We start from the raw sequence: 55,906 nt of genomic DNA on the forward strand, positions 1-55,906 counted from the left end.
CGGCGGCCTCGTCCGCGAAGACGAGGCGTTCGACCAGGCGCCGCTCGGGACGCCGGAACTCCTCCGCGCGCTCGTCGTAGAGGGCGCGGAGCCGGGCCTCGTCGATCTCGGCGTCGGCGGCGACCGCCTCGGGCGCGATCCAGAGATAGGCGATCCGGGGTGCGGCGGGGATGGTGAAGGCCTCGGCGTTGGCCTCGTACCACTCGGCCAGCTCGGCCTCGGTGGGGTCGGCGATCGGCGCGGGCAGGAGGTCGGGCCGCAGGATGGCGTAGCGGACGTCCCGCCCCTCGAGGAGGAAGGCGGTCATGATGTCGAGATAGCCCCGCGGCGCCTCGACCCCGCCGATCACGGCCTGCTCGAGCTGGGCGCGGGCCAGCTGGCGGCGCAGACGCTCCTCGTAGGCGCTCTCGCTTTCGCGGCGGGATTCCAGGAACTCGCGGTAGATGCTCCGGTCGAAGGAGAGCAGCGGGCGGAAGCGCGGGTCGTCGGTGATGGCGCGGGCGACCCGCTCGTCCCCGGCGGAGAGGCCGAGGCGCAGGGCCTCGGCGTCGAGGGCGGCATCGGTCACGAGGCTGCCCAGCGCGATGGACTGCACCTGCGCGAAGGGCAGGGGGCGGCCCTGGCGGGCGGCGTTGCGGCGGATGGCGTCGGCGGTCAGCAGAAGGTCGTCGGCGTCGATGACCTGCCCCTCGACGGTCGCCACGCGCTGACCGCCGCCCCCGAACGATCCGGCGCCGAAGCCCGCGAGGCCGACGAGGAGGAGGCCGCCGATCACCCAGGTGGCGACCTTCGAGACCGTGCCGCCCCGCTTCGCGCCGGGCGCGATCTTCTCCTTGGCCATCCGGCGCTCCCCCCTCGGGTTCCTGTCCCGGGGGCGGGTTAGCCGCGCGGGGAAAGGCCTTCAAGGTCGCCCGCCAGCCGCTCCGCCAGCAGGGCGATGCCGGGGCGGTCGAGATTGGCGAAGGCGATCCGGACGGTGCGGTCGCCGGCGGGGTCCCCCCCGGGGTGGAACATCGCGCCCGGAAGGGCGAGGACGCCGCGCTGCCGCACGAGGGCGCGGGCGACGGCCGCGGAAGGCGCGTCCCAGGGATGGCCGGCATAGGCGAAGTAGGCCCCGGCGGAGAGGGCGCGCCAGCCGGGAAGCGAGCCGAGCGCCGAGAGGACGGCGTCGCGGCGGGCGAGGACCTCCGCCCGTTCGCCGGCGAGCCACGCGCCGAGGTTCTCCATCCCCCAGAGGGCGGCGCGCTGGCCGATCCCGTTCGGGCAGATGGTCACCGTGTCGAGCACCTTCTCCGCCTGGGCGAGGAAGGCGGCGTCCGCGACCATCGCGCCGACCCGGTGCCCCGTCAGCCGGTACGCCTTCGAGAAGGAGTAGAGCTGCACGAGCGTGCCGCGCCAGTCCCGCGCGAGGAGGTCATGGGGCGCGCCGCCGGCCGAGTGGAAGTCGCGGTAGGTCTCGTCGAGGATCAGCGCGATGCCGCGGGCGCGGCAGAGGTCGAGGAAGGCGGCGAGGATCTCGGCCGGATACTCGCGCCCCGTGGGGTTGTTCGGGGTGACGAGCGCGATGGCGCGGGTGCGCGGGCCGATCAGCCGCGCGGCGGCGTCCGGGTCGGGGATCAGCGCCTCGCCCGTGGGCAGGGGAACGGCGCGCAGCCCCTGCTGCGAGAGCCACATCGCGTGGTTGAAGTACCATGGCACCGGCAGGATCACCTCGTCGCCGGGCGCGGCGAGGATGGAGACGGCGGTGGCGAAGGCTTGGTTGCAGCCGGAGGTGACGGCAACATCGGCCGCGGCGACGGACGCGCCGTAGGCGGCGGTCCATTCCGCCGCGAGGCGGGCGCGCAAGGCGGGCAGGCCGAGAACGGGGCCGTAGAGGTGGGCGTCCGCCTCCTCCAGCGCGACGCGGGCGATCTCGCGGCGCAGGGGTTCGGGCGGGGGCTCCGCTGGGGCGGCCTGGGAGACGTCGATGACCCGAAGGCCGGCGGGCGCGTCGTCCAGCCATCGCCGCGCCTCCGTCACGGGCGGCGGCGGGGTGGCCAGGAGGTGGGGGTTCAGCCCGCTCAGGCGTCGGTCCCCCGGTAGGGCGGGGCGTATTGTAGGGCCATGTCCCAGGGAAAGAAGATCCAGGTGTCCTGGGAGACGGTCGTCACGTAGTCGTCCGTCTGCTTGGCGCCCTCGGGCTTGGCGTAGATGCAGGCGAAATGGGCCTTGGGGTAGAGCTTGCGCACCAGCTCGAGCGTGCGGCCCGTATCGACGAGGTCGTCGACGACCAGGATGCCCGTGCCGTCGCCCATCATCGCGTCGTCCGGCTTCTTCAGGACCTCGGCCTCGTGCTGGTCCTGATGGGCGTAGGACTTGACGGAGATCGTGTCCACGGTGCGGACGTCCAGCTCGCGCGCGACGATCATGGCGGGGGCCATGCCGCCGCGGGTGATGGCGACGATGGCCTTCCAGGCGCCGTCCTCGCCCGGCCCCTTGTGGTCCAGCCGCCAGGCCAGCGCGCGGCTGTCGCGGTGGATCTGGTCCCAGGAGACGTGGAAGCCCTTTTCGTGCGGCAGGCGGTCGTTCATCGGGTCTCCCTCTCGTTTGGCGGGGCTTTAGGTCGCGGCGACGCCGATTCCCAGGGCGGCGAGTGCGCCGCCGAAGAGGCGGTCGGCCCCCGTCTTGATCCGGGCGTAGCCCGCGCGGGCCCGCGGCAGCGAGAAGACCCGCGCGACGACGAGGTACCACGCCGCCTCGACCCAGAGGATGTTGAAGAGGACGATCCCCTTGTCCGCGGGCGTGGCCGCGGCCGGTACGAGGCCGACGAAGACCGCGCCAAAGAAGATCGCGGGCTTGGGGTTCGCGAGCATGGAGAGGGTGCCCAGGCGCAGGGCGGACCATGCCCCGCGGGGGGCGGCGCCGGGCGTGACCCGGGGCATCGGCTCGGGCGCGCGGCGCCAGAGGTTCCAGGCGATCCAGACGAGGAAGAGGCCGCCCGCGACCTTCAGCCCGGTGAAGAGGGGCGGCGCTACCTCGAAGAGGAGCGCGAGGCCGAGGAGCGCCGCCGCCGCCCAGACCGTCGCCCCGATCCCGAAGCCGAGCGCGAGGTAGGCGGCGGTGCGGAACCCGTCCGCCGCCGCCGTGCGGACCGACAGAACGAAGGAGGGGCCCGGCGAGATCGCCGCGAGAAGGTGCGCCAGCGCGACGCCGAGGAAGGCGGCGGGGCTCACCCCTCGCGCCTCTCGAGCGTCATGTCGGGGGCCTCGGGGTTCTTCATGCCGACGACGTGATAGCCCGCGTCGACGTGGATCACCTCGCCCGTGACGGCGCTGCCGAGGTCCGACAGCAGGTAGAGGGCGGACTTGCCGACCTCCTCCTGGGTGACGGTGCGGCGGAGGGGGGCGTTGTTCTCGTTCCATTTCAGGATGTAGCGGAAGTCGCCGATGCCCGAGGCGGCGAGCGTCTTGATCGTGCCGGCCGAGATCGCGTTGCAGCGGATGCCGTCCCGGCCGAGGTCCTCGGCGATGTAGCGCACCGATGCCTCGAGCGCGGCCTTGGCAACGCCCATCACGTTGTAGTGCGGCATGACCTTCTCGGAGCCGTAGTAGGTCAGCGTCAGGAGCGAGCCCCCGTCGGTCATCAGCGGCGCGGCGCGCTGGCAGATGGCGGTGAAGGAGTAGACGGAGATGTCCATGGTCGAGCGGAAGTTCGCCGCGCTCGTCTCGACGTAGCGGCCGCGCAGCTCGCTCTTGTCGGAGAAGCCGATGGCGTGGACCACGAAGTCGAGGCCGCCCCACTGGTCCTTCAGTTCGGCGAAGAGCGCGTCGAGCGATGCCCCGTCGCCCACGTCGCATTCGTGCGTGGTGGCGCCGACCGATTCCGCGAGCGGCCTGACCCGCTTCTCCAGCGGGCCGCCCTGATGCGAGATGGCGAGCCGCGCCCCCTGGGCGTGGAGGGCCTGGGCGATGCCCCAGGCGATCGACTTGTCGTTGGCGAGGCCCATGATGAGCCCGCGCTTGCCTTCCATCAGTCCCGCCACTGGCGTCTCCCGCCCCATGTCCTTAGGTCCCGCCCGCATACGCCCCCCGGGGGCGCGGCGGCAAGGACGGGGAATCCGGCATGGAAGAGCGGACGGGCATTTTCGCGGGGCCGGACCCCGTCGCCATCGCGGCGCGCTGGCTGGAGGAGGCCGGGCCCCTGGAGCCGAACGATCCGAACGCCATGCAGCTCGCCACCGTGGACGAGGCGGGGATGCCGGACGTGCGGACCGTGCTGCTCAAGGAGATCGAGGAGGATCCGGGCGCGTTCCTCTTCTACACCAACTACGAAGGCGCGAAGGCCCGGCAGATCGAGGCGGCGGGCGGGCGCTGCGCCTTCGTGATGCACTGGAAGTCGCTGCGCCGGCAGGTGCGGGTGCGGGGCGTCGCCGCGCGCGAGGACGGGGCGAAGGCCGACGCCTACTATGCCAGCCGTCCGCTGGGCAGCCGGATCGGGGCCTGGGCCTCGCCCCAGTCGCGGCCCGTGGAAGGGCGGGACGAACTGGCGGCCCTGGTCGAGGCGGCGGACCGCGCGCACGGGGACGATCCGGCGCGTCCGCCGCATTGGGGCGGCTACCGGATCGCGCCGCAGGAGATCGAGCTGTGGGCCGACGGCGAGAGCCGCCTGCACGACCGGTTCCGCTTCACGCGCCCGGCCGAGGACGCGGGCTGGCGCTGGACGCGGCTGGGGCCCTAGGGTGTGGGGATGAAACACCTCGTCGTCATCGCCCTGGCCTTCGCCGCCGGGCCGGCCTTCCCGGACTGCGCGGCGGACCGCGTGGATCTGCGCGGCCCGTTCGGCACGGCGAGCTTTCGCGTGGACGTCGCCGACGAGCCCGACGAGCGCGCGCAGGGACTGATGTTCGTGGAGGAGCTGCGGCCGAACGAGGGGATGCTCTTCGTGTTCGAGCGCGCGGGGCCGGTCAGCTTCTGGATGCGGAACACGCTGATCCCGCTGGACATGCTGTTCGCCGGCGAGGACGGCGTGGTGCGGCGCGTCCACGAGAACGCCGTGCCGCTCGACGAGACGGGCATCCCGGGCGGCGACGACATCCGCTACGTTCTGGAGATTCCCGGCGGCGTCTCCGCCATGCTGGGCGTCGCCGAAGGGGCGCAGATGCGGCACCCCGCCATCGCGGAGCCCGCGTGGCCCTGCGGCGAGGTCGAGGACGAGGTTGAGGACGCCGCCCCGCGGGAGTAGGGCGGGGGCGTCGGGGCGTAGCGCAGCCTGGTAGCGCATCTGCTTTGGGAGCAGAGGGTCGGAGGTTCGAATCCTCTCGCCCCGACCATTCGGGACGCATCTCCGCGACGACATGGCCCAAGCGGATCCGGCCGCCGGTGCGAGATACGTCTTGCGCGTGTTCGCAGCGCCACGACGCCCCGTCGAGACGGCCGGAAAATGCCTTTCGGAATCAAGGTTCGCAGCGAAGGCGGCCGATTCTTTTTTCGGCCGCCGTTCCGAATCAGGAACTGCCACCCGTAGTGTCCGGTTCTGGGTTGGCACACTACATCTAGCCTATCTGTGGATGGAGCTGGGGATATGTTGGGGGCGATCGCCCCGGCAAGCTCCACGCGCAGCGGGCATAACGGGGAGCACCGCATATGAAGATCGAACGTCGCTACACCGACGAGGGCCGGGACGCCTACGCGGCGATGGAGTTCGGCACCACCGTGTCCGAGATCCGCAATCCCGACGGCACGGTCGTCTTCCGCAACGACGCGGTCGAGGTGCCGGAGTCCTGGTCGCAGGTGGCCAGCGACGTGATCGCCCAGAAGTATTTCCGCAAGGCCGGCGTCCCGGCGCGGCTCAAGCGCGTGAAGGAGAAGGGCGTGCCCGAGTTCCTATGGCGCTCGGTCCCCGACGAGGCGGCGCTGGCCGAGCTGCCCGAGGAGGAGCGGTACGGCGGCGAGAGCTCGTCGAAGCAGGTCTTCGACCGGCTGGCGGGCGCCTGGACCTATTGGGGTTGGAAGGGCGGCTACTTCACCGCCGAGGCCGACGCCCGCGCCTATTTCGATGAGATGCGCGCCATGCTGGCCCTTCAGGCCGCGGCCCCGAACAGCCCGCAGTGGTTCAACACCGGGCTGCACTGGGCCTACGGGATCGACGGGCCCGCGCAGGGGCATTTCTACGTCGACTGGAAGTCGGGCAAGCTCACCCGCTCGACCTCGAGCTACGAGCATCCGCAGCCGCATGCCTGCTTCATCCAGTCCGTCCAGGACGACCTGGTGAACGAGGGCGGGATCATGGACCTCTGGGTCCGCGAGGCGCGCCTGTTCAAGTACGGCTCGGGCACGGGGACCAACTTCAGCAGCCTGCGTGCCGAGGGCGAGGCGCTGTCGGGCGGCGGCAAGTCGTCGGGCCTGATGGGGTTCCTGAAGATCGGCGACCGGGCGGCGGGCGCGATCAAGTCGGGCGGCACCACGCGCCGCGCGGCGAAGATGGTGATCGTGGACGCCGACCACCCCGACATCGAGGAGTTCGTCGGCTGGAAGGTCATCGAGGAGCAGAAGGTCGCGGCCCTCGTCGCCGGCTCGAAGATGCACGAGAAGCAGCTGAACCACATCTTCGCCGCCGTGGCCGAGGGCGGGACCGACCCGGCCGAGAACCCCGCGCTGAAGAAGGCGATCCGGGCGGCCAAGTCCTGCAGCATCCCCGAGACCTACATCTCCCGCGTGCTGCAATACGCCAAGCAGGGCTACACCGGCATCGAGTTCCCGACCTACGACGTCGATTGGGATTCGGAGGCCTACAACAGCGTCTCGGGGCAGAATTCGAACAACTCGATCCGGGTCACGGACGCCTTTCTGAAGGCCGTCGAGGAGGATGCCGACTGGGCGCTGATCTCGCGCACGGACGGCAAGCCCTGCAAGACGCTGAAGGCCCGCGACCTGTGGGAGCAGGTGGGCCACGCCGCATGGGCCTGCGCCGATCCGGGCATCCAGTTCCACGACACGGTGAACGCCTGGCACACCTGCCCCGAGGACGGCGAGATCCGCGGATCGAACCCCTGCTCGGAGTACATGTTCCTCGACGACACGGCCTGCAACCTCGCGTCGATGAACCTCCTCACCTTCTGGGACGGGGAGCGGTTCGACGCGGACCGCTACATGCACGCCGCGCGCCTCTGGACCGTGACGCTGGAGATCAGCGTGATGATGGCGCAGTTCCCGTCGAAGGAGATCGCGCAGCGATCCTACGACTTCCGCACGCTGGGACTGGGCTACGCCAACATCGGTGGGCTCTTGATGAACATGGGCCACGGCTATGACAGCCGCGAGGGGCGGGCGATCTGCGGCGCGCTCACGGCGATCATGACCGGCGTGTCCTACGCCACCTCGGCCGAGATGGCGGGCGAGCTGGGTGCCTTCCCGGGTTACGAGAAGAACGCCGGCCACATGCTGCGCGTGATCCGCAACCACCGCCGAGCGGCGCATGGCGAGGCGGAGGGCTACGAGGGGCTTGCCGTGCCGCCCGTCGCCCTCGACCGTGCCGGCGCGCCGGAGGAGATGGTGGCGCTGGCCAAGGAGGCCTGGGACGAGGCGCTGGCCCTTGGCGAGGAGCACGGCTACCGCAACGCGCAGGCCACGGTGATCGCGCCCACGGGGACGATCGGCCTCGTGATGGACTGCGACACCACGGGGATCGAGCCCGACTTCGCCCTAGTGAAGTTCAAGAAGCTGGCAGGGGGCGGCTACTTCAAGATCATCAACCAGTCCGTGCCGGGCGCGCTGCGGAACCTCGGCTATTCGGAGGCCGAGATCGGAGAGATCGTCGCCTACGCGGTGGGCCATGGCAGCCTCGGCAACGCGCCGGGGATCAACCACACCGCGCTGCTGGGCCACGGCTTCGGCGAGGAGGAGCTGAAGAAGGTCGAGGGCGCGCTGGGTTCGGCCTTCGACATCCGCTTCGTCTTCAACCAGTGGACCTTGGGCGAGGCGTTCTGCACCCAGGTGCTGGGCATCCCGGCCGAGAAGCTGAGCGATCCGGGCTTCGACATGCTGCGGCACCTGGGCTTCTCGAAGGCGGACATCGAGGCGGCGGGCGACCACGCCCTCGGGACGATGACGCTGGAGGGCGCGCCCCACCTGAAGGACGAGCACCTGAAGGTCTTCGACTGCGCCAACCCTTGCGGCAGGAAGGGCAGGCGCTTCCTCTCCGTGGACAGCCACATCCACATGATGGCCGCGGCGCAGTCGTTCATCTCGGGCGCGATCTCGAAGACGATCAACATGCCGAACTCGGCCACGATCGACGACTGCAAGGCCGCCTACGAGCTGAGCTGGTCGCTGGGGGTGAAGGCCAACGCGCTCTACCGCGACGGATCGAAGCTCTCGCAGCCCCTGGCGGCGGCGCTGGTCGAGGACGACGAGGAAGCCGCCGAGACGCTGGAGACCGGGACCGCCGACGAGAAGGCGAAGGTCCTGGCCGAGAAGATCGTCGAGAAGGTGATCGTGAAGGAGGTCGCGCGCGGCCGGATGAAGATGCCCGAGCGCCGGAAGGGCTACACCCAGAAGGCCATCGTCGGGGGGCACAAGGTCTACCTTCGCACGGGCGAGTATCGCGACGGCCATCTGGGCGAGATCTTCATCGACATGCACAAGGAGGGCGCCGCCTTCCGCGCGATGATGAACAACTTCGCGATCGCGGTGTCCGTCGGCCTGCAGTACGGCGTCCCCCTGGAGGAGTTCGTGGATGCCTTCACCTTCACGAAGTTCGAGCCCTCGGGCCTCGTTCAGGGCAACGAGGCGATCAAGAACGCGACCTCGATCCTCGACTACATCTTCCGCGAGCTCGCGATCTCCTATCTCGACCGGACGGACCTGGCGCATGTGAAGCCCGAGGGCTCGGCGATCGACGACATCGGCGGGGGCGAGGCCGAAGGGAAGGCGCCCGCGCCGGAGGGGCCGCTGGCCGTCCTGCGCGAGATCTCCTCCACCGGCTACCTGCGCAAGCGGATGCCCCGCCAGCTTCTGGGCGGCGCCGGGACGGCGGCCATCGCGGCGGTCCAGCAGGAGACGACGACCACCGCCGTCGCCCTCGAGACCGCCCCGATGGACGCCCGCGCCAAGGCCCGGATGCAGGGCTACGAGGGCGAGGCCTGCGGCGAGTGCGGCAACTTCACCCTTGTGCGGAACGGCACCTGCATGAAGTGCAACACCTGCGGGGGGACCAGCGGGTGTAGCTAGCGGGGCAGCGGGACGAAGTTCCGCTTCGATCGCGAGAGTAGCGGGCGGCCTTCGGGTCGCCCGCTTCGCGTTCGCATGAATCTTTTTCGAACCGGGCGCGTTTGGCTCCCGTCATCCGTTCGGGGAGGGGTCATGCTCGGGCTTTCGATCACCCATAGGCTGCGGGTGCCGGTCGTCGCCGTCCGGCCGGTCCCGGCGGCCCTGCCGCTTCCGCTTCCGGCTGCCGCTTTCTGCCCCGAATGCGGGCACCGCGCCGCGCTGCCGGACGGCAGCCGGCGCACCTGCCGCCTTTGCGGGTGGAGCGGCTAGTTCACGTCTTCGGCAGCGCAGCGATTCCCGGTTGCCGGCGCCTCGCGCGCCCGTAACGTCCGGCCCATATCCGTAAGACGAGCGAGACCCCCGCATGACCGACACCTCAGCCCTCGTCGCCGTCCTGGTGGGGGCGACGGTCCTCCTGTCGCTTCTCGCCGCGCCGCGGCGGGCCGACGCGGACGGGTTCTTCGCCGGGCGCGAGGGCGGGGTCGCCCCGGGGCTGTGGACGCTGACGCTGAGCCAGGTGACGACCTGGATCTTCGCGCGCAGCCTGATGAACGCGGCGATCCTGGGTTACTACTACGGGATCATGGGCACGCTGGCCTATGCGGCCTATTACGGCTCGTTCCTAACGGGCGGGCTGATCGTGGCCCGGCTGCGGGCGGAGGGCGCGACCTCGGTGCAGGACTGGCTGTCCGGCCGGTTCGGCGGCGCGGGGACGGGGGCCTACAACATCGTGATCGCGCTGCGCCTCCTGTCGGAGGTGTTCGCCAACCTTCTCGTCGTCGGGCTGATCGCCGCCGCGCTGCTTCCGCAGGCGGAGGCGGCTACGGTGGCCGTCGTGGCGACTGGCCTCTTCGCGTTCGCCTATGCCGCCTGGGGCGGGCTGTCGGCGGCGCTGCGGACGGACGTGGTGCAGATGGCGCTCTTCGGGGCGGTCCTCGTCGCGGCGACCGTCATGCTGCTGCTGTCGGACGGGTTCTCGCTGGAGGCGGCGCTGACGGCGGAAGGCACCGCCGGGCCGCGGCAGGGATGGGTCCTGCTGGCGGTGGCGGCGCTGCAGGTCTTCTCCTACCCCGCGCACGATCCGGTGATGATGGACCGGGGCTTCCTGGCGGATCGGCGGACGACGAGCCGGTCCTTCGTCCTCGCCTTCGTCATCTCGACCGCGTGCATCGTCACCTTCGGCCTCTTCGGGATCCAGGCGGGGATCGTGGGCGGGGACGCCGACCTGCTGGTCGCGTGGCGCGAGATGTTCCCCCCTTGGGCCTATGCCGCGCTTCTGGCGTCGCTCCTGATCTCGGCCCTCTCGACGCTGGACAGCGCGCTGGCCTCGGCCGCGCGCCTGACCGTCGAGGAGCTGCGCCTCGCGCCCCGCACCCTCGCGGGAGGGCGGGCCGCGATGGCCGTCTTTGCCGTGGCGGGCGGGGCGCTGACGCTGTGGGGGAACCAGTCGCTCTTCGACGCGGTGGCGGTCTCGGGCACGGCGTCGATGTTCCTCGCCCCCGTGCTGGGCGTGGGGCTGCTGATGGGGCGGACGCTGCCGCTATGGTCTTACCTCGTCGCATGGGCGGCGGCGATGGCGGGGGCGTTCGTCTACTTCGCGCGGGGGTGGGAGGCGTTCGCCTTCCTGCCGGACGTGCACAAGTACGACCTCCTCCTCGGGATCAGCGCGGGCGTGCTGGTGGTGGGCTTCGCGGCGGCGCTGGCCGGCGCGCGGGGCAGGAGCGCGGTCCCGGCGGAGTGACCTTGCGAGGGGCCGGGCGGGCGGCTACCTGCCCGTCGGACCCCGAGCGAAAGGATCGGAATTGGCCGAGGCCGCCCCCGAAAGCGCCCGCCTGACCGCGCGCGGCCTCGTCCGCCGCCTGGGCGGGCGGGCCGTGGTGGACGGCATCGACCTGTCCCTGCGCGCGGGGCAGGTGACATGCCTTCTGGGCCCGTCGGGATGCGGCAAGTCGACGACGCTGCGCCTTCTGGCCGGGGTGGACGCGCCCGACGCGGGCACGATCCGCATCGACGGGGCGGTGGTCGCGAACGGCGCCGCCGCGGTCCCGCCGGAGCGGCGGGGCGTCGGCCTGATGTTCCAGGACTTCGCCCTCTTCCCCCACCTGACCGTCGAGCGGAACGTCGCCTTCGGCCTATCGGGGCCGGACGCGCGCGAGCGGGCGCGCGCCATGCTGGCCCGCGTGGGGCTGGAGCGGCACGCGGACGCCTACCCCTCGACCCTCTCGGGGGGCGAGCAGCAGCGCGTCGCCCTCGTCCGCGCCATGGCCCCGAAGCCCTCCGTCATGCTGATGGACGAGCCCTTCTCGGGCCTCGACAACCGCCTGCGCGACGGCATCCGGGACGAGACGCTGGACATCCTGAAGGCGGAAGGGACCGCCGTCCTCCTCGTCACGCACGAGCCGGAGGAGGCGATGCGCATGGCCGACGAGATCGTGCTGATGCGCGACGGACGGATCGTGCAGCAGGGCACGCCCTACTCGATCTGGCATCAGCCGGCGGACCGCGAGGCGGCGGCGTTCTTCTCGGACCTGAACGTGATCCGCGGGCGGTCGAACGGGGCGCTGACCGACACGCCCTTCGGCGCCTTCCTGACCCCAGGCCATCCCCCCGGGGCGGAAGTCGACATCGTGTTCCGCCCGGTCCACGTCTCGATCGACTTCGACCGGGCGGGGCAGGGGCCGAACCCCACGCCGCAGCTCGGCACGCCCGTCCGGGGGATCGTGCGGCGGGCGCGGTTCATGGGGTCCGAATCCCTCGTCGAGTTCGAGACCGAGGCCGCGGGCATGCTCCAGGCGGTCGTGCCGGCGGTGTTCCTTCCCCGGCCGGGGATGGCGCTGTGGCTGTCCGTTCCGCGCGGCCGCTGCCACGTCTTCGGGGCGGGGCGCGTCGCGGCCTGACCGGCTGCCCCTCGGGGCCGCGCCGGGCCGGCGGGATCGGCGGTGACCCGCCGCGCGCCATCTGCGGCCTGCCCCTTTCACCCAAAGCCCAACGCGCCTAAGTTGCCCGCTGCAACGAGGGACAGGGTCGGCCCCGAGACAAGGGCTGCGCCGCATGGGAGGTTATCCAATGCTGAACAACATCGGCCTTCCTGGCCTTCTGCTCATCGCCGTCGTCGTGCTGGTCCTCTTCGGACGCGGCAAGATCTCCTCGCTGATGGGCGAGGTGGGCAAGGGCATCACCGCGTTCAAGCGCGGCGTCGACGACGGAAAGAGGGAGCTGGACGACGAGCGCGTGGCCGAAGCCCGCGACGTCACCCCCGAGCCCGCGCCCGCCACCGCCGCCGAGAAGCGCGACGTATAGGCCCGTGCCGCGGGTGGAGGGCGCCTGATGTTCGATCTCGGCGCGATGGAGCTTCTGGTGATCGGCGTGGTCGCCCTGATCGTCGTCGGCCCCGAGGACCTGCCGCGCATGTTCCGCGCGGCCGGGCGCTTCACCGGCAAGATGAAGGGCATGGCGCGCGAGTTCACGAAGGCCATGAGCGACGCCGCCGATGAGACCGGCATGCGGGAGACCGCACGGGACCTGAAGTCGATGACGAGCGCGCGCAAGCTGGGCCTCGACGGGATCAGCGAGGCCGCGAAGTCCATCGTGGAGGAGGCGCCGCCCCACGGTCCCGAGACCGAGGCGATGACCGAGCGGCGCAGGCGCCAGGTCGAGGCGATCCGCGAGCGCAGCGCCGAGGCCGCGCAGGCCCGCCTGGATCGCGAGGCCGAGATGGCCGCCGAGAACGCCCCCGAGCCGGAGGTGGTGGCGGACGTGGTTGCCGAGCCGAAGGCGTCGGGCCAGTGACCGCGCGGCCCGAGGACGACATCGAGGACAGCGCCGCCCCGCTGATCGAGCATCTGCGCGAGCTGCGCCAGCGGCTGATCTGGTGCGTCGTCGCCTTCGTCGCCTGCATGGCCCTCTGCTTCACGGTCGCGACGCCGATCTTCAACTTCCTGACCGCCCCTCTCTGCGAGGCCCTGGCCCAGCGCGGGCAGGATTGCGACCTGATCTTCATCAAGCCGCAGGAAGGCTTCTTCGTCGCGGTGCAGGTCTCGCTCCTCGGGGGGTTCATCCTGTCGTTCCCGATCCTTGCGACGCAGATGTGGCGCTTCGTGGCGCCGGGCCTCTACCGGTCCGAGAAGGGCGCGTTCCTGCCCTTCCTGATCGCCTCGCCCTTCATGTTCTTCCTCGGCGCGGCGTTCGCTTTCTACGTCGTCACGCCGCTTGCCTACGACTTCTTCCTGGGATTCCAGCAGTTCGGCGTCGCCGGCGAGCCCGAGCTGGACGAGTTCGGCGCCCCCCTGTCGGTGGTCTTCCAGGGCTCGGCGCAGGAGTATCTGAACCTGACGATCAAGTTCATCGTCGCGTTCGGCCTGTGCTTCCAGCTGCCGGTCCTGCTGACGCTGATGGGCAAGGCGGGCCTCGTCTCCGCCGTGGGGCTGCGGGGCATGCGGAAATACGCGGTGGTCGGCATTCTGCTGGTCGCGGCGCTGGTCACGCCGCCGGACGTCATCACGCAGGTGATCCTCTTCACGGTGGTCTACGGCCTTTACGAGATCTCGATCCAGCTCGTCCGCCGCATCGAGGCGAAGCGCGAGGCTGAGCTGGGCAAGGACGGGCTGACCGAGGAGTGACGGACCCGCTGGAGCGCATCGCAGCCGCGCTGGAACGCGTGGCGCCCCCGCCCGCCCGGCCGCCGGATTGGGCGTTGGCGTCGGCCTTCCTCTGGCATGCCGAGCCGGACGCGCTGATCCCGGTGCCGGACGTCGCGCGGGTGCCGCTGGGCCTTCTGCTGGGCATCGACGCGCAGAAGGAGACGCTCCTGGCGAACACCCGGCACTTCGCGGGCGGCCTGCCAGCCAACAACGCGCTGCTCTGGGGTGCGAGGGGGACGGGGAAATCCAGCTTGGTGAAGGCGGTGCACGGCGATCTGGAGGCGACCGGCCTAAAGCTCGTGGAGCTGCAGCGCGAGGACCTTCCCAGCGTGGGGCGCCTTCTGGACCTTCTGCGGGGCGCCCCCCACCGGTTCGTGCTGTTCTGCGACGACCTTTCATTCAGCCATGACGACCAGCACTACAAGGCCCTGAAGGCGGTTCTGGACGGCGGGATCGAGGGACGTCCCGAGAACGTCGTCCTCTATGCCACCTCGAACCGCCGGCACCTGATGCCCCGTGACATGATCGAGAACGAGCGGTCCACCGCGATCCACGGCTCGGAGGCGGTGGAGGAGAAGGTATCGCTCTCTGACCGGTTCGGCCTGTGGATCGGCTTCCACCCGTGCGACCAGCCGACCTTCCTTGCGATGATCCGCGGCTACGCGGACGCGTTCGGGATCGCCATCGACGACGACACCCTTCGCGCCGAGGCCATCGAATGGCAAGCGACGCGCGGCGGCCGTTCCGGGCGGGTGGCGTGGCAGTACGTGACCGACCTGGCGGGCCGAACGGGCGCTCAGTTGAGGTAGTCGACCGGGTCGCGCGCCTCGAAGCCTTCGCGCACCTCGAAATGGAGGAAGTCGCCGTCCGCCTTCACGGCGGCGATGCGCTGGCCCGCGCTGACGCTTTCGCCACGCGACACGGCCAGGTCGCCGATGTTGGCATAGACCGTGAGAAGGTTCCCGCCATGGCGCAGCACGAGGATGGGGGCGCCGGACGTGTCCTCGGTGATCGCCGCCACGGTGCCTGCCGCGGCGGCCGTGACCGGCGTTCCGGCGGCGGCCCCGAAGTCGACGCCGTCGTTCGTTCCCGGTGCGAAGGGCCGGATGACGGATCCCGCAATCGGCGCCCGCAGCCGTCCGCCGGCCGAAGCCTCCGTCCGTTCCTGCGCCAGGTCGGGCTCCTCGACCTCGGCGCGGGGGGGGATGGTGCTCCGCTCGCCCGGGTCGGGGGCGGCGGCGGGAGCCGGGGGCGCCGCGGGCAGCGGCGCGGAGGCCGATGGCGGCTCCGGCGTGAGCGAGCCCGCACCCGGAGCCGTGGTCCGGTCCGCCCTGGCGGGGCGGAGGGTGTCGTTCTCGCGACGGACGGGGATGAGGAGGAACCGCCCCTCCTGCACGGCAAGGTCGGGGCCCAGGCCGTTCCACTCGGCCAGCGCGCCGACCGAGATGCCGTAGAGGCGCGCGATGGTGTAGGCGGTCTCGCCCCGCTCGACCCGGTGGCGGATCGGCTCCCTTCCCGAGACGGCGGGTTGCTGCGGGGCGGCGATTGCGGGGCGCCCGGCCTCGGCGCGGTCGATGGCGGCCCCCGCGAGGGTCGTGACCTCGATCGAGGTCGCCGGCGTGATGGGTCCGGTGGTCGCGGCGCCGGTGGCGGGCGACGGCTCGGCCACCCGCGAGGGCAGGGCGAGGATCTCGCCCCGACGCAGGGGCACGTCCGCGGGAAGGGCGTTGAACCGCGCCAGCTCGGCCGCGTCGATTCCAAGGCGCCGGGCGACGGCCGCGGGCGTATCGCCGGCCCGGGCCTCGGCGACCTGGTACCCCGGATAGGAGATGATGCCCCTGCCGTCGGCCTGGGGCCTCGGCTCGGTCGCGGCGCGCGTCACGCCAGCCGTCGGGCCGGTGTTGCGGAAGTCGAAGTCGACCTGATCGCAGGCCGCGATGGCCAGGATCGTCGTCGCGGCGAGGATGGGGCGGATCATCGGTTGTCCCTCGTGCCGAGGCTCTCTGCTCTGGTGCAGGGTTCGCGCGGATGCCGGGGCCGGGCAACCCGCGGCCCGCGCGGCCCGGATCAATCGTGACCCAAACCCTCCAACAGGGGAACGAAGCGGACGGGGCGCAGCTCCTCGTAGTCGAAGCCGGCAGAGGTCCGTCGAACCTTGACGAGGGTCTGGACGGCGTCGTCCCGGCCCACGGGCACGATCATCACGCCGCCCTCGCGCAGCTGCGCGAGCAGGGGCGAGGGGGGGTCCTCCGCGGCGGCGGTGACGAGGATGCGGTCGAAGGGTGCCTGCATGGGCAACCCGCGGGTCCCGTCGCCCACCATCGCGACCACGTTGGCCAGTTTCAGCGCCCCGAACGCCCCCTGCGCCTCGCGGACGAGGGTGGGGAAGCGGTCGACCGTGTAGACCCGGCGGGCGAGGCGCGAGAGGATCGCCGCTTGATAGCCCGAGCCCGTGCCCACCTCGAGCACCGTATGGCCGGGCGCGATCTCCAGCGCCTCGGACATGAGGGCGACGACGGAGGGCTGGCTGATCGTCTGGCCGCAGGGGATCGGCAGCGGCGTGTCCTCGTAGGCGCGCGCGGCGAAGTGCCCCTTCAGGAAGAGGCGGCGATCGATCCCCTCGAGGGCATTCAGCACGCGGGAGTCGCGGACGCCCGCCGCCCGCGCCGCGATCACGATACGGGCGCGCTCCTCCACGCGGGCCGCGGCTGCCGGGTCCATCACGCCAGGGCCGCCGACAAGGCGCCGAGGCGGTCGTGCGCCGTCAGGTCGCAGCGCATGGGCGTGATCGAGACATAGCCGTCGAGGTTCGCCGCGACGTCGGACCCGTCCTCGCTGCGCCGGTCCTGACGCTCGCCCCGGACCCACACGAAGCGGCGGCCCGTCGGGGCCTGCTGCGCGGTGGCGCCGAACGGCACGATGCCGCGGTGGCCCTGCGCCGCGGCCCGCAGGCCCGCCACCTCGGCGGCGGGGCAGGGCGGGAAGTTGACGTTGTAGAAGATGCCGTAGTGCACGAGATCGCCCCAGTCGTCGTGGTCCAGGATGGCGCGCACCGCCCGTTCGCCCCAGGCGGCGGCGGCCTCGAACGGATCGGCGAGATCCTGCGTCCGCGGCCCGAGGAACTGCGAGAGCGCGATCGAGCGGATGCCCTGCATCTCGCCCTCGATGCAAGCGCCGACCGTGCCGGAGTACATGGCGTTCTGCGCTGCGTTGTTGCCCCGGTTCACGCCGGAGAGGACGAGGTCCGGCGCCGCGGGCATGATCTCGTGCACCGCCGCCAGGACGCAATCCGCCGGCGATCCCTCCGCCGCCCATCGGCGGGGCCCGAACTCGGAGATGAGGGTGGGGTGGGTGTATGAGATGCAGTGCCCGACGCCCGACTGCTCGAAGGCCGGCGCGACCGTCCATACTTCGCCACCATCGCCCGCGAGGGCCCCGGCGATCGCTTCGGCGATCTTCAGGCCCGGGGCGTTGATGCCGTCGTCGTTCGTCACGAGAATGCGCATGGCGCATCCGATAGGCGGCGGCATCGCGTGGGTCCACCTCGGCCGCGGCGGGGCAGGGCGCTGCCGGTGCGTTGTTGCCCTGGCGCCTCCGCCGGGGGCGGGGCGGCCGAACGGGACGTCAGCGCCAGTCGCATGGCGGGTCGGACGCGCGGGCGAGGGCGCGGGCCCGCGCGAACCGTTCGAGGCCGCCGAACACGTCTATGCAGGCGGCGAGCTCGGCCGCGACGGCGCGCACCTCTCCGCGGAAGCTCGCACCCGCCTCGACGTCGCGGCGCATGTCGTCGAGCCGGATGTCCGCAAGGACGGAGGTGCCGACCTCGTAGGTGATCTGGTTCAGCGAGCAGCCGATGGAGAGCGTGGCCTCGTAGCCCAGCGCGTCCCGCCAGAGCTTCGCGTCGAGGGCGGGGCCTGCCGCGTCCAGCTCGCCCTCCTCGACGAACCGCTCCTGCAGGAGCTGGAGCGCAAGGGCGCGCGCGCCGCATTCGACGAAAGGCGTGACGTCCTGCGCCGCGGCCGGCACCGCTGCCGCGAGGAGGAGCGCGCCCATCCTCAAGCGTGCGCACCTCGCTGGCCCACGGTGTCCGCCGCCCGCCGCCCGGCAGGCCGGATCGGCCGGGGCCCGGGGCGCGTCATCCCTCGAAGCCCAGCCGATAAAGGTGGATTTCCGAGGCGGGATGCATCTCGGCGTTCGCCACGTCGCCGCGCTGATGACGATAGAGCGACCGCCAGAACGGCTGAACGATCACGCCCTCGTCCCGCATGATCCCCTGGAGGCGGCCCATGACCCGGCTTCGGGATTCGGCGTCCGCGACGGACTTCGCCTGCCGCAGCAGGGCGTCGAACTCCTCGTTGGCGAACCCGGTCTCGTTCCAGGCGACGCCTGAGCGGTAGGCCAGCTCGAGCACCTGCACGCCGAGCGGGCGGTGGTTCCAATCCGTCGAGGAGAAGGGAAATCGGGCCCAGCCGTTCCAGAACTCCGTCCCTGGCAGGACGGTCCGGCGCACGGGGATGCCTGCGTCGCGCAGCTGCGCAGCCACGGCGTCCGTCGTGTACCTGCGCCAGCCCTCGTCGATCGAGTGCAGCTCGTGCTCGTAGTCGGCCATCCCGGCCTCCTCCAGCAGTGCGATCGCGCGGCCGGGGTCGTGCTCGGCCGGGCCGATGTCGGCCCATTCGGGATGGATCGGGCAGACGTGGTCGTTCTCGGCCCGCGCGCCACGGCCCGCATAGCCCAGCTCGAGGAGGACATCGTTGTCGGTCGCGAGCTGCAGGGCGCGGCGGACGCGGACGTCCGCATAGGGGCGCCTGCCGTCCACCTCGGCCCGCTGGTTCGGCCGGATGCAGATGGTCGAGGCGGTCACGGCCTCGGACCGGGTCCAGCCGATGCTGTCCATGACCTCGATGAAGTCGCCGACCGTCTCGGAGAGCATGTCGACCTCGCCCGCGCCGGCGGCGGAGACCCAGTCGGCGGGGTCGGCCCCGAAGTCGAGGAAGGTGACGGAATCGAGGTGCGCGCCCCCTATCCCCGGCGCGGCCGCACCCCACCATTCGTGATCCTCGGCCCGCACGAGGCGTCCCATGGCGCCGACCTCGTACCCGTCCGGGCGGTAGGGGCCGGTGCCGATCGCGTCCAGGGGATCGCCGCCCCCGTAACTGGGATGGACGATCGCCGCGGGATAGTCCGACATGCCGGCGATCAGGGATATGTCGGGCTCCGGCAGGCGCAGGGTGACGGTCCGCCCGTCCACCTCCATCCCGCCGTCGATCATCTGGCGGGTCCCGGGATCGACGAGCGAGCCCATCCGGGTCGCCATCGAGTTGCCCGGGACGGTCGCGTCGCACCACCGGCGGATGTTGTGCGCCACGTCGCCGGCCGTGAACGGGTCGCCGTTCTGCCATCTGACGCCGGCGCGGACGACGAGCGTGTAGACCGTCGCCTCCGCATCGATCGCGTAGCTCTCGAGCAGGAAGGGACGGATCGAGCCGTCGCGCCGATACTCGACCAGGTATTCGAGATAGCCGCGCGTGAAGTTCGCCATCTGCGGCAGGTCGAACGTGCGGGGGTCCTTGAGCGCGCGAACCTCCTGCTGGATTCGCAGCTCGCCGCCTCGGCGGATGCGGCCGGCCGCGCGCGCCGGACGCGGCGCGCCGATCATGGCGTAGGCCCCCGCCGTCGTCATCCCGAGAGCGGTGGCGCGGGTCAGGAACTCGCGCCGGTCGATCCGGCCGGCGAGGTGCTCGCGCGCGTGCATCGTCGCGGCGTGGTGGACCGGGCCGCCCGTGAGGGTCGGGTGTCGGGGCATCAGATACCTCCCTGCCGCGGCGGGTACCCGGAGGCCCCGGCCGAGCCGTGGCCGCCGATGCGGCCACGCCCACCAATGCAGGACGCGGCGGCCCGGTCGTCAACCCGGTCGTGGACGCGGAATCCCCCGGCCGCCGGGGGCCGGCGATCTCAGCCGGCGGCCGCCAGCCGGGCCGCCGTGCGGAACGCGGACGGCGTCGTGCCGCAGCGTAGCTGGAAGTCGCGCGTGAAGTAGGAGGGCGACGCATAGCCGAGCGAGGCGCCGACCTCGCCCACTGGGCGGCCCGTCTCCACGAGGAGGCGGCGTGCCTCCAGGATCGTGCGGTTGGTGCAGAGGCGGACGGCCGTGCTGCCGGTGGCCGCTTTGCATACCCGCGAGAGATGGGTCGCCGTGATCCCCAGCCGGTCGGCATGGTCCTGCACCCGAAGGCCGGCGTGGAAGCCAAGCTCGAGCTGATGGGCGAAGGCGCGCACGATCCGCTGCGACGCGGTCGGCCGGCCGAGGCCGTGGCCGCGCGCGAGGATCACGCGGAGCGCCACGACCGGATCGGTCAGGAGGACGTCCGCCTCGGCGGGGGAGGGCTGCCCCATGACTGGAAGGACGGGCAGGCCGGCACTGCGCCGCACCTCGAGGATCCGGCCGCGCATCCGGCCGGGCGTGAGCGCGAAGGGCAGGCCCGCGGGCACCCAGAGCACGCCCCAGGGCGCGACCTCCACCGGCAGCCCCTCGACGAGCGCGCGCACGCCGTTCCGGAACGCCCGCAGGGCGAGGCCGTGCGGCCGGGCGTGGAGCGTGGTGTCCGCCCAGTCGTCGCCGGTCCAAAGCCTTCGCCATCGCGTCGCCGCACGGCGGTCCGATCCCGTGTCGAGGGGAACGTCGATCCGAACTTGGGTGTTCATGTCCTGCTCGCATTCTCGTTTTTGTGGCAGGCTCGGGCTACAATACGGCGGGAATGGGGCAGGCGGATCGGCCGCCCGCCGATGTTGCGTTCACGACAACGGCAGCGGCGTCCATCCGCCCATCCGCGCGCGGGCCCATGTCCGCTGCCTCTTTGCGTAGCGGCGCGTCGCGGCCACCGCCCGGTCGCGGGCCTCGGCAAGGGTCATCTCGCCGCGCAGATGGGCCGAGAGCTCCGGCGCGGCGATGGCGGCGGCGGCCGGACGGGACGGATCGCGGAGGAGGTTCGCCCCGACCTCCTCCAGCGCGCCTTCGGAGATCATGGCGTCGAAGCGCGCCTCGATCCGGGCGTTCAGAAGCTGCGGCGGCGCGTCGATGCGGAAGGCCGCGGCACGGGCCGGCGGCAGGAGCGGGGGCGGGGTCTCGTCCTGCCAGTCCGCCAGCGGCCTGCCCGTCGCGCGCAGCACCTCCCAGGCGCGGCGGGTGCGCGCGGGGTTGCGGGTGTCGATGCGGGCCTTCGTGCGCTCGTCGAGCTGCGCGAGCAACGCCTCCGCCGGCGCCGCGCGTGCCTCCGCGCGGATCCCCTCGGGGATGGCGGGGATCTCGGCGAGACCCTCCGTCAGCGCCGCGAAGGCGAGGCCGGTGCCGCCGACGATCACCGGCGCCGGGCGTGCCTGGAGGAAGGGGGCCACCCCGCGCAGCCAGTGGCCGACGGACCAGTCCTCGTCCCAGCCGAGATGGCCGTAGAGATGATGCGGCACGGCGGCTTCCTCCGCCGGGGAGGGGCGGGCGGTGAGGATGCGCCAGTCCGCCCACGCCTGAAGCGCGTCCGCGTTCACGACGTCCCGTCCCTGCGCCGCGGCGATCGCGATGGCCAGCGCAGTCTTCCCCGACGCCGTCGGTCCAGCGAGAAGCACGGGAACCTCCGCTGACGGATAGTCTTTCGGATGCAGCATCTTCCGCCGTTTAATTCATGCCGCGCGCCGGTCGTAGGCGGCGGCGGTGGACTTCGCGACGTGCCTGCGCCATCACGCGCCCGCCGCCAAGTCCCCGCCATAGCCTTCGGAGGATGCCATGCCCGACACCGCCAGGATAACGGGGTCGGCCTATCGCCGTGTCCTGCTGAAGATCAGCGGAGAGGCCCTGATGGGCGACCAGGGCTACGGGCTGCATCCGCCCACCGTCGAGCGCATCGCGCGCGAGGTCCGAACGGTCGCGCAGATGGGCGTCGAGGTCTGCATGGTGATCGGCGGCGGGAACATCTTCCGCGGTCTCCAGGGCTCGGCCCAGGGAATGGAGCGGACGACCGCGGACTACATGGGGATGCTGGCGACGGTGATGAACGCCCTCGCCATGCAGGCCGCGCTGGAGAAGCTCGGCCAGTTCTGCCGGGTCCAGTCGGCCATACCCATGGACCAGGTGTGCGAGCCCTACATCCGCCGCCGCGCCGTGCGGCACCTGGAGAAGGGCAGGGTGGTGATCTTCGCGGCCGGGACGGGCAACCCCTATTTCACGACCGACACCGCGGCGACGCTGCGCGCCTCCGAGATGGGGTGCGGGGCGATCTTCATGGGCAAGAACGGAACGGACGGCGTCTACGACAGGGACCCCGCGCTTCACGACGACGCGGTGCGCTACGACCGCGTGAGCTACGACGAGGTGCTTCGCAAGAATCTGCGCGTGATGGACGCGAGCGCCATCGCCTTGGCACGGGACAACAAGCTGCCCATCGTGGTCTTCTCGCTCGACGCGCCGGGGGGTTTCCGCTCGATCCTCGCGGGGGAGGGGACGGCGACGGTGGTCGGGGGATAGGGACGGGCGGAACCGGTCATGGGGCGACGACGCCCGGCCGCTTCGTCCGCGATGCGCCGCCTGCGGCACGACCCTTCGCGCCGCGGTTGTGGGCGCAAGGGCGTCCGGGTTATGCGGTCTGCGACGGATGCCACGACTGCGGGACGGAAACCGAATGGCCGACGAAGACATCGACATCGACACCTCGGACCTTCAGCGCCGGATGGACGGGGCCATCGCGTCCATGCGGCAGGAGTTCCAATCGCTTCGCACGGGCCGGGCCTCGGGGTCCATGCTCGACCCGATCATGGTCGACGCCTACGGCCAGCCCACGCCGCTGAACCAGGTCGGCACGGTCAACGTTCCCGAGCCCCGGATGATCACCGTGTCCGTCTGGGACAAGAACAACGTGAACGCCGTCGAGAAGGCGATCCGTCAGTCCGGCCTCGGGATCAACCCGGTCATGGACGGCACAACCATCCGCCTGCCCATCCCCGAGCTCAACGAGGAGCGGCGGCGCGACCTGACGAAGGTCGCCAGCCAGTACGCCGAGAGCGCGCGCGTCGCCATCCGGAACGTCCGGCAGGACGGGATGCAGAAGATCAAGAGGGCCAGGGCCGCCGGCATGTCCGAAGACGACGCGAAGCTTTGGGAGGGCGAGGTTCAGGACATGACGAACGCCCACATCAAGCAGGTCGACGAGGCGCTTGAGACCAAGCAGGGCGAGATCATGCAGGTGTGACCTGCGGCCGACCCAACCTATTCCCGAGAGGCGCTCCATCGACATGACCGAACCAAGCCGGGCCGCCAGCCCCGCCCCGCCGCGCCACGTCGCCGTCATCATGGACGGCAACGGCCGTTGGGCGCAGCTTCGCGGTCGGCCGCGCATCCTGGGGCACCACGCCGGGGCCCGCCGCGTGCGCGAAGTCGTGCGCGCCGCGGATGGGATCGGCGTCAAATACCTGACGATATTCGCCTTCTCGACCGAGAACTGGAAGCGTACCCAGTCCGAGGTGGCCGGGCTGATGAGCCTCTTCCGCCGCTACATCCAGCGCGAAGCGCGGAACCTGAGGGACGAGGACGTCCGCGTCCGCTTCATCGGCGACCGGGTCCGCCTCGACGAACGGCTCGTGCGGATGATGGACGAGCTGGAGTTGCTGACCGCGGATTGCAGGGGCGTGAACCTGACCATCGCCATCAACTACGGCGGGCGGGACGAGGTCACGCGCGCGACCCGCCGGATGGCCCACGACGTCCGGGCCGGCAAGCTCGACCCGCGCAGCGTCGACGACGAGACGTTCACCGGCTACCTCGACACCTGGTTCCTGCCCGACCCCGACCTCGTGATCCGGACATCGGGCGAGGCGCGGATCAGCAACTTCCTCCTCTGGCAATCGGCCTATGCCGAGTACGAGTTCGTCGAGACGCTCTGGCCGGACTTCACCGCCGCGGACTTCGAGCGCATCGCCCTGTCCTACGCATCGCGTGAGCGGCGATTCGGCAGGGTTCCCGCGGCATGAGCGGCCCGCGCGAGGCGGACTGGTCGGATCTCTCGGTCCGGTTCGGGGTCGCGACCGTCCTCGCCGTAATCGGCATCTTCGCGATGTGGCTGGGCGGCTGGTTCTTCTACGTGATGATCGCCGTGATCTGCGGGACGGTCACGTGGGAGCTGGCGCGGATGCTGCAGCATTCCGACAGGATGCGGCCCATGGACAGCATCCCGACCGATCGCGCGCCGCGCCCGCCGAAGGGTTCGGACGCGGTCTGGCTCGGCCTCGGGTCGGGGGCGGCGCTCCTCCTGGCGTTCGCGCTGCCCTACGGGCTTGCGCTGCCGCTGCTGCTGGCGCCGGCGATGGCCTCGCTCGAGGTGATGCGGGGCGCGCGGGCGATCTTCGTGCCCTACTGCGTGCTGATCCTCCTAGCCGGCTGGGGGCTGGGCGACCTGCGCGCCGAGGCCGGGTTCGGCTGGATGCTGTGGCTCGCGCTCGTCGTGATCGCGACGGACGTCTTCGGCTACTTCGCCGGCCGGCAGTTCGGCGGCCCGAAGTTCTGGCCCCGGATGAGCCCGAAGAAGACCTGGTCCGGCACCATCGCCGGCTGGGTCGCCGCAGCCGCCGTCGGCCTGGCCTGGTGGCTCGGCACGGATGCGGGGATCGAGGTCGTCGGAATCTCCGTCGCACTCTCCATGGCGTCGCAGATGGGCGACATCGCCGAGAGCGCAGTAAAGCGGAAGATGGGCGTCAAGGACTCCTCCGACCTGCTGCCAGGGCATGGCGGCCTCTTCGACCGGTTCGACGGCATGCTCGGCGCGGCGATCCTCCTCCTCGTCTTCCGCGGCGCGGCCGAGTTCCCGCCCGCGATCGCCGACGCGGCGGTCGTCGTCCTCTAGGGTGGCGCGCTCGATCACCGTCCTGGGCGCGACCGGTTCGGTCGGCGAGCAGACGCTGGATCTCGTCGGTCGCGAGCCGGATCGCTGGCGCGTCCATGCGGTCACCGGCGCCACCGGCATCGCGCGGCTGGCGGAGCTGGCCGTCGCCCACGACGCCGAGGTCGCCATCACCGCGCTGCCCGAATGCGTCGAGGCGCTGGCCGATGCCCTTGCCGGCACCGCCGTCCGCGCTGCTGGGCCCGAGGCGCTGGAGCACGAGGCCGCCGCCGCCGAGATCGCGGTGAACGGGATCGTGGGCGCCGCGGGCCTCGCGCCGTCCATGGCCGCGATCCGGGCGGGCCGGACGCTCGCGCTGGCCAACAAGGAGACGCTGGTCGCCGCCGGCGAGCTGGTGACGGCCGAGGTGGCGCGCCACGGCGCGACCCTCCTGCCGGTGGATTCGGAGCATTCGGCCCTCTTCCAGGCCCTCACGGGCGAGCCGCGCGACGAGGTCGAGCGCGTCGTCATCACCGCCTCGGGCGGCGCGTTCCGCGACTGGCCGCTCGAGAGGCTCGCCGCCGCCACCCCCGCCGACGCGAACGAGCACCCGAACTGGGACATGGGGCGGCGCATCACCATCGACAGCGCGTCCATGTTCAACAAGGCGCTCGAGGTCGTCGAGGCGCGCGAGCTGTTCGACCTTCGCCCAGGCCAGATCGAGGTCGTCGTCCACCCCGAGAGCATCGTCCACGCCCTGGTCGGCTTCCGCGACGGCGCCCTGATGGCCCATCTCGGCCCGCACGACATGCGCCATGCCATCGGCTATGCCCTGAACTGGCCGGGCAGGCGGCCGCTTCCGGTGGAGCGGCTGGACCTCTCCGCGCTCGGCTCGCTCAGCTTCCGCGCCCCGGACGAGGAGCGCTGGCCCGCCCTGCGCCTCGCGCGCGAGGTGATGGAGGCGCGCGGCCATGCCGGCGCGGCGTTCAACGCCGCCAAGGAGGTTGCGCTCGACGCGTTCATCGAGGGCCGGATCGGATTCCAGGACATGGCGGGCGTCGTCGAGGAGACGCTGACGCGCCTGTCCGGACGCGGCGACATCACGTCGCCCGTGCGAAGCCTTGAAGGCGCCCTTTCCGCAGACCAACTGGCGCGGGACGAGGCGGCGAGGATCGCCGCCGCCATCGGGGACTGACTGCATGGAAAGCCTGATCGGCGCCTTCGGGGGCCTTGCCTGGACGCTTCTTGCCTTCGTGGTCGCCCTGTCCGTGATCGTCGCGATCCACGAATACGGCCATTACATCGTCGGCCGGTGGTCCGGCATCTACGCGGAGGTGTTCTCGATCGGGTTCGGGCCGGTCCTCTTCTCCCGCACCGATCGGCGGGGCACGCGCTGGCAGGTCGCGGCCATCCCGGCAGGCGGCTACGTCAAGTTCCTGGGTGATGCCAACGCCGCCTCCGTCGGCACGGACCATGCGGCGATGGCCGGGATGGGGCAGGACCGGCGCAGGCATACCATGCAGGGCGCACCCCTCTGGGCGCGGGCCGCCACCGTGGCGGCGGGGCCGATCTTCAACTTCGTCTTCTCCATCCTGATCTTCACGGGCGTCGCGCTCTGGTCCGGGCAGCCCTCCGACCCCCTTGCGGTGGAATCCCTTCGGGACGTCGGCGTGGACGCGTCCGCGTTCGACATCGAGGCCGGCGACGTGCCCCTGGCCATCGCCGGCCAGCCCCTGCCAGATGAGGACCTGGGCGACTGGGGCGAGGCCCTGCCCGCCGAGCGGATCCTCGGCTGGACGGTCCTGCGCGACGGGGGCGAGGTCGTGGTTCCCGGCCCGCATCCGTTTCCGCCGCTCGTCGGAGGCGTGCAGCCGCGCAGCGCGGCGGACGACGCCGACCTGCGGCCCGGCGACGTGATCGTCGCGATCGACGGCAACCCCATCGCCAGCTTCGCGCAACTTCGCGCCTCCGTCCTCGCGGCCGGGAGCGATGGCCTGTCGTTGACGGTCCGGCGCGACGGCACCTCGTTCGAGACGGCGCTCGCCCCGCGGCGCATGGACGTTCCGCTGCCCGAGGGTGGCTTCGAGACGCGCTGGCTGATCGGCGTCACCGGCGCGCCCGCCTTCGTCCCGGCCACGGAATCGGTCGGTCCCTGGCAGGCCCTGATCGGCGGGGCCGCGCAGCTCTGGCTCGTCCTGCGCTCCTCCCTGGAAGGTCTCTGGAGCATCGTGACCGGCGCGATCTCGAGCTGCAACCTCTCGGGGCCCGTGGGCATCGCGGAGACCGCGTCGAGCATGGCGAGCCAAGGCGGACAGAGCTTCGTCTGGTTCGTCGCGGTCCTCTCGGCCGCGGTCGGCCTCCTGAACCTCTTTCCGATCCCGGTCCTCGACGGTGGCACGCTCGCCTTTCATGCCTACGAGCTGGCGACCGGCCGCAAGCCATCGGATCGGGCGCTCAACGTGCTGATGGTCGGCGGCCTCGCCTTGATCGGGACCTTGATGATCTTCGCGCTCTTCAACGACTTCGTCTGCTGAGGCGTCGCCTCACCGTTCCGCACTTCGGCCCCATTCGCGCCGCAATTGCATTCCATCGGAACGGGTGAAGGAGCGAAGTCCATGAACTCGATCGTGCGAACATGCCTCGGCGGCTCGCGGGCCCTGGGCCTCGCGGCCCGCCTCAACGGGGACCGAGTTCTGGCGACCACCGTGCTTCTGGGCGCGCTCGCGCTCGGCGCGCAGGTGGCGAGTGTGATCGTTGCGACAGGGTCGTCCACGGCGTTTTGACAGCCTGCGGACCCTCGGCTATCCCGACCGAGGGTTAGTTGGCTAGGGATCGGGGCACATGAAGAAGCGGCCTGTCGCGCGCACGCGCGCGCTCAGAGGCGGGGCGCGCGCCCTGGTGGCTGCCGTCGCGACGACGACGGCGCTGGCCACGTCGGCTTATGGGCAAAGCTTCAATTCGGTCCGCGTGGTAGGCAACGAGCGCACGCCATCGGCCACCGTCCTCAGCTATCTTGGCGCGGGCGGCGGTACGGCGACGGCCGCGCAGATCAACGACGGGTACCAGGCCCTCGTGAACTCCGGCCTCTTCGAAAGCGTCGAGCTCGTCACCGAAGGCTCGTCGCTCGTCGTGCGCGTGGTGGAGCGTCCGACGATCAGCCGCATCGCGATCGAGGGGAACCGGCGCCTCGAGGACGAGGACCTGCGCCAGTTCATCGAGAGCACGCCGCGCCGCGTCTTCACCCCTGCACAGGCCGAGGCCGACGCCGACACCATCGCTGCCGTCTATGCCGAGCAGGGGCGCGTCAGTGCGACGGTCACCCCGCGGATCATCCGGCGGCCCGACAACCGCGTCGACCTCGTCTTCGAGGTCGACGAGAGCGGGGTCGTCGAGATCGAGCGGCTGAGCTTCACCGGAAACCGCGCCTTCACGGACCGACGCCTGCGCCGCGTCCTGGAGACCAGGCAGGCCGGCCTTCTCCGGCGTATCGTGCGGGCGGACACCCTGCTCGAGCCCCGGCTCGAACTGGACCGGCGCCTTCTGCAGGACTTCTACCTCGCGCGGGGCTACGCCGATTTCGACATCCTGTCCGTGAACGTCGAGCGCACGCCCCAGCGGGACCGCGACTTCGTGACCTTCAACGTCCAGGAAGGTCAGCAATACAGGATCGGCCGCGTCGTCGCCGTCTCCGAGGTCGACGGCATTCCCGCCGCGCCCTTCACCGCCGAGTTGCGGTTCCGCCCGGGCGCGGTGTTCTCCCCATCCGTGGTCGAGCAGAACATCGTGCGGCTCGAGGAGGTCGCGACCCGCCGCGGCGACCGCTTCATCCGGATCGAGCCCGAGATCGATCGCGACCCCCGGACCGGGATCGCGAACGTCATCCTGCGGGTCCAGCGCGGGCCCCGCGTGTTCGTCGAGCGCATCGACATCGAAGGCAACGCGACGACGCTGGACCGCGTGATCCGCCGGCAATTCCGCACCGTCGAGGGCGATCCGTTCGACCCACGCGAGGTCCGCGCCGCCGCCGAGCGCATCCGCGCGCTCGGCTTCTTCTCGGACGTGGCGGTCGACACGGTGGAAGGGTCCGAGCCGGGCCTCGTCGTGGTGGACGTCGACGTAGAGGAGACGACGACCGGCTCGCTCTCCTTCGGCGCGTCCTATGGCGGGGAGTCCGGCGTCGGCTTCAACGTCGCCTTCGGCGAGCGCAACTTCCTCGGCCGCGGACAGGCCATCGCGCTTCGCTTCGCGCGCACGTCCGACAGCATCACGGGCAGCTTCGACTTCTTCGAGCCGGCCTTCCTCGGCCGCGACGTCGGCGCGGGCTTCCGCATCTACGCCAACTCGACCGACAGCCTGAACGCCAGCTTCAACACCGAATCGATCGGCTTCAGCCCCCGCCTCGTCTTCCCCGTGAGCGATAACGGCCGGGTCGAGCTGCGCTACCGCATCGAGCAGAACGGACTCGACATCCCGGAGGGAGCGACCGGCGTCGCCCCGCTCATCGTGTCGGAGGCATCGCGCGGCGACCTTCTGACGAGCGCGATCGGATACACCTATACGCTGGACCGGCGGAACCTGCCGGGCGATCCGGATATCGGTTACGCGTTCAGCTTCGGCCAGGACTTCGCGGGCATCGGCGGCGATGCGCGATACGTGCGGACGGTCGCCACGGCCCAGGCCGAACGCGCCGTGCTGCGGGGGGAGGTCAACCTCCGCGCCGAGATCGAAGGCGGCGCGATCATCGCCCTCGACGACTACGAGACACGCGTGACCGAACGGTTCTTCACCTCCGGGCGCACCTTCAGGGGTTTCGAGAGCCGGGGCATCGGCCCCCGCGACGGCGCGGTCGAGGATGGCGATCCGCTGGGCGGCAACTACTATGCGGTCGCCCGGATCGAGGGGGACTTCCCCCTCGGCTTCCCGGAGGAGTACGGCTTGCGCGGCGGCGCGTTCCTCGACGTCGGCTCGGTCTGGGGGTTGGACGTGCCGACCAATGCCGAAGGTTCGGACGAGGCGGCGCTGCGCGCGGCGATCGGCGTGTCGCTCTTCGTCATCAGCCCATTCGGGCCGCTTCGGTTCAACTTCTCGCGCCCCCTGGTCGAGGAGGAGTTCGACCGCGTCCGCAACTTCGACTTCACCATCGCCACCGAGTTCTGATGGGTCTGACCCTCCGGCCCGTGCTGCTGGCCGCCGCGCTCGCCGTGGCGGTGCCGGCGACGGCGCAGGACGTCGCGGAAGGGGTTCTCGTCCTCGACCGGGAGAGGGTGCTTGCCGAATCGCGGCTCGGCTCGGCGCTCCTCGCGGAGATCGACGAGGAGGGCCGCGACCTCGCCGCGGAGAACACCTCCATCCAGGAGGAGCTTCGCGCCGAGGAAGCCGCCCTGACCGAGCGGCGCGACGCGATGGATCCGGACGCCTTCCGCGCCGCGGCGACCGCCTTCGACGAAAGGGTGCAGAGCCTGCGCGCCGCGCAGGACGCCAAGACCCGCGCCCACCTCGCCCGGCGGGACGCCGTGCCGGACCTCTTCTGGGATCAGGCGCTGCCCATCCTCGCCGGCATCCTCGAGGAGCGGGGCGCCGGCCTCCTACTCGATCGAGGCGACGTCTTCCTTTCCTCCGACGACCTCGACATCACGGACGAGGCCGTCGCGCGCATCGACGCCGCCACGATCGAGAGGGCGCGCGAGGAGGACGGCGAGGGCGCGCAGCCGGCGGCCGAATGACCACCCCCTCGCTGGACGGCGCGGGGGCTGGCTGATACCTCGCGCCGGACCTTCCCGCAGAGGAGCGCCCCGTGACGCAGGACGTCCCCAAGACCGCCGACATCGACCTGATCAAGCGGGTCCTGCCGCACCGCTACCCTTTCCTCCTCGTCGATCGCGTGATCGACATCGAGGCCGGATCGTCGGCCACGGGGATCAAGAACGTCACGTTCAACGAGCCGCATTTCCAAGGCCACTTCCCCTCCACGCCCATCATGCCGGGCGTGACCATCATCGAGAGCATGGCGCAGACCTCCGCCGTCCTCGTCGGACTGTCCGAGGGACTGATCGACACGGACATGCTGGTCTACTTCATGGCCATCGAGAAGGCGAAGTTCCGGCGCATGGTCGTGCCCGGCGACCGGCTGGAGATGCGGATCGAGATCCTTCGCGCGGGGTCCAAGATCATGCGCTTCGGCGGCCGTGGGACCGTGGACGGGCAACTCGCCTGCGAGGCGGAGTTCACCGCCATGATCGATCGTAACGGCGGCAAGGACGCCGCGTGATCCACCCGCTCGCAGTCGTCGAGGAAGGCGCGAGCGTCGGCGAGGGCTGCGAGATCGGTCCCTTCGCCGTCGTCGGCCCGCAGGTCGTGCTTGGGGCGGGCTGCGTCCTCAGGCCCCATTCCGTCGTGACGGGCGACACCGAGCTGGGCGAGGAATGCCAGGTCTTCCCGGGCGCCGTGGTGGGCGAGGTGCCGCAGGACCTGAAATACCGGGGCGAGCCTGCAATCCTGCGGATCGGCGCGCGGAACGTCATCCGCGAAGGGGCGACGCTGAACATAGGTACCGAAGGGGGCGGTGGCGAGACGGTCGTCGGCGACCGCAACCTCTTCATGACGGGCGCGCATGTCGGCCACGACGCCCGCATCGGGAGCGGCTGCGTCGTCGCGAACCAAGCCGCCATCGCGGGGCATTGCGTGATCGAGGACGACGTCGTGATCGGCGGCCTCTGCGGCATCCATCAGTTCGTGCGGATCGGCCGGGGGGCCATCATCGGCGCGCTGGCGATGGTGACGAACGACGTGATCCCCTACGGCCTCGTGCAAGGCCCCCGGGGCGAGCTCGATGGGTTGAACCTGGTCGGAATGAAGCGCCGGGGGGTCGAGCGGTCCGACATTACGGCGCTGCGGGCCGCATATGCGACGCTTAAGCAGGGCGAAGGCTCCTTCGCGGAGCGGGCCCGCCGCCTCAACGACGAGACCGACAGCGCCATGGTCCGCGAGGTTTGCGCCTTCGTCCTCTCGGACAGCGACCGGCATTTCCTGGTGCCGAAGTGAGCGCGCCCGCATGACCGGGGGGCCGGAAGGCCCGTTGGGGATCCTCGCGGGTCGGGGCGATCTGCCCAGGGCCATAGCTGAAGCGCGCTCGGGCCGGGGGCTGCCGTATCTGGTGATCGCGCTGAAGGGGTTCGCAGGCGCTTGGGCAGAGGATCACCCCCACGCACGACTGCCGATGACGGCCCCCTCACGCATCCTAGCGGCACTGCGGGGGGCGGGGTGCAGGACGGTCGTCGCTGCCGGCGGGGTCGAGCGGCCGCCGCTGCGGGCCCTCACCGATCCCGTGGCCCTGCGTTGGCTGCCGCGCCTCGCCCCCGCCGCGATGCGGGGGGACGACGCGCTGCTACGGACGGTGCGGGCGCTGCTGGAGGGCGAAGGGTTCGCCCTCGTCCCACCGCACGCGGTCCTGGACCTGACCGTCGCCGAGGGCCACCGCGCCGGCCCGCCCCCTTCCCAGATCGACGCAGCCGACGCCGAACGGGGCGAGGGCGTCCTCGCCGCACTCGGCCCGCTCGACGTGGGGCAGGGGTGCGTCGTCGCCTCCGGCAGGGTCCTGGGGATCGAGACGATCCAGGGCACCGACGCGATGCTGCGGTTCGTCGCCGAGACGCGCGGGGCAGGGCAGGGCGCGGAAGGGGGCGTCCTGGTGAAGCGCAGCAAGCCGGGCCAGGATCGCGCGCTGGACCTGCCGGCGGTCGGCCCCAAAACGATCCGCAGCGCGGTGGAGGCCGGCCTGCGGGGCATCGCCTTCGAGGCGGGCGGCGTGCAGGTGCTGGAAGGGACCACCGGCGCCGCCGAGGACGCGGGCCTCTTCTTGTGGGCACGGCCTTGATCCGCCCTCCGGCGGGATTTCGGCGCGCTCCGTGCTGAAGGCGTTCCTCATGGCCGGCGAGGCGTCGGGCGACGCGCTCGGGGCCGCGCTGCTGCGCGGGCTTCGCGCCGAAGGGGCGCAGGTCGATGCCCGCGGCATCGCAGGCCCCTTGATGCGCGCCGAGGGAATGGAAAGCCTGTTTCCCATGGACGAGCTTTCCGTCATGGGCCTGGCCGAAGTGCTGCCGAGATACCTCGACCTCCGCCGGCGCATCCACGACACGGCCCGTGCCGCCATCGCGTTCGGGCCCGACGTGGTCGTCGGCATAGACAGCCCCGATTTCTGCCTGCGCGTGGACCGGCTGATTCGCGCGATCCGCCCTGCGCAACCGGTGGCGCACTACGTCGCACCGTCCGTCTGGGCATGGCGGCCGGGCCGGGCGGTGAAGATGGCCCGCGACGTCGATCACGTCCTCGCCCTCCTGCCGTTCGAGCCGCCTTACATGGAAGCTGCGGGCATGAGCTGCGACTTCGTCGGCCACCCCGTAGCGGCAGAGCCGGTCGCCTCGCCGGAGGTCGCGCGGGCCTTCCGGAAGGCGCACGACCTCTGCGGCCGCGTCCTCGCCGTCCTGCCCGGAAGCCGTGCGGGCGAGATAGCGCGCATGGCCCCGGTCCATGGCGCCGCGCTGCGCCCCATCCTTGCCGCACATCCTGAACTGGCCGTTGTGGTGCCCGTGGCGCCCGGTCGACGGGCGCAAGTGGAGGCCGCCGTCGCCGGCTGGCCCGTCCGCCCCGTCCTCGTCGAGGGCCCGGAGGCACGCCGCGTAGCCTTCGCGGCGGCCGATGCGGCGCTCGCGACATCCGGCACCGTCAGCCTCGAGCTGGCGCGGCAGGGCTGTCCGATGGTCATCGCCTACGACATGGCGCCACTTACCCGGATGATCCTCTCGCGGATGGTGCGGGTGGATACCGTGACGCTCGTGAACCTCGTCTCCGAGACGCGCGCCGTGCCGGAGTTCATCGGTCGGAACTGCCGGCCGGACGCCATCGCGGCGGCCGTGCTGTCGGTGCTGGCGGACCCCGCCGCCCAGCAGGCCGCCATGGCCCTGACGATGGAGCGCCTCGGCGCGGACGGGCCCGATCCCGGCCGGCGCGCGGCCCGGTCGGTCCTGGACCTCCTCAGCCGGCGGTGATCCAGCCGCCGCCCAGCACGCGGGTGCCTTCGGGGGCGTAGAACACACAGGCCTGCCCGGGCGACACGCCCCGTTCCGCCGCCGCCAGCTCGACGCTCGCGCGGCTCCCCTCGATCCGGAGCACGGCGTCGCGCGGCGGCACGGTGGAGCGGACCTTGGCCCGGATCTCGTGAACGCCCTCGGGCGGCCCGTCGCCGAGCCAGTTCACCTCCTTTAGGGGGACGGTCCGGGTGGCCAGCATCTCCTTCGGGCCGACGACGACCTGCCTGGCCTCCGCGTCCAGCTTCACGACGTAGAGCGGCTCGGCCAGCCCGCCGAGGCCCAGGCCCCTGCGCTGCCCGATCGTGTAGCGGATCACCCCGTCATGGGTGCCCAGGACGCGGCCGTCCGCGTGGACGACGTCGCCGGGCTGCGCGGCGCCGGGCCGGAGCTTCTCGATGACCGCCGCGTAGTCGCCGTCCGGCACGAAGCAGATGTCCTGGCTGTCGGGCTTGTCCGCGACCGGGAGGCCGAACCGTGCGGCCAGCGCCCGCGTCTGCGCCTTCGTGGCCAGCCCGCCGAGCGGGAAGCGCAGGAAGGCGAGCTGCTCCCTCGTCGTCGAGAACAGGAAGTAGGACTGGTCGCGCACGGGATCGGCCGCCATGTGCAGTTCGGGACCGCCGGGCCCGTCGAGGCGGCGGATGTAGTGACCGGTGGCCATGCAATCGGCGTCGAGGTCGCGCGCCGTCTCCAGCAGGTCCTGGAACTTCACGCGCTCGTTGCAGCGGATGCAGGGCACGGGGGTCGCGCCGCCCAGGTAGGCGTCCGCGAACTCGTCGATCACGGCCTCGCGGAACTTCGATTCGTAGTCGAGCACGTAGTGGGGGAAGCCCATCGCCTCGGCCACGCGGCGGGCGTCGTGGATGTCACGCCCCGCGCAGCAGGCGTTCGCCTTCTGGATTGCCGCACCGTGGTCGTAGAGCTGCAGCGTCACGCCGACCGTATCGTAGCCCTCCGACGCTAGGAGCGCCGCGACCGCGCTGCTGTCCACCCCGCCCGACATCGCGACCACCACCCGCGTCTCGGCGGGTGGCAGACCGAAGCCGAGCGTGTCGGTGGTGCGGGCGCCGTCCATCGGATCCTCCGGGGCAGGACATGCCCGATATGGTAGAATGCTCCATATCTGCAAGGCTCGCTTTCACCGGACGTTAAGCGGCGGGCGGCTTCAGTCCTCCCCGATGGAGGATGCCATGTATCTGCGAAAGACCGACGGGCCCCGCGCCGTGTCACTGCCGGAAGGCGGACGAATGACCATGGGCGACCTGCCCCCGAAGGGCACCATGCGCTGGGTGGCGGCCCGAAAGGCGGCCGTGGTCAGGGGCGTGCGATCGGAGCTGGTGACGCGCGAATGGGCGATGGAGGCTTACGACCTCTCCGCGGAGGAGCTCGACGGCTGGATCGCGATGAGCGCGCGTCATGGCGACGGTGCCCTTCGCACCACTGCTTTGAAGAAATACCGATAAATTGACGCAGCCCGCCTCAGGCCGCTGCACCGGCGGTAACGGTGCGTTAACGTTTCCATGCGATAGGTGACGACGGGCCGACGAAAGCGAGGCGAAGAATGCGAATCCTTTTGATCGAGGATGATCCGACCACCGCGCGAAGCATCGAGCTGATGCTCACGCACGCGAACCTGAACGTCTACGCCACCGATCTCGGCGAAGAGGGAATCGACCTCGCCAAGCTCTACGACTACGACCTGATCCTTCTCGACCTGAACCTGCCGGACATGAACGGGCACGACGTGCTCCGGCAGCTGCGCCTCGCGCGGATCGACACGCCGATCCTGATCCTCACGGGCGAGGACGACACGGAGAACAAGATCAAGGGTTTCGGCTTCGGTGCGGACGATTACCTGACCAAGCCCTTCCATCGCGACGAGCTGGTCGCACGGATCCACGCGATCATCAGACGCTCCAAGGGACATGCCCAGTCGGTGATCGAGACGGGTCCGATCCGGGTCAACCTCGACGCCAAGACCGTCGAGGCAGGCGGGAAGCCGGTGCATCTGACGGGCAAGGAGTATCAGATGCTCGAGCTGCTGAGCCTTCGGAAGGGGACGACCCTCACGAAGGAGATGTTCCTCAACCATCTCTACGGCGGGATGGACGAGCCCGAGCTGAAGATCATCGACGTCTTCATCTGCAAGCTCCGCAAGAAGCTGTCGGATGCGACCGGCGGCGACAACCGGATCGAGACGGTCTGGGGCCGCGGCTACGTCCTGCGCGACCCTGCGGCGGCTGCCGGAACGCCGCCGCTGGTCCTGCGCGCCTGAAGCGGGCGCACGGCGCGGGTACGGCCCCCCAAGGGACGGGGGGGTATTTCGCCGCGGCGAATGGCGGCGCAGGCCGTTGCCGCGTGGACCGGCGTGCCTTCCGGCACTAGGACTCGGGCCGGGTTAACCGGGCGGGACTTGATAGTGCGGACCAAGGACGTGGACAGGCTCGATGCGGGGGAGGCGGCAGCCGAGCTCGCGGTGCTCGCCGAGCGGCTGAACGATGCCAACTCGGCGTATTACGCCGAGGATGCGCCCGCGCTCTCGGATGCGGAGTACGACGCGCTGAAGCGTCGCAACGTCGCGATCGAGGCGAGGTTCCCCGACCTCAAGCGCCCGGACAGCCCCACCGACGCCGTCGGCGCGGCCCCGGCCGACGCGTTCGAGACCGTTCCCCACGAGATGAGGATGTTGTCCTTGGGCAATCTCTTCGAGGACGCCGAGGTGTTCGAGTTCGACGCCGGCATCCGCCGCTATCTCGGTCTCGGTCCCGATGCGCCGCTCCGCTACACGGCCGAGCCGAAGATCGACGGGCTGTCGCTGTCCCTTCTCTACGAGGACGGCCGCCTCGTGCGGGCCGCGACGCGCGGCGACGGCCGCGAGGGCGAGGACGTGACGCGCAACGCCCGCACGATCGCCGACATTCCCGAACAGGTCCCCGGCGCCCCCACCCGGATGGAGGTCCGGGGCGAGGTCTACATGTCCCATCGCGACTTCTCGGCGCTGAACTCCCGGCAGGGGGAGGTGGGGGGCAGGATCTTCGCCAATCCCCGCAACGCGGCGGCGGGAAGCCTTCGCCAGCTCGATCCGGCGATCACGGCGGCCAGGCCGCTGCGCTTCTTCGCCTATGCCTGGGGCGTCCTGTCGGAGCCGCTCGCAGAAACCCAGCACGACGCGCTCGAACGGCTCGGGAAGATGGGCTTTCCCGTGAACGACCGCACGCGCCTTTGCGACGGGCCCGCCGAGATGATTGCGCAGTACCGCGAGATCGAGGTCGCGCGCGCCGAACTCGGCTACGACATCGACGGCGTCGTCTACAAGGTCGACGACCTCGGCTATCAGGCGCGGCTCGGCACGCGCAGCACCACGCCCCGCTGGGCCATCGCGCACAAGTTCCCGGCCGAGCGGGCCTGGACCCGCCTTGTCGGGATCGACCTGAACGTCGGGCGGACGGGCGCCCTGTCGCCGATCGCGCGGCTCGAGCCGGTGACCGTGGGCGGCGTCGTCGTCTCGAACGCGACGCTCCACAACGAGGACTACGTCGCAGGCGTTGGCTCTGACGGGGTGCCGATCCGCCCGGGCGAGGATCCCGGCGCCCCGGACGCACCCGCCCCGAAGGGCCGCGACGTGCGCGTCGGCGACCGGATCGAGGTGTACCGCGCCGGCGACGTGATCCCGAAGGTGGCCGGAGTGGACCTCGCCGCGCGCCCGGCGGACGCGGTACCCTGGGCCATGCCCGCGACCTGCCCCGAATGCGGCAGCCCGGCCACCCGCGAACCCGGCGAGAGCGTACGCCGCTGCACCGGCGGCCTGATCTGCCCCGCTCAGCGCGTCGCCCGCCTCAAGCATCTCGTCTCCCGTGCGGCGCTGGACGTGGAGGGTCTCGGCGACAAGGAGGTCGAGCGGTTCCATGCCCTGGGCTGGCTGCGCGCCCCCGCGGACGTCTTCGCCCTGCCGGAGCGGCACGGTCCCGGCGCCGCGCAGCAGGTGCGCAATCTGGAGGGCTGGGGCGAGCAGTCGGCCGCCAACCTCTTCGCGGCGATCGAGGCGGCGCGGACGCAACCCTTGGGCAAGGCGATCTTCGCCCTCGGGATCCGGCATGTCGGCGAGGTCGCGGCGCAGGTCTTGGCTAGGCACTACGGGAGTTGGCCCACGCTCGCCCGGGCGGTCGATGCGGCCCATCCGGCCGCGACCCGCCATCGCGAGGCGGAGGAGGCGGTGCGCGCCGAGCGGGCGGCCGCGAAGGCCGAGAGCCGCCGCGCGCGCACGAAGCCCGTGCGCGATGCGGTCTGGAACGACGTTCCGGTCCCCGACGACGCCCGCGCGGCCTGGGACGACCTCGTCGGCATCGAGGGAATCGGCGCGACCCTCGCGCTCGCCCTGTCAGACGCCATGGCCGCCGGGGAGGAGCGGGCGGCGATCGACGCGCTGATGGACGCGCTCGCCCTCCGCTCGCCTGAGGCGACCGCGGAAGGGCACGCGCTCTCCGGCAAGACCGTGGTGTTCACCGGCTCGCTCGAACGGATGACGCGGGCGGAGGCGAAGGCAAGGGCCGAGGCGCTCGGGGCCAAGGTCTCGGGCAGCGTGTCGGCGAAGACGGACCTCGTCGTGGCAGGGCCGGGCGCGGGGTCGAAGGGTCGCAAGGCGGAGGAGCTGGGGATCGAGACCGTCGACGAGGAGGGCTGGCTGACGCTGGCTGGCGCATGAGCCGCGCGCGCCGCGGCGGTGGCCGGCCCGAGATCCTCTGGCCTCTCTTCGCCGGCCTCGAGAAGCTGGACGGGATCGGACCCAAGACGGCCGCCGCCTTCGAACGCCTGCGCGTCGAGAGCCCGCGCGACCTTCTCTTCCTGCTGCCTTCCGCGGTGATCGACCGACGCCCGCGCGAGACGGTGCAGGGTGCGCCTGTGCCTTCGGTCGTCACGGTCGAGGTGACGGTGATCCGCCACCACGCCGCCACCGCCCCCGGCCGGCCCGACCGCGTCCACGTCCGCGACGCCAAGACCGAGTTCGTGTTGATCTACTTTCACGCGCGGGGCGACTGGCTGTCGCGGCTCTTGCCGGTGGGCGAGCGGCGGATCGTGTCCGGCAGGCTCGAGATCTATGACGGCGTGCATCAGATGGCGCACCCTGACTACGTTCTCGCCCCTGGCGAGGCCGAGGAGCTGCCGCGCTTCGAGGCGGTCTATCCGATGGCGGACGGGATCACGAAGAAGGCGATGGCCAAGGCGCAGGCCGACGTGCTCTCCCGTGCGCCCGATTTGCCCGAGTGGGTGGAGCCGTCGCTGAAGGCGAAGGAAGGCTGGCCGGGCTGGCACGATGCCATCCTTGCCGCCCATGCGCCCGAAGGGGCCGACGACGTCCTTCCCGACGCGCCCGCGCGCCGCCGCCTGGCATATGACGAGATCTTCGCCCATCAACTGACCCTCGCCCTCGTCCGGCGCGAGGCGCGGGCCCGGCCGGGACGGCCTTCGGACGGTGACGGGCGGATGCGGCGCGAGGTGCTGTCCGTCCTGCCCTACGCGCCCACAGGCGCGCAGCAGCGGGCGATGGACGAGATAGCCGCCGACATGGCGGATACGCGGCGCATGAACCGGCTGCTGCAGGGCGACGTGGGGGCAGGTAAGACGCTGGTCGCGCTGATGGCGCTGCTGACGGTTGTAGAGGCGGGCGGGCAGGGGGTGCTGATGGCCCCGACCGGCATCCTCGCGCAGCAGCACATGCAGGCGCTGGCCCCCCTGGCGGACGCGGCGGGCGCGCGGATCGAGCTTCTGACCGGGCGCGATGCGGGCCGCACCCGTGCCGACAAGCTCGGCCGGCTGGAGAATGGGGATACCGACATCCTCGTCGGCACCCACGCTGTCTTTCAGGACGACGTCACCTTCCGCGACCTTCGGCTTGTGGTGGTCGACGAGCAGCACCGCTTCGGCGTGCGCGAGCGGCTGCGCCTGGGCGAGAAGGGCCTCGCGCCCGACCTTCTCGTGATGACGGCGACGCCGATCCCCCGGTCGCTGTCCCTTGCGCAGTACGGCGACATGGACGTCAGCATCCTCGACGAGAAGCCCCCGGGCCGACAGCCCATCCGCACCGTCCTGATCCCGGACGCGCGCTACGACGAAATCGTCGAGCGCCTGCGCACCGCCGTCGCCGAGGGCCGGCGCGCCTACTGGGTCTGCCCTCTGGTCGAGGATTCGCACGCGGTCGACATGACGGCGGCGACGCACCGCTTCGAGCGTCTGAAAAGGGCCCTCGGGGGCAAGGTCGGGCTGGTGCACGGCCAGATGCCGCCGGCCGAGAAGGACGCCGCCATGGCCGATTTCGTCGCGGGCCGCACGCAGGTCCTGGTGGCGACGACCGTGATCGAGGTCGGCGTCGACGTGCCCGAGGCGACGATCATGGTGATCGAGCGGGCGGACGCCTTCGGCCTCGCCCAGCTTCACCAGCTCAGGGGCAGGGTGGGCCGCGGGTCGGGCGCTTCGTCCTGCCTGCTGATGTATGGCCCCGAAGTAGGCGAGACGGCGCGCAAGCGGCTGGAGCTTCTGCGCGAGACCGAGGATGGGTTCCGCATCGCGGAGGAGGATCTGACGATGCGCGGGGCGGGCGACGTACTGGGCACGGCACAGTCCGGCCTGCCGCGCTTCCGCATCGCCGATCTCGAGCGCCAACCGGGCCTCATGCGGATGGCGCAGGACGACGCGCGCCTGCTTCTCGAGACGGACCCCGACCTCGCGAGCGATCGGGGCGAGGCGGCGCGGCTGCTGCTCTGGCTGATGGAGCAGGACAAGGCGATCCGGCTCATCCGCGCGGGCTGAGTTTCACTTTTCGTGCATGTTCACACAAAGTTCTTGCTGAATGGTTAACGGCGTGAGAACAGAACGGAAACGAAGAGCAGAAGAGGGCCCAAGCTCATGCAGGACTTCCTTGCCATCCTTTCCTACCAGCCCCGTGCGGCCTTGCGGGATGCGGTCGCGCTTGCCGGGCTGACCGGCGCCCTGTTCGCCGCGCTCCACGCCCCGCTGCTCTGATCGAAGCCTGTACGCCCGTCCCCGGGCGCCAGCGGATGTTCTGCCCGGACCCGTCGCGCCTCTACCAAGCTGAAGGGATCGTCGGTCTTTCCGGCCGGCGGCCCGAAGGCCGCGCATCGTCCCATTCGGGTCCAACCTCGAGCCGCCGCTTGATCCCCCCCGTGGGACCTCGCGGCGGCCTTTTTCTTCAGGCGGCCTTCGCCTCGGCCTGCGCGACGGCTTCGGCCAGGGCCTCGGCGGCCAACAGGATCGAGGCGTGGCGGTTGCGGTAGTCGCGCGCCGGCTCCAACACGGCGAGGCCTTCCCAGGGCGCTTCGGGAACCAGCCCGCCCGACAGCATCCCGCGCAGCGCGTCGCGTCCGGCCTCCACCTCGGCCCGGCTCCGGCCGATGGCCGCCCCGCCGATCACGGACGCCGCCGCCTGGCCCAAGGCGCAGGCCTTCACGTCCTGGGCATAGTCCGCCACCCGCCCGTCCCGCACCACGACATCCACCGTCACGGCCGAGCCGCAGAGCGGCGAGCGCCTGGTAACGCTCGCGTCCGGCGCTTCCAGCCGCCCGGTGCGCGGCATCTCGGCGGCCAGCGCCAGGATGCGATGGGAGTAGAGCTTGATTAGGTCGGTCTCGGCGGTCATTGGCGTTCCTTCGGCGCTGCCCATAGATAGGCGCGTCCCGAAGGAAAGGAAACGCGACGTGATCGATCTGGCCGGCCTTCAGTACGATCCGCGCGGTCTTGTGCCCGTCGTCGCGCAGGACGTCGACGGGACCGTCCTCATGCTGGCCTGGATGAACCGCGAGGCGGTCGAGCGGACGCTCGCGACGGGCCGTGTGACCTACTGGTCCCGCTCGCGCGCCGCGTTCTGGGAGAAGGGGGCCACCTCGGGCCACACCCAAAGCCTGGTCGAGATGCGCGCCGACTGCGACTCGGACGCCCTCCTCGTCGTCGTCCGTCAGGAAGGGCCGGCTTGCCACACCGGCGTGCGATCCTGCTTCGGCGTCGGCGGCCGTGCCACCCCGGCGAGCGCGGCGACCTCCGGGGGCGAGAGGCCGTCCTCGCGGTAGCGGCGGATCGCCCGGCTGCCGTCGATCTTCGCCAGACGCCTGCCATGGGCGTCTCGGACGAGGTCGTGGTGGTGGTAGATCGGCGTCGGCAGCCCGAGGAGGGTCTGCATCGCGACATGCAGCGGCGTTGCAGTCCAGAGGTCCGCACCCCGCACGACATGGGTGATCTGCTGCAGCGCGTCGTCGTGGACGACCGCGAGATGGTAGGCGGGATCGCCCGTCCCCTTCCGCACCAGGACCGGATCGCCCATCCCTGCGATCAACGCGCCGGGGTCGACCTCGTGACGACCGGGGTGGAGCGGCCCCGTCTCCTCGAATGCCGGCGGGGAAAGGCCGTCCAGCGCCCGCGCGAGGTCGAGGCGCAGCGCGTCTCCGGACTGACGATCCGATAGGCGCCGGCCGCGGCAGGTGCCGGGATAGACGAGCCCGTCGGTCCCGGGGGTGCCGCCCGCTTCGGCGATCTGCCGCCGCGTGCAGGAGCACGGATAGATCAGCCCGCGGGCCGCCAGAGGGTCCACCGCCGCGAGGATTCCGCCCCGGTGATCCGACTGGCGGCGCGGCGTCCCGCTCCATCCGAACCCTAGCCAGCGCAGATCGTCGACCAACGCGCGTTCGAACTCGGGCCGGCTCCGGGTGCTGTCGGTGTCCTCGATCCGCAGAAGCACCTCGGCCCCGACATCGTGCCCGACATGCTGCACGGTCAGCGCGGAACGGGCGTGCCCGAGGTGCAGCAGGCCCGTGGGCGAGGGTGCGAAGCGCGTTCGCCTCACCCGCGCCGGATCACGACGACGCGGGACCGAAGGCCGATGCCGGGCAGATGCTCGCCGTCCTCGGCCTCCAGCAGCGTATGAGGCGAGGGGGCCAGCGAATCGAGGCGGGCCCTGGCTTCCGGATCGGCGAGGGAGTGATCGTTGAGCGAGAGGACGAAGAGCGCGCCGGACCCCATGGCCGCCAGGACGTCGTCGAAGAGGGTGAAGGGCGCGGCGCCGGCGCCGATCACGCCGACGCAGGCGACGGCCGCATAGGACCGGACGTCGATCCCCTCGAACGGCGCCTCGGGCGAGACGTGGTGGAGCGTCCGGTGCGCGCCGCGCACCCTAGCCTGGGCCAGCATCCCCTCGGACACGTCCGCCCCGTCGATCGCGGTGAAGCCCGCCGCGCGGAAGGCCGCGCCGGAGAGCCCCGTGCCGCAGCCGTAGTCGAGGATCGGCGCTGCCCTGTCCGGCAGGTGCCGGGCAAGCGCTTCGGCGCAGCGGCGCGGCGTGGCATACCCGTTCTCGGCGACCTCGGCGTCGTAGCTTTCCGCCCACCGGTCGTAATGGGCATTCACCGCCTCCTGGGTGCGGGCGCCGTAGGCGTCCTCGAGGAACCCGCTCATGCCGCCTCGGCCTCCGTCGTTCCCAGCCATGCGTGCCAATCGGCCTTGGCGCGGTCCGTGTAGGCGAGGTAGCGGTCCCTGCGCCCCCGCCTGCCGCCCTTGGCGTCGATCGGGGGGAAGAGGCCGAAGTTCACGTTCATCGGCTGGAAGGTCTTGGCCTCCGCCCCGCCGGTGACGTGATGCATCAGGGCGCCGGTGGCGGTCGTGCCCGGGGGGGTCGGCATCGGTCGGCCGAGGATCTCGGCCGCGGCGAGGCGGCCCGCCAACAGGCCGCATGCGGCCGATTCAACGTAGCCCTCGACCCCCGTTATCTGCCCGGCGAACCGGACGTTGGGACGCGAGCGAAGGCGCAACTGGCCGTCGAGAAGGATCGGCGAGTTCAGGAACGTGTTCCGGTGGATGCCCCCGAGACGGGCGAAGCGCGCCTCCTCCAGCCCGGGAATCATACGCAGGACATCGGCTTGCGCGCCGTACTTCATCTTCGTCTGGAAGCCGACGATGTTCCAGAGCGTTCCCAGCGCGTTGTCCCGCCGCAGCTGCACGATCGCCCAGGGCTTCACGTCCGGCGCGTGGGGGTTCGTCAGGCCCACGGGCTTCATGGGGCCGTGGCGCAAGGTCTCGCGCCCGCGTTCGGCCATCACCTCGATGGGAAGGCAGCCGTCGAAGTAGCCGGCGGTCTCGCCCTCCTTGAAGGGGGCTTTCTCGGCGCCGAGGATCGCGTCGATGAACGCTTCGTAGGTGGCCCGGTCCATCGGGCAGTTCAGATAGGCGGTCCGCTCCTCCTCCGTGTCGCCCTTGTCGTAGCGGGACTGGAACCATGCCTTGGACAGGTCGATGCTGTCGAAGTGGACGATGGGCGCGATGGCGTCGAAGAAGGCCAGGGCGTCGGCGCCCGTCTCCTCCGCGATCGAGGCGGCGAGGGCGCTGCCCGTCAGGGGGCCGGTCGCGACGATCCAGTCGCCCTCGCACGGCAGCTCGCAGACCTCGCCGGGGACCATTTCGATCAGCGGCTCGGCGCGGATCGCGTCCGTGACGGCTTCGGCGAACGGGTCGCGGTCCACCGCCAGGGCGCCGCCCGCGGCAAGGCGGTGCCGGTCGGCGGTGCGCATGATCAGGCCACCCGCCTCGCGCATCTCCCAATGGAGGAGGCCGACGGCGTTCCGCTCGTCGTCGTCGGACCGGAACGAGTTGGAGCATACCATCTCGGCCAGCGATCCGGTGCGGTGCGCGAAGGTGCCGACATGGGGCCGCATCTCGTGTAGACGGACGGGGACGCCGATGCGGGCGGCCTGCCAGGCGGCCTCGGCCCCGGCCATGCCGCCGCCGACGATGTTCAGGATGCGCGTCATCCACGCCTTCTACGTCAGCGGGGCCAGCGGTGGAAGGGAAGGCCCCCGGGATTTCGGGCGCCCGCCCAGGACAGGGACAGAGCATGGAACGGGCGCCCGGGGCGCTGCGGCTCTCCCCCAGGGTATGATCCCGGACCGCAACACCGTGACTTCATGGAAGCACGTCCACGGCGGCGTTACAGCGTCATCCGATGACCGGCGGTGCGATCGGCGGAATTCTTAACCTAGTTTGCCCGATGAGGGCGAACGACCGCCGAGGGATGCCACTACTGCGCGGCGATCTCGATCTCGTCCTGGACGTTCGCCCATGCGGTGCTGCGGAAGCATTCGATCACCCAATCGGCCGTGGCTCGCACCGCCATGTCGTCGCGGCGAGACTGATGGAACGCCAGCCAGAACTCGAGCTCGACGGCGCCGCCGCCGTTCTCGACCTTCTCGAGGTCGGCGTCCCGCGCGCCCACGATGTCGGGAATGACGCCCGGCAAGCCGGTGGACTTCATCGCGCCGACCATATGCTCGAACTGATCGCATCGCACGGTCGGATCGCCTTCGTAGATCGAGTGGCCCAGGACGGCCGACGGCGCGTCGTCGTATTCCGAGGAAAGGCCGACCCAGCCCCCCGCCGGGCCCCTGCGCCCGCGCGGCACGTAGGGATGGAAGCTGACGCTGCCGACGCGTCGCGCGATCAAGCGGCCCGCTTCGGGACGGCCGAAGCGGATGAAGAGGTCGGCCTCGCCCAGGCCGGTGCTCTGGACCTTGTTGCGCAGGCTCAGGCGCAGGTTCGGGTGCGTGGCGACCAAGGTGCCGATATGGGGCAGCAGGATGGACGAGATGATCACGGGCGACGCCGCGAGGCGGATCGGGCTGAGTCCCCGGCCGACCGTCTGGCGGGCGTTGTTCTCCTCCCGGGCGACCTGGGCCTCGAACTCCTCGGCGGCGCGGATCAGCCCCTGCGCGACCTGGGTCGCCCGCCAGGATCCGCCGGTCTTGACGAAGAGGGGGGTGGCCGCGCTCTCGGTGAGGCGTTCGATCCGGCGGGACACCGTCGCGACGTTCGTTCCCAGGCTGCGGGCCGCCGCCGTCATGGTGCCCCGGCGGGAAAGGGCCAGCATGAACTTCATGTCGTCCCAGTTGTCCATGGCGCTCCCCCGCCCGTCGTCCTTCGGCGTCATCGTCGCCTCATGTCCCGCCCATGGCGAGGGGAGAAAGCGGGCGAAAGCAGCGACATACTGACACGCGCAACCCCAGGTTAGCTGGCATTCCCGGATGGCGCCACGGCCTCCGCGTCGGTCGCGACGTCCTCGCCCTGGTCGGCGATGAGGGCGACGGCGACGACCTCCTCGCCCGCGCGGGTCTGGAAGATGCGTACCCCGCCCGCGCTGCGCGAGCGGAAGGAGACCCCCTCGATCGGGGTGCGGATCGACTGGCCCGTGCTGGTCGCCAGCATGATCTGGTCGTCCCGCTCGACCGGGAAGGAGGCGACGAGGGGCCCGCCCCGCATCGATTTGTCGATTGCCATGACGCCCATGCCGCCCCGGCCCCGCACCGGATAGTCGTGCGAAGACGACAGCTTGCCCGAGCCTCCGGAGGTGATCGTGAGGATCAGCTCCTCCTCCGCCGACATCTCTGCGTAGCGCTCGGTCGAGAGGGCGGCCTCCTCGGCGGTGTCCTCCTCCTCGACCTCGGCGGACGCCTCCTCCTCGGTGACGCCCTCCATGGCGCGGCGGCGCTTGAGGAAGGCGACACGCTCGCCCGGGGTGGCCTCGAAGTGGCGGATGACGGACATCGACACGACCTCGTCCCCCGGGGCGAGGCGGATGCCCCGCACGCCGGTCGAGTCGCGCGACGCGAAGACGCGGACGGCCGTGGAGGGGAATCGGATCGCCCGGCCCATGCGGGTGACGAGCATCACGTCGTCGTCCTGCGACGCGATGCGGGCGTTCACCAGGGTCACGCCATCGGGCAGCTTCATCGCGATCTTGCCGTTGCGCATGACGTTCGTGAAGTCCGAGAGCCTGTTGCGCCGAACGTCTCCGGCGGAGGTGGCGAAGACGATCTGGAGATCGCCCCAGTCGTCCTCGTCCCGGTCGATGGGCAGGATGGCCGCGACCCCCGTTCCGGGGTCCATGCCCTGGATGATGTTGTTGAGGGGCCGCCCCTTCGCGGTGCGGCTGCCCAGTGGAAGCTGCCAGGTCTTCAGCTTGTAGACGATCCCGCCAGTGGTGAAGATCAGCAGGGGCGTGTGCGTGTTGGCCACGAAGAGGCGCGTGACGATGTCGTCGTCCTTGGTCGACATCGAGCCGAGGCCCTTGCCGCCCCTCCGCTGGGCGCGGAACTCGGACAGGGCGGTGCGCTTGGCGTAGCCGGTCGACGTGATGGTGACGGCCATGTCCTCGCGCTCGATCAGGTCCTCGTCCTCCATGTCGCCGGACCATTCGACGATCTCCGTGCGGCGCGGCACGGCGAAGGCGTCGCGCACGGCGCGCATCTCGGAGGCGACGATCTCCATGATGCGGGCGCGGGAGGCGAGGATGGCGAGGTAGTCGGCGATCCGCTCGGCGAGCTGCTCAAGCTCGTCCGTGACCTCGCTGACGCCGAGCTGGGTGAGCCGCTGGAGGCGCAGCTCGAGGATGGCGCGGGCCTGCGTCTCGGAGAGGTTGTAGGTGCCGTCCTCGTTCACAGGATGGAGGGGGTCGTCAATGAGCCGCAGGAACGGCAGGATCTCCTCGGCCGGCCAATCCCTCGTCATCAGCCTCTCGCGCGCCTCGGCCGCGTCGGCGGAGGAGCGGATGGTCTGCACCACCTCGTCGACGTTCGAGACGGCGACGGCGAGGCCGCACAGGATGTGCGACCGCTCGCGCGCGCGGCGCAGCTCGTAGGCGGTGCGGCGGGCGATCACCTCCTCGCGGAAGGCGAGGAAGGCGGTCAGGAAGTCGCGCAGGGCCAGCGTCCTGGGCCGCCCGCCGTCGAGGGCGAGCATGTTGCACGCGAAGGAGATCTGCATCGGCGTGAACCGGAAGAGCTGGTTCAGCACCACCTCGGGCGTGGCGTCGCGCTTCAGCTCGACGACGACGCGCACGCCGACCCGGTCGGATTCGTCCGCGACGCCGGAGATGCCCTCGATCCGCTTGTCGCGCGCGGCCTCGGCGATGCGCTCGACCATGCCGGCCTTGTTCACCTGATAGGGAATCTCGTCCACGACGATGGCGAAGCGGTCCTTGCGGATCTCCTCCACATGAGTCCTGGCGCGGACGATCACGCTGCCGCGCCCTTCGGTATAGGCCTTGCGGACGCCGGACTGGCCCAGGATCAGCCCGCCGGTGGGGAAGTCGGGGGCACGGACGTGCTCCATCAGCTGGAGGTCGTCGAGGTCGGGGTCGTCGATCAGCGCGAGAGTGGCGTCCACCACCTCGCCGAGGTTGTGCGGCGGGATGCGGGTGGCCATGCCGACCGCGATCCCCTCCGACCCGTTGACGAGGAGGTTCGGATAGCGGGCGGGAAGGACGACGGGCTCGCGCTCCTTGCCGTCGTAGTTGTCCTGGAAATCGACCGTGTCCTTGTCGATGTCGTCGAGCAAGGCCCTGGCGGACTTCGCCAATCTCGATTCGGTGTAGCGCATCGCGGCCGGGCTGTCCCCGTCCATCGAGCCGAAGTTGCCCTGCCCGTCGATCAGCGGCAGCGACATGGAGAAGTCCTGCGCCATCCGCACGAGGGCGTCGTAGATCGCCGAGTCGCCGTGCGGATGGTAAGAGCCCATGACGTCGCCGACGGGCTTCGCGCTCTTGCGGTATTGCTTGTCGTGGACGTAGCCCCGCTCGTCCATGGCGTAGAGGATGCGGCGGTGGACGGGCTTGAGGCCGTCGCGCAGGTCCGGGATCGCGCGGCTGACGATGACCGACATGGCGTAGTCGAGGAAGCTCGACGTCATCTCGCTCGAGATGTCGATGGTGGGGCCGGCGTGCTCCATCACCGGGTGGACCGGGGATCCTCCTTCGTCTTCAGGGATTTCCGGAACGTCGCTCATGTAGATTCCCCGAGTCGTCGGACACCATATCTTGTGGGACGAAGATAGGCTTTCCGGCCGCTGGTCACAAGCGCGCAAGGCCTCCGGCGACGTTAACCGGGCCGAAAGGTCCGCGCGCTAGGATGGGGCCATGCTAGGTGCGAATCGATCCTTCAGGCGACGAGGCGGCCCCATCGCGGCGGCGGCCATCCCGGCCCGGTGCAGGGCGTGCACGGGCGAGGTGCGTCCGGCGGTTCGGGAAGGGGATGGCATCGGCGCCGTCTTCCGGGCCCTCTGGCCGGGGATCGCGGCGCGCCTGCGCGGCGCGGGGTCAGGCCGTGGCGTGAACGCCGCGGCCGGCACGAAGGGCCGCCAGCAGCCAGAGCGCGGCGAGCCCCGCGGAGAGGATCGCGTTCCACGAGGCCATGGAGAGGCCGAGGAACCACCATTCGACGACGTCGCACATGGCGACGCCCGGCCCCTCGAGCGAGAGGAGGTCCGCGCCGCCGAGGCCCGCGAGGCCGCCCGTGCCGGTGCAGGAGGCGGGACCCGCCCACCAGCCGCGCTCGACCCCGGCGTGGAAGACGCCAATCCCGGCCGTCGTCGCGGCGGCGAGCGCGCCGAGCGCGGCGAGGAGGCGCAGCGCCATGGGCGGCGCGCCGGGCCGCAGGGCCCAGACCAGGACGCCGAGGGCGATCGCCGCCATGTGGGGCCAGCGCTGCCAATGGCACATGCGGCAGGGCGCGAAGCCCATCGCCTGGAACAGGTAGGCCCCCGCGAGGAGCGCGGCCGATCCTGCGGCGGCGAGTATCGCGAGGCGTCTGGCGTCGAGCTGCATGATCCAAGGCCGTCCGGTCGGGTCGATGCCGCGAAGACCATCCCGCGCGCGCGCCCGCAAGGGGCGCGCCCGCACCTCGGCGTGAACGCGTCGTCCGTTCCGGTTCGGCGTCCGGGTCGCCTTCCCGCCCGGTGGCAAGGGCCTCCGTGCAGCGCGGCTCAGACGAGGCGCAGCGCCGCGAAGCCGCCCGCGAGGAGGACGCAGAAGAGGACGGACATCAGCCCGAGCCGCCGCTCGACGAAGTCGCGGACCGGCGCCCCGAACTTCCAGAGAAGGGCGGCGATGACGAAGAAACGCAATCCGCGGGCGACGACGGAGGTGACGAGGAACGTCCCGAGGGGCATCCCCGTCCAGCCGGACATGATGGTGATGACCTTGTAGGGGAACGGCGTGAGGCCGGCGATCAGCACCGCCCAGAAGCCTTGGTCGTTGAAGCGGGCGCCGAACGCATCCATCGCGTCGGCCTTGCCGAGCGCGGCCAGGATGGGCTGGCCGAGCGCCTCGTAGAAGAAGAGGCCGATGCCGTAGCCCGCGAGGCCGCCCGTGACGGAGGCGAGGGTGCAGACCCCCGCGATCAGGAAGGCCCGGCGCGGCGCGGCGAGGATCATGGGGATCATCAGGAGGTCCGGCGGGATCGGGAAGACCGAGGATTCGACGAAGGAGACCGCCGCCAGCACCCAGAGGGCGTGAGGGCCCGCGCCGTGGCGCATGGTCCAGTCGTAGAGCCGGCGGATCGGGCCGGGGCGCGCGGGGGCGTCCGTGGGGGCGGTCATCGCGTGCTCCTCGGCGGGGGCTGCCGGAACTGCTGCACCACCGGAGAGCGTTGCGGTCAAGGCGGGGAGGACCCGCGAGGAGGATGGCGATGCGCTGGCGCGGCGGACGGATGTCCCGGAACGTGATCGATGCGCGGCGGAGCGGCGGCGGCGGCCGGCGCCTCGCCGTGGGCGGGGGCGGGAGCCTCGCGCTCGTGCTGCTCGTGGTGGGGGGATTGTTCCTGGGGGTTGACCTGACGCCGCTGCTGGGCGGCCAGGGGGGCACGGTCGCGCCCGCGCCGCAGGCCCGGGGCATCACCGCCGCAGACGAGGAACGCGCCCGCTTCGCCGCGACGGTCCTCGCCTTTACCGAGGACGTCTGGCGCGACGTCTATCCGGCGCAGACCGGCCGGCCCTATCGCGACCCCGAGCTGGTGATGTTCACCGGCGCGGTGGGCTCGGCCTGCGGAGGGGCTTCGGCGGCGACGGGGCCGTTCTACTGCCCCGCGGACGGGCGGGCCTATCTCGACACGGACTTCTTCGTCGCGCTCGAGCGGCGGTTCGGCGCGCCAGGCGACTTCGCGGCGGCCTACGTGATCGCGCACGAGATCGCGCACCACGTCCAGAACCTGGAGGGCATCCTGGGCGAGGTGCAGCAGCTGCAGGCCCGGTCGGGCCCGGCGGAGGCGAACGCGCTGCAGGTCCGGGTGGAGCTGCAGGCCGACTGCCTGGCGGGCGTCTGGGCGCATCATGCCGAGCGGCGGCAGCGGATCCTCGACCCCGGCGACTTCGAGGAGGCGCTGCGCGCCGCGCGTGCGATCGGGGACGACAGGCTGGCCGAGGAGGCGGGGCGGGCGGTGCGGCCGCACACGTTCACCCACGGCACCAGCGCCCAGCGCTCGCGCTGGTTCGCAGTCGGCTTCGAGGGCGGCGAGATGGCCGCCTGCGACACGTTCGGCGCGCGCACCCTCTGAGGGGCCGTTGCGGCATCCGGCCCGGCGGGCTAGGTGACGGGCGCGGCCCGTGTGGCGGAATCGGTAGACGCAGCGGATTCAAAATCCGCCGCCGCAAGGCTTGCCGGTTCGAGTCCGGCCACGGGTACCATCATTTCGATCGAATGGCGCGCGAACGCGGTGGGCAGCCCGTCGGTCCCCTCGCGCCCGCCGAACCATTCCCCGGGGTCCCCGGGGATACGGCCCTGCCGGTACCCGGCGGGGTCGGGGTGCGGGCGGCTCGGCGGCGGTTCGGTCCCGCCCCGCGGTCCCGGAGGGCGTAGGTCGTGGCGGTACGAACGGCGCTGCCGGATTCTGGCGTGGAAGCGGTCTTTGCCGCGCCGTACGGGGACGGGGCCGGCCGTGGGGGCGAGGCGGTCCGCCGTCCGTCTCGACCGCGGCGGGGCCTTTCGGATCGAGCTGGGCTCGTCCGGCTCGGACGGATCCACCAAGCGACGCCGGGGCCGTAGCCCGCTGGGGGTCCGATTCCTGCGACGGGGCTTGAGGTTCGGGCGGGACGGGCGGCGCTTCGATGGCCGGTCCGGCGGACGGCGAAAGCGGCACGATGGGTGTCCGGGCTTCGGCGGCGCGGACATGACGGAAACCGGATCGGCGCGGGGGCGGGCGGCGATAGCCCGGGCCGCCGGGGGGGGCGTGCCGGAGAAACTTTGCGCTGGCGAGGCGCCCGCGCCCGCGAGCCGTCATCGACCGCGCGGGGGGCGGCTGCCGGTCCGCAGCACCGGATGCCCGTGCGGCATTCGCGTGCGGCGGGTCAGGGGCGGGGCGGCCCGGCGGCGCGGAACGCGGCCCAGTCTTCGGGCGTGTCGAGGTCGAGGCGGGCCTGCGGGCCTATGGGGACGAGCCCCGCGCGATGGGCCGCGACCACGCCGCGCGCGCCGTCGTCGCCCCGGAGCGCCATGAGGTCCGCGAACGTCTCGCGCGCGAAGAGGATCGGGTGGCCGCCCCGCCCGTCCCCGGTCGCGGCGCGCCAGATCGGAGCGGGAGAGGCGTCGCGCGCGGTGAGGACGGCGCGCAGGTCGTCGGCGCGCAGCGCGGGAAGGTCGCCCAGCAGGAGGAGGATCGCCGGCGCGTCCCGCAGCGCCCGGACGGCGGTGGCGATGGTGCGGCCCATGCCCTCGCAGGCGCGGGGCACCTCGATCGCGGCGGCGCCGTCCAGCAGCGCCTCGCGCGGGTGGGGCAGGGGCGGCAGTGCGACGTGCACGGGCAGGCCCGCGGCGCGCGCGAGGCGGACCTGACGGGTGAGGAGGGGGACGCCCCCCACCCCCTCGGCGAGCTTGTCGCGCCCCCGCATCCGCGAGGAGGCGCCGGCGGCGAGGATCAGTGCGACGGTCATGCCGCCGCCCCTAGCATGGCCGGCTCCGCGCGCGCGACGGGGTCAGCGTTCGGGGATGAGGCCCTTCGGCGCGAAGCGCAGCACCAGCAGCATCACGATCCCCATGGTCAGGAGGCGCATGTGCGCCGCGCTCTCGATCAGGCGGTCGCGGAGGAAGCCGGGGTCCATGTTCTCGGTCATGGCGGAGACGGCCCAGAGTGCCACGGGCTCGACCTGGACCCAGAGGATCCAGATGACGAAGCCGCCGAGGACCGCGCCCCAGTTGTTGCCCGACCCGCCCACGATCACCATCACCCAGACGAGGAAGGTGAAGCGCAGCGGCTGGTAGGCGGTGGGCGTGAGCTGGCCGTCGAGCGTCGTCATCATCGCGCCCGCGACCCCGAGGATGGCGGAGCCCAGGACGAAGATCTGCAGGTGCCGCCTGGTGACGTTCTTCCCCATCGCCTCGGCCGCGGTCTCGTTGTCGCGGATGGCGCGGACCATGCGCCCCCAGGGCGAGTTCAGGGCGAGCTGCGCGAGGATCAGGAGCACGGCGAGGACGGCCGCGAAGAGCCCGGCGTAGAGGACCTTCACCCAGAGGGTCGAGGCGGTCACCGGGTCGAGGCCGAGGCCGGCGGCCCGTTCGACGAAGCCCGCATCGGCCTGGAGCTGCACCTCGTAGGGGACGGGGCGGGGCAGGCCGACGACGTTCTTCACCCCGCGCGCGAGCCAGTCCTCGTTCTTCAGGACGGCGATCACGATCTCGGCGATGCCGAGCGTCGCGATGGCGAGGTAGTCCGAGCGCAGGCCCAGCGCCGTCTTGCCGATCAGCCAGGCGGCGGCGGCGGCGAGGAGGCCGCCGATCGGCCAGGCCAGGATCACCGGCCAGCCGAGGCCGCCGAGATAGCCGGTGCGGGCGGGGTTCACCGCCTCGATCGCGGCGACGGCCGGATCGAAGAGCGCCCGGAAGAGGTAGAAGCCCGCGACGAGGATCGCCGCCGTCAGCAGCCCCGAGCGGGTGCGGCGCCAAGCGAGGACGCCGCCCGCGATCACGCCCGCCCCGACGGCGAGCGCGAGGAGCATCCGCCAGCCGCCCGCGGCGACCGCGGCCTGCGTGGGGGGCATCCCGACGAGAACGGCCGCGAGGCCGCCCAGCGCGACGAAGCCCATCACGCCGATGTTGAAGAGGCCCGCGAAGCCCCATTGGAGGTTCACGCCGAGCGACATGATCGCCGAGACGAGGCCGAAGTTCAGGATGAGGAGGGCCGTGTTCCAGCCCTGCATCACGCCCGACAGCACGATGGCCCCCGCGACGGCCGCGAAGAGGAGGGCCCCGCGCAGCCCGAGGGCGGCGGGCCTGGGCCGGACGGAGGGCAGCGCGGCGGCGCCCTCGGGGATCTCGGCGAAGCTCACGAGGACTGCCCCTTGAAGAGGCCCGTTGGCCTGAAGAGGAGGATCACGATCAGGATCACGAAGGAGACGGCGAACTTGTAGTCCGTGGAGAGGAGCTGGAGGAGGCCCGACACCTCGGCCTCGCCCGGCAGGAGGTAGTTGACGACCTTCTTCCAGGGATAGGTGATCGCCACCTCGGAGAAGGCGATGACGAAGCCGCCCACCACCGCGCCCAGGGGATTGCCCAGGCCACCGACGATGGCGGCCGCGAAGATCGGCAGGAGGAGCTGGAAGTAGGTGAAAGGCTTGAACGACTTGTCGAGGCCGTAGAGCACGCCCGCGACGGTCGCGAGGGCCGCGACGATCAGCCAGGTGATGCGGACGACCCGCTCGGGGTCGATGCCCGAGAGGAGGGCGAGATCCTCGTTGTCGGAATAGGCGCGCATCGACTTGCCCGTGCGAGTGCGGTTGAGGAACCAGAAGAGCAGGGCGACCGCGATCCCGGCCACGACGATGGTGACGACCTGCGCGGTGCGGATGGCCAGCCCCTCGTCGAGGCCGGTGGCGTCGCGGAAGTCGCGGGCGCGGATCAGGAAGCGCGCGCCGTCGTCGAAGCGGATGTCGTCCACCCCGATGATCAGCCGGACGAGGCCGTTCAGCACGAACATCACCCCCATGGAGACGATGACGAGGACGATGGGCGCCACCCGCTTGCGGCGGTAGAACCGATAGACGCCCCGGTCCGTCGCCAGCAGCAGCAGCGCCGCCGCCGCGATCCCCGCGGGCAGCGCCAGGATCGCCGTGGGCACCGGCCCGAGCGAGACGCCCAGGGTCTGCAGGCCCCAGGTGGCCAGGATCGTCGCCATCGCGCCGAAGGCCATGGTGTCGCCATGGGCGAAGTTCGAGAAGCGCAGGATGCCGAAGACCAGCGTCACCCCCAGCGCGCCGAGCGCGAGTTGCGCGCCGTAGGCGAGGGCCGGCACGATCACGAAGTTGGCCGTCACGACCAGCGCGTTGAGAATTTCCATGCCCCGTCCCCAAAGGCCCCGTCGCGCAGATGCCAGAGAAACGTGGGACGTTCCAGCCCGCCGGGCGCGGGGCTAGTGGCCGAAGAGCGGCGGCGCGGGGCGGACGATGCGGAAGCCGGCCGGCTCGCAGAAGCCGTTCATGTCGGCGCGGGTGGCGATGCCCTGCACGTCCGCGCGCACGATGTAGCGCGCCCGGCCCGAAGGGCGGATCCACAGCTCGCCCGGGCGGTCCCAGCCGAGCGCACGGTTCCAGCCGTTGAACGTGGTGCCGAACGTCGTGACGCGGCGATCGACCGGATACGTGCGCCCTTCGACGAGGAAGCGGGGCGAGGGGCCGTTGGCGTCGACCACGACGAGGCGGCCGCGCGCCTCGCCGCAGCGCAGCCCCTGGCCCGCGAGGCAGTCGTTGCCGATGATGCCGTTCGGCCGCGGGATCGGGCCGGGAAAGTCGCAGGTGATGTCGTAGGCCGCCGCCGGGGCCGCAAGGGCGACGAGGAGGGCGGCGAGGCGGAGCGGTGCGAATCTCATGCCCGGAGGGTAGGGCGCGACGGCCGCCGCGTCACGTGCGCGGTTGGTCGGCGCGGCGGCATTCGCCGCCGAGGCCGCGTCGGCCTGCCGGACCGACGATCTGGACGTTGAAGATCGCCCCCGCCTGGAACAGGACGAAATCGTGCCTTGCGCCGGCTGGATCGGCCCCTTCGACGTAGAAGTAGCCCCTTTCGCGGGTGACCGCCCCCTCGATCCGCATGCCGCCCGGGTAGGCGAGGGTTCCGCGCAGGCCGTCGACCGCCACCGTCAGGACGCCTTCGTCGATGGGGCGGACGGGCTTGCCGACCTCGCCGGTGCGGATGAGGATGTCGCACTCGTACATCTCCGCGGCGGCGACGCCCGGCGCCAGCGCCGCGAGGAGGATGGCGCGGATCACCCCCCGAGGAA

The 55,906-nt window shown here is 71.4% G+C and carries 55 protein-coding genes and 2 tRNA genes (2 of these 57 running past the window's edge); 30 read left to right on the forward strand and 27 right to left on the reverse strand.

Features of this window, described 5'->3' with window-relative positions; translation table 11 throughout:
- The 5 genes in view from BCF33_RS03350 to fabI are tightly spaced (at most 38 nt apart) and all read right to left on the reverse strand, a layout consistent with a single transcriptional unit that may run on beyond the window.
- Positions 1 to 841, reverse strand: partial view of a peptidyl-prolyl cis-trans isomerase gene (locus BCF33_RS03350; protein WP_106159496.1) — the start only. It extends 1,004 nt beyond the left edge of the window; only the first 841 of its 1,845 coding nucleotides appear in the window; the start codon lies at positions 839 to 841; its stop codon lies off the left edge, out of view.
- A 38-nt stretch (positions 842 to 879) separates the two neighbouring features.
- Positions 880 to 2,064: an aminotransferase gene (locus tag BCF33_RS03355; RefSeq protein WP_106160182.1), complete on the reverse strand. Its 1,185-nt coding sequence runs from the start codon at positions 2,062 to 2,064 to the stop codon at positions 880 to 882.
- Positions 2,061 to 2,570 (reverse strand): xanthine phosphoribosyltransferase, encoded by a 510-nt coding sequence (gpt, locus tag BCF33_RS03360; RefSeq protein WP_106159497.1) that lies wholly within the window; start codon positions 2,568 to 2,570, stop codon positions 2,061 to 2,063. Before gpt ends, BCF33_RS03355 begins: the two co-directional genes overlap by 4 nt.
- A gap of 27 nt (positions 2,571 to 2,597) precedes the next feature.
- The gene (locus BCF33_RS03365) at positions 2,598 to 3,212 is read right to left on the reverse strand and encodes a LysE family translocator (RefSeq protein ID WP_106159498.1); all 615 of its coding nucleotides are present in this window, start codon (positions 3,210 to 3,212) and stop codon (positions 2,598 to 2,600) included.
- Complete coding sequence (fabI, locus tag BCF33_RS03370; RefSeq protein ID WP_245883753.1) at positions 3,209 to 4,009, reverse strand: enoyl-ACP reductase FabI; 801 nt, start codon at positions 4,007 to 4,009, stop codon at positions 3,209 to 3,211. The genes BCF33_RS03365 and fabI overlap by 4 nt, the downstream gene beginning before the upstream one ends.
- Positions 4,010 to 4,101: 92 nt before the next feature.
- On the opposite strand from fabI, the gene pdxH reads away from it, so the two are divergent.
- From pdxH to BCF33_RS03420, 10 genes are all read left to right on the forward strand, one after another.
- Positions 4,102 to 4,716 (forward strand): pyridoxamine 5'-phosphate oxidase, encoded by a 615-nt coding sequence (pdxH, locus tag BCF33_RS03375; protein ID WP_106159500.1) that lies wholly within the window; start codon positions 4,102 to 4,104, stop codon positions 4,714 to 4,716.
- A 9-nt stretch (positions 4,717 to 4,725) separates the two neighbouring features.
- Positions 4,726 to 5,220, forward strand: coding sequence for a DUF192 domain-containing protein (locus tag BCF33_RS03380; RefSeq protein WP_106159501.1), 495 nt, complete (start codon positions 4,726 to 4,728; stop codon positions 5,218 to 5,220).
- 11 nt (positions 5,221 to 5,231) lie between these two features.
- Positions 5,232 to 5,308 (forward strand) — tRNA-Pro (locus BCF33_RS03385).
- A 313-nt stretch (positions 5,309 to 5,621) separates the two neighbouring features.
- Positions 5,622 to 9,206 carry a vitamin B12-dependent ribonucleotide reductase gene (locus BCF33_RS03390; RefSeq protein WP_106159502.1) on the forward strand — a complete coding sequence of 1,195 codons (3,585 nt, stop codon included), beginning with the start codon at positions 5,622 to 5,624 and terminating at the stop codon, positions 9,204 to 9,206.
- 403 nt (positions 9,207 to 9,609) lie between these two features.
- Complete coding sequence (locus BCF33_RS03395; RefSeq protein ID WP_106159503.1) at positions 9,610 to 10,986, forward strand: SLC5/6 family protein; 1,377 nt, start codon at positions 9,610 to 9,612, stop codon at positions 10,984 to 10,986.
- Between the two features lie 61 nt (positions 10,987 to 11,047).
- Positions 11,048 to 12,142, forward strand: coding sequence for an ABC transporter ATP-binding protein (locus BCF33_RS03400; RefSeq protein ID WP_245883702.1), 1,095 nt, complete (start codon positions 11,048 to 11,050; stop codon positions 12,140 to 12,142).
- Between the two features lie 169 nt (positions 12,143 to 12,311).
- Entirely contained in the window at positions 12,312 to 12,545 is a 234-nt protein-coding gene (locus tag BCF33_RS03405; RefSeq protein ID WP_106159504.1) for a twin-arginine translocase TatA/TatE family subunit, read from the forward strand.
- Between the two features lie 27 nt (positions 12,546 to 12,572).
- Entirely contained in the window at positions 12,573 to 13,034 is a 462-nt protein-coding gene (tatB, locus tag BCF33_RS03410; protein WP_106159505.1) for a Sec-independent protein translocase protein TatB, read from the forward strand.
- Positions 13,031 to 13,864: a twin-arginine translocase subunit TatC gene (tatC, locus tag BCF33_RS03415; RefSeq protein WP_106159506.1), complete on the forward strand. Its 834-nt coding sequence runs from the start codon at positions 13,031 to 13,033 to the stop codon at positions 13,862 to 13,864. Before tatB ends, tatC begins: the two co-directional genes overlap by 4 nt.
- The gene (locus tag BCF33_RS03420) at positions 13,861 to 14,694 is read left to right on the forward strand and encodes an ATP-binding protein (RefSeq protein ID WP_106159507.1); all 834 of its coding nucleotides are present in this window, start codon (positions 13,861 to 13,863) and stop codon (positions 14,692 to 14,694) included. Before tatC ends, BCF33_RS03420 begins: the two co-directional genes overlap by 4 nt.
- Here BCF33_RS03420 and BCF33_RS03425 read toward each other — a convergent pair.
- The 7 genes from BCF33_RS03425 to miaA all read right to left on the reverse strand — a co-directional run bounded on the left by BCF33_RS03425 (position 14,682) and on the right by miaA (position 21,505).
- The gene (locus tag BCF33_RS03425; protein ID WP_106159508.1) at positions 14,682 to 15,863 is read right to left on the reverse strand and encodes a M23 family metallopeptidase; all 1,182 of its coding nucleotides are present in this window, start codon (positions 15,861 to 15,863) and stop codon (positions 14,682 to 14,684) included. The genes BCF33_RS03420 and BCF33_RS03425 overlap by 13 nt on opposite strands.
- A gap of 89 nt (positions 15,864 to 15,952) precedes the next feature.
- Positions 15,953 to 16,606: a protein-L-isoaspartate(D-aspartate) O-methyltransferase gene (locus tag BCF33_RS03430; protein WP_106159509.1), complete on the reverse strand. Its 654-nt coding sequence runs from the start codon at positions 16,604 to 16,606 to the stop codon at positions 15,953 to 15,955.
- Positions 16,606 to 17,391, reverse strand: a complete 786-nt coding sequence (gene surE, locus BCF33_RS03435) for a 5'/3'-nucleotidase SurE (protein ID WP_106160184.1) — start codon at positions 17,389 to 17,391, stop codon at positions 16,606 to 16,608. The genes BCF33_RS03430 and surE overlap by 1 nt, the downstream gene beginning before the upstream one ends.
- A gap of 118 nt (positions 17,392 to 17,509) precedes the next feature.
- Entirely contained in the window at positions 17,510 to 17,944 is a 435-nt protein-coding gene (locus BCF33_RS03440; protein ID WP_146132779.1) for a hypothetical protein, read from the reverse strand.
- A gap of 76 nt (positions 17,945 to 18,020) precedes the next feature.
- Positions 18,021 to 19,691, reverse strand: coding sequence for an ABC transporter substrate-binding protein (locus BCF33_RS03445; RefSeq protein ID WP_245883703.1), 1,671 nt, complete (start codon positions 19,689 to 19,691; stop codon positions 18,021 to 18,023).
- Positions 19,692 to 19,840: 149 nt separating this feature from the next.
- Entirely contained in the window at positions 19,841 to 20,590 is a 750-nt protein-coding gene (locus tag BCF33_RS03450; protein ID WP_106159511.1) for a helix-turn-helix domain-containing protein, read from the reverse strand.
- A 90-nt stretch (positions 20,591 to 20,680) separates the two neighbouring features.
- Positions 20,681 to 21,505, reverse strand: a complete 825-nt coding sequence (gene miaA / locus BCF33_RS03455) for a tRNA (adenosine(37)-N6)-dimethylallyltransferase MiaA (protein WP_342747418.1) — start codon at positions 21,503 to 21,505, stop codon at positions 20,681 to 20,683.
- 157 nt (positions 21,506 to 21,662) lie between these two features.
- Here miaA and pyrH point away from each other — a divergent pair, with 157 nt between their 5' ends.
- From pyrH to lpxB, 13 genes are all read left to right on the forward strand, one after another.
- A complete protein-coding gene (gene pyrH / locus BCF33_RS03460; protein WP_106159513.1) occupies positions 21,663 to 22,400 on the forward strand; it encodes a UMP kinase in 738 nt (245 codons plus the stop codon).
- A 154-nt stretch (positions 22,401 to 22,554) separates the two neighbouring features.
- Positions 22,555 to 23,121 (forward strand): ribosome recycling factor, encoded by a 567-nt coding sequence (gene frr, locus BCF33_RS03465; protein WP_106159514.1) that lies wholly within the window; start codon positions 22,555 to 22,557, stop codon positions 23,119 to 23,121.
- Positions 23,122 to 23,164: 43 nt separating this feature from the next.
- Entirely contained in the window at positions 23,165 to 23,899 is a 735-nt protein-coding gene (gene uppS, locus BCF33_RS03470; protein WP_106159515.1) for a polyprenyl diphosphate synthase, read from the forward strand.
- On the forward strand, positions 23,896 to 24,768 hold the full coding sequence (locus BCF33_RS03475) for a phosphatidate cytidylyltransferase (protein WP_106159516.1): 873 nt from the start codon (positions 23,896 to 23,898) through the stop codon (positions 24,766 to 24,768). Before uppS ends, BCF33_RS03475 begins: the two co-directional genes overlap by 4 nt.
- A 1-nt stretch (position 24,769) precedes the next feature.
- Positions 24,770 to 25,939 (forward strand): 1-deoxy-D-xylulose-5-phosphate reductoisomerase, encoded by a 1,170-nt coding sequence (gene dxr, locus BCF33_RS03480; protein ID WP_245883704.1) that lies wholly within the window; start codon positions 24,770 to 24,772, stop codon positions 25,937 to 25,939.
- A 4-nt stretch (positions 25,940 to 25,943) separates the two neighbouring features.
- Positions 25,944 to 27,278, forward strand: coding sequence for an RIP metalloprotease RseP (rseP, locus tag BCF33_RS03485; RefSeq protein WP_106159518.1), 1,335 nt, complete (start codon positions 25,944 to 25,946; stop codon positions 27,276 to 27,278).
- An 81-nt stretch (positions 27,279 to 27,359) separates the two neighbouring features.
- Positions 27,360 to 27,527, forward strand: coding sequence for a hypothetical protein (locus tag BCF33_RS13990; RefSeq protein ID WP_158259347.1), 168 nt, complete (start codon positions 27,360 to 27,362; stop codon positions 27,525 to 27,527).
- A gap of 58 nt (positions 27,528 to 27,585) precedes the next feature.
- Complete coding sequence (gene bamA / locus BCF33_RS03490; protein WP_106159519.1) at positions 27,586 to 29,901, forward strand: outer membrane protein assembly factor BamA; 2,316 nt, start codon at positions 27,586 to 27,588, stop codon at positions 29,899 to 29,901.
- Positions 29,901 to 30,467 (forward strand): OmpH/Skp family outer membrane protein, encoded by a 567-nt coding sequence (locus tag BCF33_RS03495; RefSeq protein ID WP_106159520.1) that lies wholly within the window; start codon positions 29,901 to 29,903, stop codon positions 30,465 to 30,467. The genes bamA and BCF33_RS03495 overlap by 1 nt, the downstream gene beginning before the upstream one ends.
- Positions 30,468 to 30,538: 71 nt before the next feature.
- Positions 30,539 to 31,012: a 3-hydroxyacyl-ACP dehydratase FabZ gene (gene fabZ / locus BCF33_RS03500; RefSeq protein WP_106159521.1), complete on the forward strand. Its 474-nt coding sequence runs from the start codon at positions 30,539 to 30,541 to the stop codon at positions 31,010 to 31,012.
- Positions 31,009 to 31,785: an acyl-ACP--UDP-N-acetylglucosamine O-acyltransferase gene (gene lpxA / locus BCF33_RS03505; protein WP_106159522.1), complete on the forward strand. Its 777-nt coding sequence runs from the start codon at positions 31,009 to 31,011 to the stop codon at positions 31,783 to 31,785. Before fabZ ends, lpxA begins: the two co-directional genes overlap by 4 nt.
- 10 nt (positions 31,786 to 31,795) lie before the next feature.
- Entirely contained in the window at positions 31,796 to 32,617 is an 822-nt protein-coding gene (locus BCF33_RS03510) for an LpxI family protein (protein ID WP_106159523.1), read from the forward strand.
- A gap of 34 nt (positions 32,618 to 32,651) precedes the next feature.
- A complete protein-coding gene (gene lpxB, locus BCF33_RS03515; protein ID WP_106160186.1) occupies positions 32,652 to 33,788 on the forward strand; it encodes a lipid-A-disaccharide synthase in 1,137 nt (378 codons plus the stop codon).
- Here lpxB and mnmA read toward each other — a convergent pair.
- Positions 33,775 to 34,902, reverse strand: coding sequence for a tRNA 2-thiouridine(34) synthase MnmA (gene mnmA, locus BCF33_RS03520; protein WP_106159524.1), 1,128 nt, complete (start codon positions 34,900 to 34,902; stop codon positions 33,775 to 33,777). The genes lpxB and mnmA overlap by 14 nt on opposite strands.
- Positions 34,903 to 35,017: 115 nt before the next feature.
- Here mnmA and sciP point away from each other — a divergent pair, with 115 nt between their 5' ends.
- The 4 genes from sciP (at position 35,018) to recG (ending at position 40,631) form a co-directional block, all read left to right on the forward strand.
- Positions 35,018 to 35,290 (forward strand): CtrA inhibitor SciP, encoded by a 273-nt coding sequence (sciP, locus tag BCF33_RS03525; protein ID WP_106159525.1) that lies wholly within the window; start codon positions 35,018 to 35,020, stop codon positions 35,288 to 35,290.
- 98 nt (positions 35,291 to 35,388) lie between these two features.
- Positions 35,389 to 36,102 (forward strand): response regulator transcription factor CtrA, encoded by a 714-nt coding sequence (gene ctrA, locus BCF33_RS03530; protein ID WP_106159526.1) that lies wholly within the window; start codon positions 35,389 to 35,391, stop codon positions 36,100 to 36,102.
- Between the two features lie 159 nt (positions 36,103 to 36,261).
- Positions 36,262 to 38,529, forward strand: coding sequence for an NAD-dependent DNA ligase LigA (gene ligA / locus BCF33_RS03535; protein WP_245883705.1), 2,268 nt, complete (start codon positions 36,262 to 36,264; stop codon positions 38,527 to 38,529).
- Complete coding sequence (recG, locus tag BCF33_RS03540; protein WP_106159528.1) at positions 38,526 to 40,631, forward strand: ATP-dependent DNA helicase RecG; 2,106 nt, start codon at positions 38,526 to 38,528, stop codon at positions 40,629 to 40,631. Before ligA ends, recG begins: the two co-directional genes overlap by 4 nt.
- Before the next feature lie 400 nt (positions 40,632 to 41,031).
- On the opposite strand, the gene BCF33_RS03545 is transcribed toward recG, so the two are convergent.
- Entirely contained in the window at positions 41,032 to 41,478 is a 447-nt protein-coding gene (locus tag BCF33_RS03545) for an iron-sulfur cluster assembly scaffold protein (protein WP_106159529.1), read from the reverse strand.
- Between the two features lie 58 nt (positions 41,479 to 41,536).
- Here BCF33_RS03545 and hisI point away from each other — a divergent pair, with 58 nt between their 5' ends.
- Positions 41,537 to 41,905 carry a phosphoribosyl-AMP cyclohydrolase gene (gene hisI, locus BCF33_RS03550; RefSeq protein WP_106159530.1) on the forward strand — a complete coding sequence of 123 codons (369 nt, stop codon included), beginning with the start codon at positions 41,537 to 41,539 and terminating at the stop codon, positions 41,903 to 41,905.
- Here the strand turns inward: hisI and gluQRS are convergent.
- From gluQRS to BCF33_RS03585, 7 genes are all read right to left on the reverse strand, one after another.
- Complete coding sequence (gene gluQRS / locus BCF33_RS03555; protein ID WP_106159531.1) at positions 41,794 to 42,675, reverse strand: tRNA glutamyl-Q(34) synthetase GluQRS; 882 nt, start codon at positions 42,673 to 42,675, stop codon at positions 41,794 to 41,796. The two genes, hisI and gluQRS, sit on opposite strands and share 112 nt — an antisense overlap.
- Positions 42,672 to 43,283, reverse strand: coding sequence for a class I SAM-dependent DNA methyltransferase (locus BCF33_RS03560; RefSeq protein ID WP_106159532.1), 612 nt, complete (start codon positions 43,281 to 43,283; stop codon positions 42,672 to 42,674). The genes gluQRS and BCF33_RS03560 overlap by 4 nt, the downstream gene beginning before the upstream one ends.
- Positions 43,280 to 44,632: a methylenetetrahydrofolate--tRNA-(uracil(54)-C(5))-methyltransferase (FADH(2)-oxidizing) TrmFO gene (trmFO, locus tag BCF33_RS03565; protein WP_106159533.1), complete on the reverse strand. Its 1,353-nt coding sequence runs from the start codon at positions 44,630 to 44,632 to the stop codon at positions 43,280 to 43,282. Before trmFO ends, BCF33_RS03560 begins: the two co-directional genes overlap by 4 nt.
- Before the next feature lie 266 nt (positions 44,633 to 44,898).
- Complete coding sequence (locus tag BCF33_RS03570) at positions 44,899 to 45,804, reverse strand: LysR family transcriptional regulator (RefSeq protein WP_106159534.1); 906 nt, start codon at positions 45,802 to 45,804, stop codon at positions 44,899 to 44,901.
- A gap of 77 nt (positions 45,805 to 45,881) precedes the next feature.
- Entirely contained in the window at positions 45,882 to 48,656 is a 2,775-nt protein-coding gene (gene gyrA / locus BCF33_RS03575) for a DNA gyrase subunit A (RefSeq protein ID WP_106159535.1), read from the reverse strand.
- Between the two features lie 310 nt (positions 48,657 to 48,966).
- Complete coding sequence (locus BCF33_RS03580; RefSeq protein ID WP_106159536.1) at positions 48,967 to 49,473, reverse strand: disulfide bond formation protein B; 507 nt, start codon at positions 49,471 to 49,473, stop codon at positions 48,967 to 48,969.
- Positions 49,474 to 49,631: 158 nt separating this feature from the next.
- Positions 49,632 to 50,246, reverse strand: a complete 615-nt coding sequence (locus BCF33_RS03585) for a YqaA family protein (RefSeq protein ID WP_106159537.1) — start codon at positions 50,244 to 50,246, stop codon at positions 49,632 to 49,634.
- Positions 50,247 to 50,335: 89 nt separating this feature from the next.
- On the opposite strand from BCF33_RS03585, the gene ypfJ reads away from it, so the two are divergent.
- Entirely contained in the window at positions 50,336 to 51,199 is an 864-nt protein-coding gene (ypfJ, locus tag BCF33_RS03590) for a KPN_02809 family neutral zinc metallopeptidase (RefSeq protein ID WP_106160187.1), read from the forward strand.
- A gap of 45 nt (positions 51,200 to 51,244) precedes the next feature.
- Positions 51,245 to 51,329 (forward strand) — tRNA-Leu (locus BCF33_RS03595).
- A 660-nt stretch (positions 51,330 to 51,989) separates the two neighbouring features.
- Here BCF33_RS03595 and BCF33_RS03600 read toward each other — a convergent pair.
- The 6 genes from BCF33_RS03600 to BCF33_RS03625 form a co-directional block, all read right to left on the reverse strand.
- A complete protein-coding gene (locus BCF33_RS03600; RefSeq protein ID WP_106159538.1) occupies positions 51,990 to 52,571 on the reverse strand; it encodes a nucleotidyltransferase family protein in 582 nt (193 codons plus the stop codon).
- Between the two features lie 42 nt (positions 52,572 to 52,613).
- Positions 52,614 to 53,834, reverse strand: a complete 1,221-nt coding sequence (locus BCF33_RS03605) for a branched-chain amino acid ABC transporter permease (protein ID WP_106160188.1) — start codon at positions 53,832 to 53,834, stop codon at positions 52,614 to 52,616.
- Between the two features lie 125 nt (positions 53,835 to 53,959).
- Complete coding sequence (locus BCF33_RS03610; RefSeq protein ID WP_106159539.1) at positions 53,960 to 54,970, reverse strand: branched-chain amino acid ABC transporter permease; 1,011 nt, start codon at positions 54,968 to 54,970, stop codon at positions 53,960 to 53,962.
- Positions 54,971 to 55,042: 72 nt separating this feature from the next.
- Entirely contained in the window at positions 55,043 to 55,498 is a 456-nt protein-coding gene (locus BCF33_RS03615) for a hypothetical protein (protein ID WP_106159540.1), read from the reverse strand.
- A 31-nt stretch (positions 55,499 to 55,529) separates the two neighbouring features.
- Entirely contained in the window at positions 55,530 to 55,895 is a 366-nt protein-coding gene (locus BCF33_RS03620; RefSeq protein ID WP_106159541.1) for a beta/alpha barrel domain-containing protein, read from the reverse strand.
- Positions 55,892 to 55,906, reverse strand: the 3' portion of a protein-coding gene (locus BCF33_RS03625; RefSeq protein WP_106159542.1) for an ABC transporter ATP-binding protein. 717 nt of this gene lie beyond the right edge of the window; 15 of the gene's 732 nt are visible here — the last part of the coding sequence; the start codon falls outside the window, past its right edge; its stop codon occupies positions 55,892 to 55,894. Before BCF33_RS03625 ends, BCF33_RS03620 begins: the two co-directional genes overlap by 4 nt.

The organism is Hasllibacter halocynthiae (assembly GCF_003003095.1).
Classification (GTDB): domain Bacteria; phylum Pseudomonadota; class Alphaproteobacteria; order Rhodobacterales; family Rhodobacteraceae; genus Hasllibacter; species Hasllibacter halocynthiae.

What these genes read in the sequence shown, in the direction of transcription:
- BCF33_RS03405 (WP_106159504.1), top strand. Translation starts at nt 12,312, where the DNA reads ATGCTGAACAACATCGGCCTTCCTGGCCTTCTGCTCATCGCCGTCGTC.
- BCF33_RS03580 (WP_106159536.1), bottom strand. Translation starts at nt 49,473, where the DNA reads ATGCAGCTCGACGCCAGACGCCTCGCGATACTCGCCGCCGCAGGATCG.
- BCF33_RS03605 (WP_106160188.1), bottom strand. Translation starts at nt 53,834, where the DNA reads ATGCAGGGCTGGAACACGGCCCTCCTCATCCTGAACTTCGGCCTCGTC.
- bamA (WP_106159519.1), top strand. Translation starts at nt 27,586, where the DNA reads ATGAAGAAGCGGCCTGTCGCGCGCACGCGCGCGCTCAGAGGCGGGGCG.
- recG (WP_106159528.1), top strand. Translation starts at nt 38,526, where the DNA reads ATGAGCCGCGCGCGCCGCGGCGGTGGCCGGCCCGAGATCCTCTGGCCT.
- surE (WP_106160184.1), bottom strand. Translation starts at nt 17,391, where the DNA reads ATGCGCATTCTCGTGACGAACGACGACGGCATCAACGCCCCGGGCCTG.
- BCF33_RS03495 (WP_106159520.1), top strand. Translation starts at nt 29,901, where the DNA reads ATGGGTCTGACCCTCCGGCCCGTGCTGCTGGCCGCCGCGCTCGCCGTG.
- BCF33_RS03445 (WP_245883703.1), bottom strand. Translation starts at nt 19,691, where the DNA reads ATGCCCCGACACCCGACCCTCACGGGCGGCCCGGTCCACCACGCCGCG.
- BCF33_RS03615 (WP_106159540.1), bottom strand. Translation starts at nt 55,498, where the DNA reads ATGAGATTCGCACCGCTCCGCCTCGCCGCCCTCCTCGTCGCCCTTGCG.
- trmFO (WP_106159533.1), bottom strand. Translation starts at nt 44,632, where the DNA reads ATGACGCGCATCCTGAACATCGTCGGCGGCGGCATGGCCGGGGCCGAG.
- BCF33_RS03510 (WP_106159523.1), top strand. Translation starts at nt 31,796, where the DNA reads ATGACCGGGGGGCCGGAAGGCCCGTTGGGGATCCTCGCGGGTCGGGGC.
- sciP (WP_106159525.1), top strand. Translation starts at nt 35,018, where the DNA reads ATGTATCTGCGAAAGACCGACGGGCCCCGCGCCGTGTCACTGCCGGAA.
- BCF33_RS03585 (WP_106159537.1), bottom strand. Translation starts at nt 50,246, where the DNA reads ATGACCGCCCCCACGGACGCCCCCGCGCGCCCCGGCCCGATCCGCCGG.
- BCF33_RS03560 (WP_106159532.1), bottom strand. Translation starts at nt 43,283, where the DNA reads ATGAGCGGGTTCCTCGAGGACGCCTACGGCGCCCGCACCCAGGAGGCG.
- BCF33_RS03395 (WP_106159503.1), top strand. Translation starts at nt 9,610, where the DNA reads ATGACCGACACCTCAGCCCTCGTCGCCGTCCTGGTGGGGGCGACGGTC.
- BCF33_RS03600 (WP_106159538.1), bottom strand. Translation starts at nt 52,571, where the DNA reads ATGACCGTCGCACTGATCCTCGCCGCCGGCGCCTCCTCGCGGATGCGG.
- pyrH (WP_106159513.1), top strand. Translation starts at nt 21,663, where the DNA reads ATGCCCGACACCGCCAGGATAACGGGGTCGGCCTATCGCCGTGTCCTG.
- gyrA (WP_106159535.1), bottom strand. Translation starts at nt 48,656, where the DNA reads ATGAGCGACGTTCCGGAAATCCCTGAAGACGAAGGAGGATCCCCGGTC.
- pdxH (WP_106159500.1), top strand. Translation starts at nt 4,102, where the DNA reads ATGGAAGAGCGGACGGGCATTTTCGCGGGGCCGGACCCCGTCGCCATC.
- uppS (WP_106159515.1), top strand. Translation starts at nt 23,165, where the DNA reads ATGACCGAACCAAGCCGGGCCGCCAGCCCCGCCCCGCCGCGCCACGTC.
- gpt (WP_106159497.1), bottom strand. Translation starts at nt 2,570, where the DNA reads ATGAACGACCGCCTGCCGCACGAAAAGGGCTTCCACGTCTCCTGGGAC.
- BCF33_RS03450 (WP_106159511.1), bottom strand. Translation starts at nt 20,590, where the DNA reads ATGAACACCCAAGTTCGGATCGACGTTCCCCTCGACACGGGATCGGAC.
- BCF33_RS03380 (WP_106159501.1), top strand. Translation starts at nt 4,726, where the DNA reads ATGAAACACCTCGTCGTCATCGCCCTGGCCTTCGCCGCCGGGCCGGCC.
- BCF33_RS03475 (WP_106159516.1), top strand. Translation starts at nt 23,896, where the DNA reads ATGAGCGGCCCGCGCGAGGCGGACTGGTCGGATCTCTCGGTCCGGTTC.
- rseP (WP_106159518.1), top strand. Translation starts at nt 25,944, where the DNA reads ATGGAAAGCCTGATCGGCGCCTTCGGGGGCCTTGCCTGGACGCTTCTT.
- BCF33_RS03430 (WP_106159509.1), bottom strand. Translation starts at nt 16,606, where the DNA reads ATGGACCCGGCAGCCGCGGCCCGCGTGGAGGAGCGCGCCCGTATCGTG.
- frr (WP_106159514.1), top strand. Translation starts at nt 22,555, where the DNA reads ATGGCCGACGAAGACATCGACATCGACACCTCGGACCTTCAGCGCCGG.
- BCF33_RS03390 (WP_106159502.1), top strand. Translation starts at nt 5,622, where the DNA reads ATGAAGATCGAACGTCGCTACACCGACGAGGGCCGGGACGCCTACGCG.
- BCF33_RS13990 (WP_158259347.1), top strand. Translation starts at nt 27,360, where the DNA reads ATGAACTCGATCGTGCGAACATGCCTCGGCGGCTCGCGGGCCCTGGGC.
- ypfJ (WP_106160187.1), top strand. Translation starts at nt 50,336, where the DNA reads ATGCGCTGGCGCGGCGGACGGATGTCCCGGAACGTGATCGATGCGCGG.
- tatB (WP_106159505.1), top strand. Translation starts at nt 12,573, where the DNA reads ATGTTCGATCTCGGCGCGATGGAGCTTCTGGTGATCGGCGTGGTCGCC.
- BCF33_RS03545 (WP_106159529.1), bottom strand. Translation starts at nt 41,478, where the DNA reads ATGACCGCCGAGACCGACCTAATCAAGCTCTACTCCCATCGCATCCTG.
- BCF33_RS03425 (WP_106159508.1), bottom strand. Translation starts at nt 15,863, where the DNA reads ATGATCCGCCCCATCCTCGCCGCGACGACGATCCTGGCCATCGCGGCC.
- mnmA (WP_106159524.1), bottom strand. Translation starts at nt 34,902, where the DNA reads ATGGACGGCGCCCGCACCACCGACACGCTCGGCTTCGGTCTGCCACCC.
- BCF33_RS03610 (WP_106159539.1), bottom strand. Translation starts at nt 54,970, where the DNA reads ATGGAAATTCTCAACGCGCTGGTCGTGACGGCCAACTTCGTGATCGTG.
- fabI (WP_245883753.1), bottom strand. Translation starts at nt 4,009, where the DNA reads ATGGAAGGCAAGCGCGGGCTCATCATGGGCCTCGCCAACGACAAGTCG.
- ctrA (WP_106159526.1), top strand. Translation starts at nt 35,389, where the DNA reads ATGCGAATCCTTTTGATCGAGGATGATCCGACCACCGCGCGAAGCATC.
- BCF33_RS03570 (WP_106159534.1), bottom strand. Translation starts at nt 45,804, where the DNA reads ATGACGCCGAAGGACGACGGGCGGGGGAGCGCCATGGACAACTGGGAC.